Below are 57671 nucleotides of genomic sequence, written 5' to 3' on the forward strand. Positions count from 1 at the left end.
CCTTACCTTGTTTTTCACTGCCTCGGCATTGGCTGAACAAGCAAGAGTTGCCGTTGCATCTAATTTTATTTTACCGATGAAGTCGCTTATTGAAGCGTTTGAAGCTAACTCTCCTTATTTCATAAAAGCGTCTTATGGTTCTTCGGGAAAGCTCTTCGCGCAAATATCTCATGGCGCACCTTTTGATATCTTTTTTTCTGCTGATCAAGCAAAACCAGACGCTCTTATTTCTTCAGGATTAGCAACAGCAGAGCACCGCTTTACCTATGCTCAAGGTAAGTTGCTGTTATGGTCGAATAAACGTTCTTCAGTTAAAACAGTATCTGAAGTATTAATGGGGGGTCAATATAATAAAATTGCACTTGCAAACCCTAAATTGGCACCCTATGGAGCAGCAGCAAAATCAGTGCTAGTGGAGTTGTCATTGGCAAATGCAACGAGAAAAAAATGGGTGATGGGAGAAAACATTAGTCAAGTATATAGTTTTGTTGCGTATGGCAGTGTTGATATAGGGTTTGTGGCACAATCTCAATTGATAACGAGTAACGTGAGTGGACAAGTATGGCAAATTCCTCCTTCGCTTTACGAACCTATTAATCAAGATGCAGTATTATTAATGAAAAGCAAAACGAATATAGCAGCAATGGCTTTTTGGACATTTTTGCACACAGATGAAGCCAAAAAGATAATTCAGGCTTATGGCTACGAGACTTTTTGAGGTTAACAAACACAATGCTTTCAGCTGAAGATTTTGGTGCTATTTGGCTAACGATAAAACTGGCAACTACAGTTACTGTATTATTATTACTTGTCGGCACTCCTATTGCGTGGTGGTTAACGCATACAAGCAGTCGGCTTAAAGCCGTTGTAAATGCATTAGTTACCTTGCCCTTAGTGTTGCCGCCCACAGTTATTGGTTTTTACTTACTGATCACAATGGGGCCTGATGGCGTTATTGGCCAATTCACTCAAATGATTGGCCTTGGTATATTACCTTTTACCTTTTGGGGATTGGTGATCGCGTCTATGGTGTATTCGTTACCATTTGTGGTGCAGCCAATTCACAATGCAATGCAGGCGGTTGGTAAACGACCTGTAGAGGTTGCAGCAACATTGAGGGCTGGGCCAATGGAACAATTTTTTACGGTCGTTTTACCTTTAGCAAAACCAGGCTTTATCAGTGCTGCGGTATTAGGTTTTGCACATACCGTTGGTGAATTTGGTGTTGTTTTGATGATTGGTGGTAACATTCCAGATGAAACAAAAGTGATCTCAGTGCAAATTTATGATCACGTTGAAGCTTTGCAATACACCCAAGCGCACACGTTATCATTAACCATGGTACTCTTCTCTTTTGCGGTGTTGTTGCTGTTACATTCAGTGCAACGTCGTTCGAACTCGAATGTGTTTTTAGCGAAAGGACAATCGTCTAATGACTAACTGTCCACAGATATCAGCAAAATTTTCATTGTTCAGAACGCAGAAAACACAGCATGACAGCTTTGTATTAGACGTTGATTTTTCAATCCCTTTTCGCGGCGTAACGGCTATATTTGGTCATTCAGGCTCCGGTAAAACAACGTTGCTGCGTTTAATTGCAGGGTTGGAAAAGTGCCAACAAGGACAGATAGTGGTTGATCAACATGTTTGGCAGCAAGGGGATGTTTTTTTGCCTGCCCATCAACGCACCATAGGGTATGTGTTTCAAGAACCGAGCTTGTTTGATCATTTAACTATCATCAAGAATTTACAATACGCACTTAAACGTGCTGATTCACCCGTTTCAAATGCACATTATAATGAGGTGATTGAACTACTTGCACTCGAACCATTATTAACAAGATACCCGACACAGCTTTCAGGAGGTGAGAAACAACGCGTTGCTATTGCTCGCGCAATTTTCATTCAGCCAACGGTATTACTGATGGATGAGCCTCTTGCCTCATTGGATGGAAAACGAAAAGCAGAAATTCTGAGCTATTTAGAAACATTAACGAAAGTCGTGAAAATTCCCATTATTTATGTCAGCCATTCGGTAGATGAAATCATGCGTCTTGCTGACCATGTCTTAGTATTAGATGCAGGGAAAATTAGTGCACAGGGTAGCGTTTTTGAAGTGTTTTCACGTTTAGACGTAACGTTAGGGCAAGATAAAGGGGTCGTTTTATCAGGGAAAATTGTTGCGTTTGAGCCTCAGTGGCGGTTGGCAAAGTTTGAGTTTTCTGGTGGCGATTTGTGGCTTCCTGATAACGATTTTAACCTTAACCAAACAGTTCGTGTTCAGGTGAAGGCTTCCGATATTAGTGTTACTAATACATGTCTTGATGACTCGAGTGTTTTAAATCGTTTAGCTGCGAAGGTTGTCGCTATCAACGAACAAGCAGAACAAGCAATGGCCTTAGTGCAATTATGTGTTGGCGATAGTATGTTCATTGCGCAACTGACACGAAAATCTATTGCAAACTTAGCATTATCTCCAGGTAATCATGTGTGGTTACAAGTAAAGTCGACCGCGATTGTGCGTTAAATAACCGTTTCATCAATAGTGATGCTCGACCCAACAATCATTTGATGAAATACATTTAGCGTAATTACATCATGACCACTTAATTGATTGGATTGGTATTAAGACTGTATAGCAATCGACCAATCAACAAAAACATACGTCGGCTTGGTCTGGTTTTTTTTTGCAATGCCCTTTATAGTGATTAGCTAATCGCAACCTGCGGTCGTGAATAAATTATATAATTAAAAAGCCCAAAGAGTATTTTATGAAACTTACACACCTTACCTCAGCAAGTCTATTATCACTTGCGATGTTGACAGCATGCGGTCAACAAGAGGCAAAACAAGAAACAACTGTTTCGGTACAACCTGAACAAGTCGATGCAGAACGTATTAAAGCCCACGTTGAATTTTTAGCTGATGATACGCTGCTAGGGCGTGATACTGGTAGCACTGGTTATCAAATTGCGGCAAATTACGTTATCTCAAATTTCAAGCAAATAGGGTTACAACCACAAGGTGATCACGATACGTTTGAACAACAAGTAACGTTTCGTAAAACGTTTCTAGAAGAAGGCTCTGCAACCTTAGCCGTTGAAACTGCATCAGGTACGAAAGAGTTAGTGTTTAAGGATGAGTTCCTAGCTTCTGGTTCTTCAATTGAAAAAGAATCATTTGTGCAAGCTGACACTGTGTTTGTCGGCTACGGTATTATCGCATCTGACTTTGGCTACAATGATTATGAAAACATTGATGTTGAAGGGAAAGTGGTTGTTGCCTTAACCGGTCGCCCGAATGATTTACCGTCAGAAGAAGGTGCTCATATTGGTTCAGGACGTGAAAAAATTCGTCACGCAGCTGAACGTGGCGCAGTAGGGTTTATTACAGTACACACACCAAAACGTAATAAAGTCCGCGACTTTTCTGTTTCAGCAAAATATGCGAGTGCACCTCGATTAAGCTGGGTTGGTAAAGATGGTAAACCAAATGGCGTATATGAATCGATTAAAGGCGGCGCTTACATTAATCATGAAGCAGCAGCTGTATTGTTTGAAGGTGCTGCAGAATCACTAGAGTCGGTGTTTGAAAAAGATACCAATAATGAAGCTGTAAAAGGCTTTGCGTTAAACAGCAAGGTAACGATGGCGAAAAAATCTCGTCATGAAGAAATTACTAGTCCGAATGTTGTTGCGACTTTGGAAGGTAGCGATCCAAAATTAAAGAATGAGTATGTGGTTTTTTCTGCGCATTTAGATCATATCGGTGTGAGTAAACATCACGGTGATCATGAAGAAGGCGAAGAGGTTGATAGCATCAATAATGGTGCATTAGATAATGCGTCAGGTGTCTCTATTTTATTAGAGACGGCGCGTTTGTTAGCGTCACAACCAGCGCCCAAACGTTCAGTATTGTTTGTGGTAGTAACTGGTGAAGAAAAAGGCTTATTAGGTTCTTCTTATTTTGCCAATAACCCTACCGTTCCAGGTACGCAAATGGTGGCGAATGTAAACTTAGATATGCCATTAATTTTATACCCTTTTGCTGATGTGATTGCCTTTGGTTCAACCCACTCTAGTTTAGGGCCAATTGTTGAGTCAGCGGCTGGTAAAGTTGATGTTAGCTTAAGCCCGGATCCAATGCCAGAACAAGCGTTATTTACACGCAGCGACCATTACAGTTTTGTAAAAGCAGGCATTCCATCGGTGTTCTTGATGACAGGCTTTAAATCAAAAGATCCAAATATTGATGGTGGCAAAATGTTTAAAGATTTCTTAAAAAACCATTATCACCAACACAGTGATCAAATTGATTTACCGATTCGTTGGGATGCTGCGGCTGATTTTGCCGAAGTAAACATGATGATTGGTTTAGAAATTGCCAATGGTGATAAACGTCCAGCATGGAACCAAGGTAATTTCTTCGGTAAAACATTTGCACAATAATTAGTACAAATTATAAGGTGCTAAAAACGTGGCTATTGCCACGTTTTTTATTTTCAACCCTTAAATAAACGCGTTACACTCATATGTGACAATAATAAATAAAGGCTGTGTATGAACGCTCATGATTATGCAATACAAGCGAACGGTTCGTTCGCTTTACCTGACGCATGTTTCAAGGTTAAAGCATTAATGGAAGATGAATCTTCATGTATTGAAGACTTTGCCAATGTGATCAGTGTTGATCCGTCGATGACTTCAAGGTTATTGCAAATAGCGAACAGCGCAATTTACAGCTTTCCAGGTGAAGTTAGCACTATTTCAAGAGCTATTACGATAATAGGCACACAAGCTATTTATAACATGATGCTCGTTGATGTTGCCGCCTCTGCATTTAAGCACTTTTCAAACCAAGCGATAGATTTAAAACGCTTTTGGCGCATGAGTGTTTTTTGTGGATTAGCGACAAAAAATTTATCGATTAAAGCGGGAATTCGCGATATAGAACGTTTATTTGTCGCAGGCTTATTGCAAAACTTTGGTGAATTAATTGTTGCGAAAGTATCACCGGAACTTGCTAAAACGTGTGAAAGTTATGATGCTGAACACTTACCGTGGATGGTTCAACAACAAACTTTGGGGTTTACCTATACTGAAATATCTGCAGAGTTATTAAAGATTTGGCAAATACCGGAAAAGATTATTCTACCTATTCGACACTACAATGAAGCACAAGATATTCAAATTAATAAAGATGTTAAAGTGCTTTATTTAGCAACACGCTTGGCACTTGTTGATGCTCATCCTGACCGCTTTAGTTATGATGACACGATTGATGAATCACTATGCCAAAGCTTGGGCATTTCAACCGACGATTTAAACTTAGCTGCTGACTTTGCCAGCCAAGAAGCGGAACATATATTATCGATTATGGATGCTAAACACTTTACTCGATAACTTACTGTTAAATAATGTTTTATTTTGATTTGTATGATTAAGTGCACTGTTTATTATACATTTGCAGGTAAATGATCGACGAGTAAGACAAGACATTCTCTTAAAAGCTTGATAGCATCTGGCAACTAAAATTTGTCAGCGCGAGTCTAGCACGGCGCTACAGCCAAATTTAGCAACTTTAATCCTGTGATTACGTGCCTAAAAAAATATTATAATGAAGGACATTTATGACCGCATCTAGAGAACACTTTAGCTCACGACTCGGTTTTATCTTAGCCGCTGCTGGTTCAGCAGTGGGTATTGGTAACTTAGTTGGTTTTCCGGTAAATGCCGCCAAAAATGGTGGTGGCGCTTTTTTATTAATGTATGCCTTATTCGTCTTTTTTATTTGCTTGCCTGTGATGATCGCAGAAATGGCGGTAGGAAGAAAAACGCAAAAAGAACCGGTAGGTGCTTATAAAGACTTAAGCGGTGGTAGCAAGTTTTGGGGAGCTGCCGGCTTTCTAGGCGTGTTAACGCCATTTATGATAGCCGTGTTCTATATGGTGCTAACGGTTTGGCTATTTGGCTATATTGCGTTAACGGTTTCAGGGCAACTTGATTTTCTAGCCAGTAGCGAAGGGTTTGGTATATTCATCAATAGTCCTTATTTATTTGTTGCTATGGCAGTTGTTGCTGGCATTATTAATTACATATTGGTTGCTGGAGTTAAAGACGGTATAGAGCGAGCTGCAAAAGTACTGATGCCTGCATTACTGGTGATGTTAATCATCATGGTGGTGTTTGTGTTATCACTAGATAATGCGTTTGCAGGGGTCAAGTTTTTTATTATTCCTGACTTTTCAAAAATTACCCCTTCAGTCATTAACGGCGCGCTTTCGCAATCGTTTTTCTCATTATCGTTAGGTATGGGTATTTTAATTACCTACGGTTCATACATTAACCGAAAAACCGATATCACAAACTCAGCTAAATTAGTGGCGATAACGGATACTGGGGTAGCCTTTACGGCTGGCTTAATGATACTACCAGCGGTGTTTTCATTTAATCCAGAGGTTAACCCTCAAGAGTTAAGCGATAGCTCTGTATCGCTAATTTTTACTTTCTTACCTAAAATATTTTTAGCGTTACAAACCTCTATTGGTTACCTTGGTGCGAGTGTTGTTGCTACGTTCTTTTTTACACTGGTATTTTTTGCCGCGATTACTTCTTTAGTTTCGATACTAGAAGTACCTGTATCATATTTGGTGACAGAAAAATGTCATAGCCGTAAAAAAGCCTTAACCGTTTTATTAATGACTGCTGGCGTACTCGCTGTGTTTGCTACGTTATCATTTGGTATGGTTGCATTCTTCACTGAATTTACTTCGTACGCGGGCGGTAACAGATCGTTCTTTGATGTGGTGTACGACATTTTCTACGATACGATATTGCCGCTGAATGGTTTCTTATTGTGTGTGTTTGTTAGTTACCGTTGGAAGAAACAACAACTAACAAAAGAACTCTCAGTGGGTAATGACAACTATGCAGGCTCGTGGGTAGAAAAATACGTTAACTTTTCGTTAGGTACTTTTGTGCCAGTTATTGTGTTTTTCATCTTTATCAATACGGTGATCACAAAGTTTTGGGGAATTAACCTGTTTGGTGTGTGATCGTATTTGAACGTCTAATAGAAAAGGCTGTATCAATTTGATACGGCCTTTGTTTTTTAAGGAAGTTACTTTGTTTTTAACCGAAGTTGAGCAAAATATCACTGCTGCTGATTTTAGCCAGTGCCAACGTTTATTTCATGGTCGAGGACATGCTTTTGAAAATTTTGAGCATGTGAACGTTGATTGGTTAGCGCCTGTTGTGTTGATCACTTTGTATCAAACTGTTGATGATGTGTGGTTACACGAAACGGCAGATATGTTATTAAACCGTGTGCCTTTATGCCGTTCCGTGCAAGTACAAAGGCGCTACCTTGCTAAAGCACCCACTGAAGTTTTGTTAGGTGAAACAATTTCTGAAACTGAGGTTACCGAACATGGTTTGCACTATCACATTCAATTAGGTAAATCGCAAAATATTGGCTTGTTTCTAGATATGGCTAATGGTCGTCAATGGGTACAAGCTCACGCTGAGGGCAAAAAAGTACTTAATTTGTTTGCATATACTTGTGCTTTTTCCGTTGCAGCAGTAGCAGGTGGCGCGAGCAAAGTGGTAAACATTGATATGGCGAAAGGAGCATTGGCTAAAGGGCGTGATAATCATCGGCTTAATCAGCATGATTTATCAAAGGTGATTTTTGAAGGTGTTGATATTTTTAAATCATACAATCGATTAAAAAAATATGGACCTTATCAACTCATGATTTGCGATCCACCCTCCTTTCAAAAAGGCAGTGTAAATATCGCGCGTGATTATAAAAAAATTCTGTCACGTATTCCGCAGCTACTCAGCCCTGATGCAGAATTATTGCTATGTTTAAATTCGCCAGATCTTGATGAACAGTTTTTACTTGAAGAAATGAAAAGAGAGTGCCCCGATTGTCAATTTATCGAAAAAATATTGAACCCAACAGTGTTCAAAGAAGCGACTGCTGGTAAGGGGTTAAAAGCACTCAAGTTTAAGTATTTACCGCTTTAATTAATAACAACGCGCGCGGCAAGTAAAATTAAAAAACTGCCGGTGATCCTATCAATGATATGGCTGTTATTTTTAAGTTTTTCGATAACAGGGCCTCTGGAAAATAAAAAAGCGACAAGGATATACCATAGGGCATCGATACAGCCTACTGTTGCTACCATGATAGCTTTTTCATTGAACGTTGCCTCTGGGCTTACAAACTGACTAAACAATGCGAGAAAAAAGATCGCAAGTTTAGGGTTTAAAAATGCAATTAAAAAGCCGTCTCGCCAACCATTTACTTTTTTGTCAGCGCTTTGACTTGTGTCGTTATTATCGCTGGCTTTTATAGGCTTACTCATCAAGGCTTTAATACCTAAGTAACATAAGAAAGCAGCACCAGCGTATTGTATTATCTGAAAGAGAATGGGTGATTGAACAATAAGTACTGCAATACCTAAAGTGGTAAGTGCGGCATATAACGCAACGCCTACACCGTGACTTATTGCGGTGGCATATCCTTGTATTGCATTACCGTGCAAGGTGTTTTTTACCACCACAGCCAAGCTAGGACCAGGCGATAATGCTCCCATAATGCAAATAGCAACTAATGATAGCCACAAATGTAATTCCATTGAAAAATCCTACTCTGCTGGGCGAATGCGTAAAAAGCTCGCAAATTTTGGCACACCTCGCTTGGTTTTACCAATATATTGATAGGTTATTGTACTGCCAATTGCTGGTGGTTGTTGTCGTTCTTTATCACTAAAACCAGAGCCAATCCGAAAGGTTAAGCCGTTGGGCATTTTTACCTGTAATGAACCTAGCATACCAGTATACTTACCTTTGCCAGCTATATGCGCGACTACTTGTGCTTCGGCATCCTGTTTTCGCTTTAATTTCATCAATGCCTGTGTTCTGCCTACTTGGTAATAGGTATCTTTATGATGCAGCATTAATCCTTCACCTTGGTTGTTAATCACAGTAGAAAGTTTGTTTTCTAATGCTGAAAAAGTGGCGACTTTTACTTGAGGGATCATTTGAAGGTAAGGTGAATTAGCCTGTTGAATAAGTGCTTCTAAGGCTGAAATTCGTGCGGTAAACGTGCCTGAGTGTTCAGGTAAATCGAAGATCATAAAAGTTAATTGACGCCAACACGAATAATGCTGAGTACCTTGTTTCGCGATACAATACATTGTCGCTTGAAACTCTCCATGGCTTAACCAAATCTCGCCATCTAATGGTGTGTTTGGCCATCGTTTAATAAACCATGAAGGTACATTAATGTGGTTTCCATTGCGTGTTTTTAATGACTTACCTGTCCATCTACCACGAACACCGTCTAGTTTTTCACTGACCCAATATTGGCTAATATCATCTGGTTTTTGGTAAGTAACGCTGTGTTGTAACCCATCGATTTCAGCGGCTTTTAATGTTATTAATCCTGACAATAATAACAATGCTAAGCAGGAAGTCATAAGATAATTGGCCATGTGGAACGTCCTTGTTCAGTAATGGGAGGATGAATAAAATTATTGGCAAGTATAGAAGCTAACGATAAAAATGCGAGCAAAGCCGTTTTTATGTACTAGACTCGTTGCTAAATAAATACGCAAAGGGAATTGCATATGAACAATATACGTATTGCGCTGGCATTAACGCTTTTGATGGTTAGCTATGGTTTACAGGCGAAGAAAAATTGCTCCTCATATGAAACTAAATTAAATAATATTCAGTCAAAACAGCGTCAAGGTTACAGTGCTTCGCAGGGCGTCAAGCTTGCTAAGCAGGAACGGGCTGCATATAGCAGATGGTGGGATTGCAAACGAGGCAAGTTAAAGAAAGCAACTAAGAAAGCAAAAGGCGATAAAAAAGGGCTGAAACGTCAGTTCAAACAAAAAAGCCTTATCACGTTAACTGCCGTCAAACCACTGACTAATAACGTTAGAATAAAAGCAAAATATCAAGGAGCTAAACAACAAGCCTGGCTTGATTTTTATCAACCGTTAGCGATATGTAAATCACCAAAGAAATTGTCTACCTTTGCAAAGTGTTTAAAGGATGAGCAACGTCAGCAGTTGCTTTTTGAGCAGCAATGATTGAATCGTTAATGATTGGTCAAATGAGTACAATAGTCGTGAACCTCGTGATAAAAAACAGAGGTTATTCTATTTTTTGCTTTTAATACAATGCCTTAGGTTTTGGTTTGAATTTTGCTATCAAAACAGGTCTCTATAATTTTTTATCGATGAGGTTTGCGTGAAAAGATTACAATCATCTTTGATGATCATTGGTGGATTTATATTTCTTCTTATTGGTCTTGTGTTTATTTTATTGCCGGGCCCAGCTGTCATTTTTATTCCACTTGGTTTAGCAATGTTAAGTACAAAATATGTGTGGGCACAGCAATGGTTGAAACGAAGTCAGCGTTGGCTTCGTAAACGAGCCGTTGAAATAGATCGTTGGTTACTAAAACGTAAGTATCGCGGTTAAATTAACGCAGCGATTTTCTGCGTTAATTTGGTGTATTAAGATTTGATATGCTGTTGCTTTTTGTCAATATATAACTGCACAATGTTATCAATCACGTCTTGTTCATAAGGGCGTAAACCGCTAAGAAGCATGTGTTTTTTGCCATGACCAATGATAGTGTCGCCATCGTATAAATTAAAAATTAAATCAGCAACACCACGCTTACCTTCTAATGAAAGCTTTGAGTCTGCTAAAGACAATTTTACGTTTTTAAACGACAATGAGTTTAGGTGTATTGTCATACTTTCATACATGACCATTGGACGAGTAGGATTGATCATCACTTGGTTTTGCTTCATTAACTCAACCAGAATGTGCGGAAAAGTATGCCCTGAAAATTCAACATAAGCTGAGGTTAAGGCTGCAATTGTTTTAGCATCTTTAGTGCATTCACCGCTGGCTTCAATGGTTAAATACTCTTTGCCATTATCATCAACGATTGCTGCTTTTTCATTGATGTCACTAGGAAAGGTTAGAGATATACCGTCTGAAACCATCCCTGAAAAGGTAAATTTCATTTCTTGAGATAAACCAGAAGTTTCTAAGTTTAAGGCAAATAATAGATCGCCAGGCACACAGAATCTTTTGGCTTCTATGTCATGCAAAGGATTAAAATCATCGGCAATATTTTTGGCAAAGTTGCTTGCCTGCTCTCGGCTAAAACTGATTTTGCCGTTATCAATATGGCAATAATTTTCTAAATACATAAGTTATTCTTCTGGTACTTCAAGTAAAAACCGACGCATTCTACCAGTAGTTTGCTAAAAAATCGAAAGATTAATAGCATCTACTAACTAAGCAGACCAGTAAAAACAAGGCTTTCAGCTTACACTTGTACCTCTTTTTCAAGTGTAAATTGTGCCACTAACTGCTCTTTTTGTTTTTTTGATAGTTTACGAAGGTAGTACTCCCGCTGACAAGCTTCCTTTCGATGTGCTGCAGGCTCTGCATAAGCTAAACTTACTGGGCGGCGTACACGTGTATATTTTGCGCCTTTCGCTGTTTGGTTATGTTCGTGTACTCGCCGTGCTAGATCAGTTGTGACTCCGGCATACAAGCTATTATCTGCGCAGCGTAAAAAATAAACGAACCATGTTGCTGAGGGCATAATCAATGAATCTTCGCTTGCTATTGCGTGGTTGTTTTACTTAACATGTCTGCAAAATAACATATTTTGAAGTTTGATATGCAAATACCCGCAGGCCCGTTAAAAAAAATGACGGCACAGCTCTCTGAACAAGGCAATGTTAACTATCAGTTACCCATTGGTGATAATGCCTTACCGTTAAATGATGTGATTGGTCATCATCTTACTCTTACTTTTCAGCAGCATATTAGTTGCCAACACTGTGGCCGAAAAACGAAAAAAAGCTACTCTCAAGGTTTTTGTTTTCCTTGTATGCAGAAATTAGCACAATGCGATATGTGTATTATGAAGCCAGAAACTTGTCATTTTCATTTAGGTACTTGCAGAGAGCCTGAATGGGGAGAAAGAAATTGTTTTATGCCTCATTATGTTTACTTAGCAAATACTTCTGGTGTTAAGGTGGGTATTACCCGTGAAACACAAATTCCGACACGTTGGATTGATCAAGGTGCGACGCAGGCACTGCCTATTTTTAAGGTCAGTTCTCGTCTTCAGTCAGGTTTAGTTGAGATAGCGCTAGCTCAGCATATCGCTGATAAAACAAATTGGCGAGCAATGCTCAAGGGCGAAACAAAGAATGTTGATTTACAACAGGTCGCGCAAGAGCTAAAACCGTTAATTCGGGATAAATTAGCCGAATTACAATTGAATTATGGGGAAGAAGCCATTGAAGAGTTGGAACATTCAGTGGTAGATTTATCATTTCCTGTCACACAATATCCAACTAAAGTGTCTTCTTTCAATTTTGATAAACATCAAGAAGTTAGTGGTATTTTACAAGGGATAAAAGGACAGTACCTTATCTTTGATACTGGGGTGATTAATATTCGTAAATTTACCTCGTACCATGTTGAAGCTAAAGTAGGATAATAATCTGCAGTAACGAAAAATCCGTCTATAATCAAAGAAAGTAACCATATATAACATCAACTGGAGTATGTGTTGTGAGTATAAAGTGTTCAACGTATATTTGGTCTAACCACGTAAGGTAGCAATATGGAAGCATTAGATTACGCTGAAAAAGCCAATGAAGTATTCGTTTTATCTGATTCATTTATCAGGATAAAACAACTTATTGATGATGAAGCCTCTACTATAGATGATATAGCGGATGTCATTTTATTGGATCCTGCTTTAGCAGGCACAATTTTAAAGTTAGCCAATAGTTCTTTTTTTAATTACCCCGGTAAAATTGATACAATTTCCAAAGCGGTTTTAGTGCTTGGTATTACCGAAGTGTATAATCTTGTCATTGCGTATTTTACCACTAAGGCATTTAAAGAGGTTAAAGCTGAACCTGAATTTCTAGAGGCGTTTTGGGAAAATAGCGTTGATTGCGCGTTAATTATTAAATACTTAGGCTTCCAATTAAAAGTGCCTAATGCTGAGCGGCTATTCATTTTAGGGCTAATGCATAATTTAGGTGAATTAGTGATGCAGCAATTTGCACCCGAACAGGTAAAAAAAGCAAGGCAGGTAGCCTCAAATGAACTACCGTGGCAAAAACAGCGTGATATATTTGGTTTTACCTTTGCAGACTGTACAGGCGAATTATTAAAATTATGGCAGCTTCCGTATAGCTTAATTGAGCCAATACGCTTTCAAGACGAGGAAAACTTCGAACATTGTACCATGGAAACTAAACTGCTGTTTATCGCTAAACGAATCATGTTGATGAACCATCAGTGCCAACAACATGAACAAACCATGATACTCACGGAAGAAAAAATGCAAGAGATGATGTTAAAAGCTGATAACGTAAACGCGGCGAATAACTTTTGCGATATGGAGAGATTAGCCATTCTCGCTATTTTAAAACCTAGCGCAGCCATGATTTATTAAATCATTTCTCGAGTACAGAACAACTTTCAAAGATGCCTTTCTAAAGCCTTCATAGGGTTGGTTTTAGATGGGTAATCAGTACGTTGACTGTTATCGTTTAATTATAAGTACAACGCGATAATTACCCCAAACTCTAACTATTATCAATTCAGTCTAAATTCTTAAAACACTTTACTTATCGTTATTTCTTTCATTTATTTGATGCACCAAAAGAAAACGTACGCTTTGTTTAGCGCACTAATGTAGTGCATCAAATGGTGGTTCTACCGTTTATTTTATTATAAGTTGTTGTAATTTAGTTGTTATTTTTATTGGCATAACGATTGAATATTCACTTACAAACAATAACTAGGGGTAGTCAATGAAATTAATAAGCGCAATAGTTAAACCCTTCAAGCTCGATGATGTTCGTGAGGCGATTTCTGAAATCGGCGTTGAAGGTTTAACCGTAAGTGAAGTAAAGGGTTTTGGTCGTCAAAAAGGTCATACAGAACTCTATCGTGGAGCAGAGTATCAGGTCGATTTTCTGCCAAAAGTAAAACTTGAAGTTGCGGTAAATGACGATCAAGTAGAACGCTTAGTGGAGGCGATTAGCAAATCAGCTTACACAGGTAAAATAGGTGACGGCAAGATATTTGTTTACAACCTTGAGCAAGCCGTGCGAATTCGTACGGGTGAAACTGATGTAGAAGCACTTTAGGGGTTAATGATGGAACAAAATATTTTTCACCTTCAATATGCCATGGACACATTCTATTTTCTCGTTTGTGGAGCTTTGGTTATGTGGATGGCTGCTGGTTTTACTATGCTGGAAGCTGGCCTGGTACGCGCTAAGAATACGACTGAAATTCTCACAAAAAATGTCGCTTTGTACTCTATTTCTTGCATTATGTACTTAGTCTGTGGCTATGAAATTATGTATGGTGGTGGCTTTTTATTATCGGGTATTGAAACCGTAGATGCTGATGCTGTATTAAAAGACTTTGCAGGCCGAGAAGATGGTTTTACTGGTGGTGCAATTTACTCTACTGCGTCTGACTTTTTCTTCCAAGTCGTGTTTGTTGCTACAGCAATGTCTATTGTATCAGGCGCTGTTGCTGAGCGTATGAAACTATGGTCTTTCTTGTTGTTTACTGTTGTGTTAACCGCGATAATTTATCCGATGGAAGGTAGCTGGACATGGGGTGGCAACGCTGTTTTTGGCCTATATAATTTAGGCGATTTAGGTTTTTCTGATTTTGCTGGTTCTGGCATTGTTCATATGGCGGGTGCTGCTGCTGCGTTAGCTGGTGTCTTATTACTTGGTGCGCGTAAAGGAAAATATGGTACTAATGGTCGAGTAAATGCAATACCGGGCGCTAACTTGCCATTGGCAACGTTAGGTACCTTTATTTTATGGATGGGGTGGTTTGGTTTTAACGGTGGTTCGGTGTTAAAACTTGGTGATATTGGTAATTCTCATTCAGTGGCGATGGTATTTCTAAATACCAATGCGGCGGCTGCTGGTGGTGCTATAGCTGCGCTAGTGTTAGCAAGAATCTTATTTAAGAAAGCTGATTTAACCATGGCGTTAAATGGTGCACTAGCTGGTTTGGTTGCTATTACTGCTGAGCCTTCTACCCCTACAGCGCTACAAGCAACATTGTTTGGCGTATTGGGCGGTCTTGTTGTTGTCTTATCGATTGTTAGTTTAGATAAATTAAAAATAGATGATCCAGTGGGGGCAATTTCAGTACATGGTGTTGTTGGTTTATTAGGTTTATTATTAGTGCCGATAACAAATGATGGCGCGAGTTTTTCTGGTCAATTAATCGGTGCTGCAACTATCTTTACTTGGGTATTTGCAACCAGTTTTATCGTATGGTTTGCATTAAAAGCGACTATCGGTATTCGTGTCACTGAAGAAGAAGAGTATGAAGGCGTTGATAAATCAGATTGTGGTTTAGAAGCATACCCTGAGTTTACCCGCGGTTAAGCGACTGTTTACATGAGTGAGAAGCCAACGCAGCGACGTTGGCTTTTTTATGTATAACTCTTACTGAAAAGCAGTTAAAATTGTGTACTATTAAGACATTAGCTTTTTTGAGAAATAACCAATGGCAAGAGAACAATTCGGTATATGTGCAGAGCCTAGCCTTCATGGCTATTATTTATTGTTTAATGTACTGGATGATAAAAATGAGCACATTAAGCAAGCGCTTGCTAGATTACCGGCACTCTTTGATAATTACGCAGATAGATTCTCAGAAGCGAATTTAACAGGAGTTATTGCTATTGGTGCGAATTATTGGGACGAATTATGGCCACAGGCAAGGCCGACTATGCTACGTTCATTTGAAGAGTTGAAGTGTGATGACCGTATTGCACCAGCGATAAATTATGACCTATATGTAGAATTACGCAGTGATCGTGCAGATGTAAATCATATTGTTGCTGAAAAGGTATGTTCATTACTTGCTGGTGGTGTTGAATTAGCAGAACAAGTAAGAGGTTTTCGTTTTCTGGATGGACGAGATCTTACTGGCTTTGTTGATGGTACTGAAAATCCCCAAGGAAGGTTTAGACGTGACGTTGCTTTGATTAAAAATGAACAAGACAGCGAGTTTGCAGCGGGTAGTTATTTACATATTCAACGTTATCGCCATAATTTAAATTTATGGAATACGCTCAAAGTGAAAGAACAAGAAGATGTTATTGCCCGCACTAAAATTGATAATGAAGAGTACACTACTGAAAATAAACTACCGACTTCTCATATAAAGCGCACTAATTTAAAAGACAGTGAAGGTAAAAGCTTAGAAATACTACGACAAAGCATGCCTTATGGAGATATGAAATTAAAAGGGTTAATGTTCGTATCTTATTGTCATACACCGGAGCATTTTGAATTAATGCTAAAAAGTATGATAGAAGGCGATGAACAAGGAAATTTTGATCATATGCTTAAATATACGCAGGCTGAAACAGGAGCATCGTTTTTTGCACCAAGTTTAAACTTTCTTGCAGGGCTTGCTAAAGAGGTATAACGAAATCACAATGACAGCCAATAGTTGACTGTCATTGTGTGATATATTAGCTACGTTTAGTTAACCTATAACCAACTAAAGCTAACAGTAATACTGCTATAGAACTTGGCTCAGGAATATCAACAGGTGGTTGAGTTTGATCCATGCTAGTGTTGATAGTTAGGGTCCAAGCTTGCGAAGGCCATACAATACCTGAGCTTAGTTGAAAGTCCCACATTGCCCCACTCGTTGTTTGACTAATTGGTCCCGTTTCTGGTCCCAAGCTATCGAAAAATGATGCAGTAATGTCTGCGCCAGAATTTATTTGATTGAAATTATCATCAAATAAATTTGCATCGTCATTAAATAATGCTGCAGTCATTGACTGACCAATATTAGCATCATCCCAGATACCAGCGAATGATAAAACTATACTATCAACGGTCATGCCATCTAACTGTGTGAACTTAACACGATCTGTATCACCCGTTGGTGTTTGTGTAATTGAACCGGTAATTGTGTTTACACCTGCAACAAGTGCTACGTTTGTACTTCCGATGGCGTCTAAATCACCATCGTTATTTTCACTGTAGATAAGAGTAGCATTAGCTGACACAGTGAAAAGCAACGCAGAAAGCAAAAGCGTTTTTATTAATTTTATCATGGAAGTTATAACCTCTGTAGTTAAGTTCTATGATATAAGCAATTATGTGTCCATAATGTAAAAGTGTTTATATTTCATTTGCCTAAGTAAAAATTTTTTATTTAGGGTAACACCGCTGTAAAAAAAACTGACAGCCTTACTTAACTATGATGTCAATGTTCTTATTAATTCATAGTGATCATTAGCTATTTAATGTGGAGTTTTTCGAAAATAGTTCTTCTAATCGTACTAACGTTTGTTTGATTTCTTTTACGCTTGTCGGGGCAATAAAAATAGTATCATCACCAGCGATAGTACCTAAAACACCGTCAGCTTTACTTAAACTATCTAATAAACGCGCGATTAATTGCGCGGCACCTGGGCTAGTACGAATGATGATCATCATTTCATTATGTTCAATATCAATGACTAACTGACGAAGTGGGCTTTTTGCAGTAGGGACACCTAACTCAGCAGGCAAACAATATACCATGTCTTGGCGAGCGTTACGGGTGCGAACAGCACCAAACTTACTCAACATTCTAGAGACTTTTGATTGACTAATGTTATCAAAACCTTGTGCTTTTAAGGCTTCAACAATGTCGCTTTGCGAACCAAACTGTTCTTGTTTGAGTAAGTCTTTAAAGGCGGTGACCAATACTTCTTGTTTTTGTTGTACCGTTGTCATAAAAATATTCTTCTTAATTACCACTAAAGTAAGTTGAGTTAATACTACGTATTATACCGTTATCCGGATTATACGCTATCCTTGTAGGTCATTACAGATGAGCAAGTAAGTTTACATGTGTTGATGGCTGACAAATTGTTAATGGTGTTTTATTGAATATTATCGACGACATTTACTTTGTATAAAGTATAAACAGTCTGATAGCACCAGGGCTAATTATTAAACATTGTTTTTTGGGAGCTAATGCTTTATCTTTTGGCAACCAAATTTTACGTAAATACTCAAATTTCGGAGAATTCCAATGAAAGTAGCTGTTCTAGGCGCAGCTGGCGGTATCGGCCAAGCGTTATCTTTATTATTAAAAACTCAATTACCAGCCGGCTCTGACTTAGCATTATACGATGTTGCACCTGTTGTTCCTGGTGTGGCTGTTGATTTAAGTCACATCCCAACAGCTGTAACGGTTAAAGGTTATGGTGCAGATGATTTATCAGCAGCATTAACAGGCGCTGATATTGTTATTATTCCAGCAGGTATGCCTCGTAAGCCAGGTATGGATCGCGCTGATTTATTTAACGTAAATGCTGGCATTATTAAAACATTAGCTGAAGGTATTGTTGCAAATTGCCCTAAAGCGCTAGTAGGTGTAATTACTAACCCTGTTAATGGCACTGTACCTATTGTGGCTGAAGTCTTTAAAAAAGCAGGTACTTATGAAGCTAACCGCGTATTTGGTGTAACAACGCTAGATGTAATTCGTTCAGAAGCTTTTATTGCTGAATTAAAAGGCTTAAATGTTATCGATGTGAAAGTGCCTGTTATCGGTGGGCACTCTGGTACGACAATTTTACCGCTTCTTTCGCAAGTTGAAGGCGTAACTTTTTCTGATGATGAAGTAGCATCATTAACACCTCGCATTCAAAATGCAGGTACAGAAGTGGTAAATGCTAAAGCGGGTGGTGGTTCTGCAACGTTATCTATGGGCGCAGCAGCTGCACGTTTTACGTTATCGCTTGTGAAAGGTTTAAAAGGCGAAAGTGTTGTAGATTATGCGTATGTATCTGTTGAAAATGGCGATGCAGCTTACTTTGCGCACCCTGTTCGCTTAGGTAAAAATGGCGTTGAAGAAATTTTACCTTACGGCGAGCTAAGTGCCTTTGAACAACAAGCTAAAGAAGATATGCTAGCAACATTGAACAAAGATATTCAAGAAGGTATCGACTTCATCAACGGCTAATATTGCGTTTTTGATCATAAAAGCCTGAGTAATGCTCAGGCTTTTATGCCACACGTTTTATTTTCGCAAGATCAATCATTTGCGCGGTTTGTACTGTTTCCGACCAATGAGTGACGGCTAAGGTACCATGATAATCCTCGGCAATAAAAGTGCAGCTTTCAATCCAGTCACCATCATTGCAATATAAAATTCCGTCTTTTTCTTTGATATTGGCATGATGAATATGGCCGCAAATTACCCCATCGAGCTGCTGCTTTTTCGCGAGATCAATGGCGGCATCTTCAAAGGTTTCTATCGCCTTTTTAGCTTTTTTAATACGAACTTTTAGATACTTAGCAAAAGACCAGTAGCCATAACCGAATTTTTTTCGAATAATGTTGGTCCAACGATTTAAAAACAATAAAAAATCATAAGCACTATCACCAATGTATTTATTGATGCGGCTAAAGCGAACAACACTATCGAGCTCATCGCCATGAATGATCAATAATTTTCGTTTATCGACAGTTTCATGAATATACGAACGATGAACTTCTATATTGCCAAAAATATGTCCAGAGAATTCTCTAAAGTTAATGTCATGATTGCCGGGAACATAAATAACGCGGCATTGGTGCTTTGCCATCGTCATTAGCTTACTGATGACCTTATTATGCTGTTCTGGCCAATAGAGTCGACGAGAAAGTGACCATACGTCAATGATATCTCCGACTAAAAAGAGTGTTTCACACTCAAGTCGATCTAAAAATTGCAATAAATATTCTGCTTTACAGTCTTTGTAGCCTAAATGAATGTCTGAAATCCAAACCGTACGAGTGACAATTTTTTCTGGCAATTGAGAAGTCATAGTGATCACCTTTTATAAGTGTCATTACAGCATAAAAAGCGAAGGTTTCAGTTAAGCGACAGAAAAATGAAGGAAATTTTACAGTGTGGGTATTACACCACACTGATTGGTATAATTTAGTGGCGTCTATTGGCTGCAATATGTGTTAATGCTATTAATGCTTGTTTATATTGAGATTCAGGCAATACAGATAATGCATTAATGGCTTTATCAGCTTCTAGTTCAGCGATTTTCTGTGTATATCTAAGCGAACCAGTGTCTTCCATTGCCTGTAATATGGCATCAAGGTTATCCATTCCGTTACAATGTTCAATGGCATCTCTAATGAGTTGTCTTTGTTCTGCTGTGCCGTTATTCATGGCATAAATAAGGGGTAAGGTGGGCTTTCCTTCGGCGAGATCGTCACCAACATTTTTACCCATTTCTTTAGCATCAGCTGTGTAGTCCATAATGTCATCAACGAGCTGAAATGCAGTACCTAAATATTTACCGTACTCTTGCATCGCTTTTTCTATATGTTTTGGTTGCTCAGAAACAACCGCAGCTAAACGTGTTGCTGCCTCAAAAAGTTTTGCTGTTTTACAATAAATGACCTGCATATAACTTTCTTCGGAAGTATCAGGGTCATTGCAATTCATTAATTGTAATACTTCCCCTTCGGCAACAATATTCGTTGCATCTGACAATACGTCCATAATATGCATGTTATTGAGTTTGGTCATCATTTGAAAAGAGCGAGTATATAAAAAGTCGCCAACTAGAACGCTGGCACTATTACCAAACAAGGCATTGGCTGTTTCTCTACCGCGGCGTAATGCTGATTCATCTACTACATCGTCATGTAATAATGTGGCAGTGTGGATAAATTCAATAATGGCGGCAATATCGATATGTTGGCTCGATTGGTTAGCTAATGCTCTTGCGGCTAACACGGTTAACATTGGGCGCATGCGTTTGCCGCCGGCATTAACGATATACACACCAAGTTGATTAATTAACACGACATCTGATTGTAACTGCTGATAAATTAAATCATTTACCGCGTCCATGTCTTGTTGTGCGAGTGCTTGAATTTGTTGAAGATCCATAAGAAAAAATGACTAGTATGTCTTATAAAAGCGTTACGTTATTTAATGACGCCAAGTTTACACTAAAATAGGCAATAAAGAAGGGGGATATTAGTATCATCACTAATTAGTCAAAAAAGTGTAAAATAGCGTATAAATATACTTGCGATAATTTTTGTCTTGGCGTAGAATTCGCGCCCTATATTTTTAAATTTATGCGTCATACCCTTGATAGGCGCAGTTCGGAGTAGCAAATGTACGCGGTATTCCAAAGCGGTGGTAAGCAGCACCGTGTTTCTGAAGGACAAACAGTTCGCTTAGAAAAGCTTGAACTAGAAGTAGGTGCTTCAGTAGATTTCGATAACGTTTTAATGATCGCTGATGGCGAGAATGTGAATGTAGGTGCACCTTACATTTCAGGCGGCAAGGTAACAGCAGAAGTTGTTTCACAAGGTCGTGGAGATAAAGTTAAAATTGTTAAGTTTAAACGTCGTAAGCATTCACGTAAGCAGCAGGGCCATCGCCAATGGTTCACTGAAGTGAAAATTACTGGTATTAACGGCTAATTTAGGAGCATTCTAACATGGCACATAAGAAGGCAGCAGGTAGTACCAAAAATGGTCGCGATTCAGAAAGTAAACGCTTAGGTGTTAAACGTTTTGGTGGCGAAACTGTTTTAGCAGGTAACATTATTGTTCGTCAACGTGGTACTCGATTCCACGCTGGTGACAACATGGGTATCGGTAAAGATCACACTTTATTTGCTTTATCAGACGGTAAAGTACAGTTTGAAGTAAAAGGTCCTAAAAACCGCAAATTTGTAAGCATTATCGCTGAATAATCAGGTTTACTTATTTGAAAAAGCCCTGCTGAATTAGCGGGGCTTTTTTTATGCAACGAGTAAAATCATTATTTGGTATTATACTGAGTACATGCAATTAGCATTGGAGTAACGAAAACCCTCATGAAATTTGTCGACGAATCAGAAATCCGTGTAGAAGCAGGTGATGGTGGTAATGGTTGTGTCAGCTTCCGCAGAGAAAAGTATGTAGAATTTGGTGGCCCGAATGGCGGCGATGGCGGCGATGGCGGCGATGTTTATTTGATCGCAGATGAAAATTTGAACACACTCATTGATTACCAATTTGAACGTTTTCACCGTGCGCAACGTGGAGAAAATGGTAAAAGCCGCGATATGACCGGAAAGCGGGGGGAAGACTTAGTATTGAAAGTACCCGTTGGCACGCGTGCTGTTGATGTTGATACCGAGGAACAACTAGGTGATTTAACAAAACATAAACAAAAGCTTATGGTTGCCAAAGGTGGTTGGCATGGGTTAGGTAATTCACGCTTCAAAAGCAGCACTAACCGCGCGCCTCGCCAGAAAACGGATGGTACCGCAGGTGAAATACGTAACTTAAAGCTAGAGTTATTACTGTTAGCGGACGTTGGTTTATTAGGGTTACCGAATGCTGGTAAATCTACGTTAATTCGTAGTGTTTCAGCCGCAAAACCTAAAGTAGCAGACTATCCGTTTACAACACTTGTCCCTAATTTAGGTGTGGTGCGGTTAAATGCCCAACGTAGTTTCGTTATTGCAGATATTCCTGGCTTAATCGAAGGTGCGGCCGATGGAGCAGGTTTAGGTACTCAATTTTTAAAACATTTAGAACGTTGTCGTGTTTTACTGCACGTTGTTGATGTAATGCCCGTTGATGGATCTGATCCACTTGAAAATGCTAACACAATTATTCAAGAGCTTGAAAAGCATTCTGATAAATTGGCTGGCAAGCCGCGCTGGTTAGTATTGAATAAGCTAGATCTGATGCTTGAAGAAGAAGCAAAAGAAGTCACTGAGCGTATTGTTAATGGCTTAGATTGGCAAGATAAAGTGTTTGAAATATCGGCCTTTAATAAGCAGGGTACTGAAGAGTTATGCCAAGCATTAATGAGCTTTATTGAGACTTTACCTGGCGAAATCGAAGAAGAAGTGCCAGAAGATAAAGCCGTTGAGTTTAAATGGGATACTTATCATCAAGAAGCACTTGATGATGTTGAAGACGATCTTGACGATGAAGATTGGGACGAAGACGATTACGATGTAGAAGTAGAATATCGACGTTAGATATATCTATTGGCGTTAATATAAAGCGGACTTATGCTTAATGCCGATCAGTTAAACATATGTTTGCTTGATCGATCGAACATGCAAAATCCGTAATCAGGTAACTGATTACGGATTTTTTGTGGACATTGAACAAGCACTGCATACCTATCTAACCTGAGCTCGGGTTATTTACTTTTTTGATAGGTTTACCTTGTATTCAAAATAAAGGAAAACGTTGAACATCTCAGATAATTGTTAACTAAACGCATATCTGCTGTATCACCTAGGGATTCAGAGTAATGTGATCTTTGATAATAAAAATTAAATAATCAAAGGATTAACATGAAGAAAATAGCGTTGTCAGCTTTTTGTGCTGTTAATATGTTTAGCTTGTCTACTGTTGCTAATGATGACTTAGATATTGCGAACCAAATTCGTGCAGAAGGTTTTTATAACTCAGAAGTAATGCATACATTACAGTATTTGACCGATAATATAGGCCCTCGTTTGTCGGGCTCTCCTCAGATGAAAGCTGCTAACGATTGGACGTTAGAACAGCTAGAGCGTTGGGGATTAAAAAATGCTTATCTTGACCCGTTTGAATTTGGAAGAGGTTGGACGCATACATCAGCTTCAATAGATTTAGTATCTCCACGGAAAGTTTCATTTCATGGTATTCCGGTAGCGTGGACGCCGGGAACAAAAGGTGAAGTTACCGCAGAAGTTATCATGTTTGACGCCACTTCGATTGCTGATCTTAAAAAGTTTAAAGGTAAACTTCGCGGTAAAATACTGATGATGGGAGAAGGTCGTACTATAGGTGAACCTAAAAACACGGTTTTCAAGCGACATAAGTCTTCAGATTTAGGTAAACTAAAAGACTTTCCTGTAGATCGGCCTGCAAGTCATCGTTCTGATCGAGCACCACATAATCAAGAGCGTTATAAACAGCGTTATTTATTCAATAAGGAGTTGAATACCTTTCTAAAAGAAGAAGGTGCCGTAGGTGCAGTTTATCGAAGCTGGCGACAAGGTGGATTAGTTGGTATTTGGGGGAAATCTCATAAAGTTGGCAATACGTTTCCTATTCCTGCGATGGTTATCGAAGCAGAGCAATATAATTTGATTACTCGCTTAATGGATGACGGTGATACCCCTAAAATTACACTAAATGTAGATGCTAAATTCTATGATAATGATACGAATGCCTACAATACTATTGCTGAAATTCCGGGCACTTCTGATGATCCAAAAATTATCATGTTAGGTGGTCATTTAGATTCATGGCATGCAAGCGATGGCGCTGTTGATAATGGTGCTGGTGTTGCTGTAGCAATGGAAGCTGTTCGTATATTAAAAGCGCTTGATATTAAACCAAAGCATACGATTAGAATAGCTTTATGGTCAGGTGAAGAGCAAGGATTGTATGGCTCAAGAGCTTATGTTCAAGAACATTTTGCAACACGTCCTAAGCCGAAAGATAAAGTTGAAGCTGAGTTACCGCCATATTTGTGGAAAACTCCAGGCTGGCCTATTCAACCTAAAGAAGCCTATGATGACTTTTCCGTGTATTTTAACATGGATAACGGCAGTGGTAGGTTTCGTGGTATTTATACTGAGGGTAATGTTGCTGTAAAACCAATTTTTAGTCGTTGGTTTTCGCCGTATTCTGATTTAAGTACAGGAACCATAACAAATCGCTCCACTGGTGGCACAGATCACGAATCTTTTGATGATGTTGGGTTGCCAGGTTTTCAATTTATTCAAGATCCGTTAGATTATTCATCGCGACTACATCATACTCATATTGATTCTTTTGATCATGTAATTGAAGATGATATGAAACAAGCATCGGTGATAATGGCAGCATTTATTTATAAGGCTGCAATGCGTGATGAAGTACTACCACGTAAACCAATACCTGTTAAACCATCTATGCTTAAGTTGCAAAAAATGAAACAGAAAAGCGAAAAAGAGCGTAGAAAAAGAGAACGAAACGCATTAAGGGATATAGAGACACATAAATTGATTGAAAAATAGATATCGTCGAATGATACAGCACCTAAGATGGTAACTCCGTTTTAGGTGCTGTTTATCCAAGTTAAGTTGTTCTGAACAGAGAAGGGGATATTTAATACCAATTCGCATAAAGATTAATTCAGTTCAGAGCGATGTCAGAGGTGGGAGAATAAGCGAAACGTGTGCAGGTATAGTTGTTCTACATCAAACACGTTTTGCGCAATTATCGCGGCTCTAACACGCTCCCAAAGCGCGAGTTTAAACGCTTCATAGCCTGTGTTGTTGATTTTGAAAAAGGACGCTACAAGGATGTAGCTTATTAGAGAACGCAGGAGCACGTTCTCCTGAATAACCATTCTCTGCAATCAACGCCGTGCCTCTAAAGCGTTTAATTCTTGCTGAATGACCGAATATTTATGCGAATTGGTATAAGTCAGGTTTTTTATTCCTTTAAAAATTATGTTCATGCCAGCAGTATTAGCATGCAGCGAATGATCATCACCAAACGTTATTCATTTTGTCCTATCAGAAAAAGTGATTTACTAAAGGTAACATGAATAATGAGCCAAAAGCTTTTTAACCTCGAACATTTCTAATGTTGGGTTTTCTAGAAAAATATAAATAAAAGCCAGTAACCATAAAAAAGATAGGCGTTAAGCTAATAACTAACCAAAGTAACTTTATCGGCCAACCAATGAATTCACCGACATGGAAAGGGTACCTAAAGTTCCATACTTGTGTAACCCAATTGGCTCTACTTGCATCAAAGTATTCAATAGTTTCACCTGTACTTGGAACCGCCCAAACCCATGAATTTCCATGTGCTTCTGCCGGTTGTGTGTAACGTAAACGGATAGGTTCAGTTCGTTTTGAGGGAATATAAATACGGTAAAGTGACGCATGAGGAAATACCTTTTCCCCGCTTTTCAATGCTTGATTTATTTGCAAACGCGTTGTGTTGCTCTCACTGATGGTTGGTTTCTGTAATGTTTGTATTTCACCGACGAATAGCCCATTGAGTAAAGTTTGTATAGGGCCACTCCAGTGAAATGCCATGCCGGAAATAGCGATGAATACTAACGGTAGCAAAGCGATCACGCCTGTGACGTTATGCAATTGGGCATACTTTGTTTTAGCTTTTGCGTGCCACCGAACTTTCAATCGCTTTAAGGGTTTTTTGGGTTTAAACCATAAGTAAAAACCAAGGATTAATTGAACAACTAAACAGAGACTTGCAATTGACATAAACACTTTCAAAGGTTTATTTGCATTATCAATAGCTAACCAGCGATGAAAAGCCATTAAAAAACCGTAAAATGTTGAATAATAATCGTATTGATGAATCACTGATTGCGTTTGAGGGTCAACATTCATGTAAATACCACTTGCTAACCGAAATTGCCAAGGTGCGGAGGGGTCTTTAGGTAAAGTAATTAAGCTGACGTTAACCGTGTGTTGTTGTTCAATGGTAGCAATGAGTTGCTCAACGTTAATAGTTGTTGGGGGAGGGCTGATTGTCCACTGCGCAGGGAAAAGTGTACGTTGAATATCTTTTGCATAGAGTAATAGAGCACCAGAAATTGATAGCGTTAGCAGAAATATTGCGCTAATGAGTGCAAGTGTTAAATGTATTCGGCGTAGCAGTAATTTCATGGTTATTTGTTTTTACCTAAGAAATGTTTCCCCTGCTGAGTAAACATTGATGCTCAGCAGGGGAATGTTCACTTAAAACTGGTAGCTAACACCCATGGTTACAGTTGTACCTAGCCCCTTTAAGTTATAGCCATTGTAACTATATACTTGTGATCGCACAGGGTAGTAATCTTTATTTAATAAATTCTCTACACCCGCAAATAGCTGCCAATCACCGAGTTGATGATTGGCTGAAAGGTTTACTGTGAAGTAGCTATCAATAGGCCCTTGATCGCCAACCCATTCACCATTTTGTTGTTCAAACTTATCTCTATCAGCAACATAGAGTAAGGTAGCCAGCAGTTGTGTATCTTGATTTGGTTGCCAGTTAACTTGCAAGGTTGCTTTAGGAGAGCTTATTTGCTTACCCCCTAAGTGCTCCTTAGTAGCCGTATTTGTGCCTTCAACTTTACTGGCTGTCGCATTTAACTTCAACGTATCGCTGATATGATAACTTACCGTCGTTTCAAGGCCCCATATTTCTTGTGGTGCTCTTACTGGCATGTATACCCCAGTGACAGGGTCAAATTGGTTAGTTGTTCCTAATTCTGAAGTACTGCGATAAGCTGAAAATTCGATGCGAACATCGTCAAAGTTACTGGTAAAACCAAGCTCGTAATTGTCAATTACTGATGCTTCAGTACGAATATCTGCAATATCTGAAACAGTAGCTGTTCTTAGTAAACGACCAATATCAGAAATATCAGCACCTTGAGAATAACTTACAAAAGGTGAGAAGGCTTCGTGATAATTATATTTTATGGCGAAGTTATACGTTGTTGCATCGTAATTTAAGGTATCACCTTTTACTTGCATTGCTACTGAACATTGGCTGGGTGTTCGACACAACTTGAGCGTTTGGTAGTCATCAACCTGTAAATCAATGCTTTCGCTACGAATACCAGCCTTTACGATAATGTCGTTATTGAAGTGCCATTTAGATTGTAAGAAAAAGGCTTGGTTCTCCATATCCATTTCAGGTACCCACATACGGCCATCTAATAGAGGTTGTGATGTGATATCTTGCAACATATCCATGCCGTAAATAAAGGTAGCGGCGAGGTTTTCAAAATCAATTAGGGTATTAAACGTTACGCGCAAACCTTCTTTTTCAGACTTAATCATCGACTGTCCGCCGTCATAACCTTCATCTTGGTTAGCTAAATTTGATGAAAAGAAAAATACATTTTCGATGTCTTGCTTATAAGCATCAAACGTTAGTGCGGTATCAGCAAAAATATTGTCATCGGTATATTTCAACATAATGTTGTGATTACCGCGAGGTCCCTGTGGAGCACCGATTAAACGTTCACCGTTCGGTGATTTTATTGCATAAGTTTTTTCGCCAGTATTGATACTTCCAACCACATCGACTAAGTCCGTTTCTTGTTGTGATTCATAGTAGTTATAGGTCAGTTGAGCACTTTTCTCATCATCAAAATAGTAGTTAAACTTGGTAAAAAGATTTTCAGTAACGGCATCACTTAAACCGTATTTTAACCCTAAAATATCACCTTCAGCATCACGTTGAACGCCATTTTCTTCATAGCTTGCACTAAGTACATAGGCAAACTTATCTTGTTGGCCGTGGATATTTCCTGCTATACGGTGTCCTGCACTATCTTTAAGTTTAACGGCACTGAATCGGCTAGAAAGACTTATCTCACCAGCGAATGTTTTATCGGTTGCTGCTTTTTTAGTAATGTAATTGATGATACCGCCAGCGGCACCGTTACCAAAAATTGAAGTTGCACCTTTAATGACTTCAATTCGCTGGATAACTGAAGCATCAAGGGTTCTGATCCCTAAAGCGCCGTTTCTCAGTGGTGTAGATTGAGGCACGCCATCAATCATTACTAAAGGGTTTCTACCACGTAATGTTTGTGCAGAATTACTTGAAGTGCCTGTGCTAGGTGACATACCAGGAACAAGTGCTGCAAGAATGTCTTGTAACTCAGGCGTAATCTTCATTTGCTGTGCTATTTCTTGCTGTGAAATGATGGTTACAGTAGCAGGTACTTCATCAAGGCTTTCTTCAATGCGACTTCCCGTCACAATTACTCGTTCTATCGCGTTTTCATCAGTCTGTATGGATGCGTCATCGAATGCTATAGCTGAAGGAGAAATAAGAGCTGCGATCATTGTTAGTTGAAAAGGTAAGGTTTTCATGAAATTTGAGTGATTGTTAAAAATTTCGTGGATGATATTGCAAATCGTTATTATTTACAACCGCAAATAAGATTTTTAACGTTGTCTGCTTTCAAAGAAAGCGCAATGTATTGGCCGGAAAATACAGGGCTTTCTAGCTTGCTTATTCCATTTGCTGTAAAATTTATTGTCGCTTTTATTCTAAGGATTGATATGACTATTTTGTCTATGATTGTTGCGCATGCAGCTGACCGTGTTATTGGCAAAGATAATGATATGCCGTGGCACTTACCTGCTGATCTCGCTTATTTTAAAAAAAACACGCTTGGTAAGCCTGTGATTATGGGCAGAAAAACGTTTGAGTCGATAGGTCGACCATTACCGGGACGTTTAAATATTGTTATTTCTCGTGATCCCTCTTATGAAGCTGATGGGATCACTTCGGTGACTTCTATTGAGCAAGCACTAGATACGGCAAAGGGTGTTGAAGAAATAATGGTCATTGGCGGTGGCGCCATTTATCAACATTGTTTACCGAAAGCCGATCGTTTGTATGTTACTCATATAGATGGTCACATTGCTGGTGATACTCGTTTTCCTGAGTATGATAACGGTTGGCAAAAAGTGAGTAGCGAAACACGTGCACCAGATGATAAAAATGCCTATGCACTAGATTTCTGTGTTTATGAGAGACGTTAATTAAGTCACTAGGCGCTGTTGATCTTTCGAGATTAAATTTTGAACCCAAAGGGCAGCGTTTTTTGGTATTTATACGTCGTTATTGCTTTTTCATGTGGAATAACCACTCATTCATCGCAATGCCTTGTCTAAATACCAATAAACTGCTGCAAAAATAAACGCGAAAGATCAACAGGCCCTAAATATTTTATAGTTCCTGATTTTTCCATACTATGAATGGAAGAAGCTGGCATATCAAAAATACGTAATGGTTGTAAACACCATAATCGGCTTCTTTTTAATTAGTGGTTAATGATAGAGAGAAATTCATCAAAAAACCTAAGTAGGGTTATATAAATTATAATGCTATAAATAAATATTTTTACTTTATACGTAATTTGTATTATGTTTTACGTAATGCTTGGTTCTTTTCTGAGGTTATATGAACATAAAGTTAATACATTATATTTTTAAAGTGTGTTATTGGGTAACATGGGCAAGCTTAATTATTATCTGTCTTTGGCTTATTGGGATGATGATAGTTGGCGAACCTGTTGTTACTCGCTGGGACATTGTTATGCCAGAGACAGTTTCAGCGAAATCGCAGTTATTACAAATGCCTGATTCGGTAATTAAACTGTATCAAGGAGAAGTAACGACTTATTTTAGTTCTTATGTATTAATGTTTGTGCGTCTAGTTACAACAATAGTCACGGGAACACTTTGGATACTCTTTTTTAAACACTTACAATTGTTAATAGAACAAATTAGTATTCAAAATCCATTTAGCAATAACGCTATAAACGATATAAATTGGCTGAGAAGCTTGTCGCTGATTATACCTTTATGGCAATTGTTTCAGGCATATGTTTGGCCGTTGATTTTAATTAATCATTTATCTATTGATAGATTTTCCCCCCTCCCTATCTTCAGTATAAAAAATCAAATCGGAGAAACCTTATTTATCCAGCCTGCTATTGATTATGGTTTATTACTTGCGGGAATTTTTTTCTATTTACTTCTTTATGTCTTTAACTATGGTAATGAATTACAAGCTGATAGCGACGAGGTGATTTGATGGCAATTATTGTACGCATAGACGTCATCATGGCTCAACGGAAGATGTCGTTGAAAGAGCTCTCGAAAAAAGTCGGTATTTCTAGCACTAACTTGTCATTACTTAAGAATGGTCATGCAAGGGGGATTCGTTTTAATACATTGGATGCAATTTGTGAAGCTTTAGAATGCCAGCCTGCTGACATCATAGAATATCAAGAGGATTAACGATGAAAAATTTTACATTAACATTATTAATTTCAGTAATAACGCTTTTGCTTTGTGCATGTATGTCTGAAAAATTGGCTGATCAAGAAAAGATCGCCGATGAAATAAAAAAATCGATTGACGATGCGATAAGGCTTAAACACCGCCCAAGTATTGTCATTGGTTTGCATAATCAACATGGGGAGTTTTATTATGCAAAAGGTAAGAAAAGTATAGATGCTGAACAGGTTATTGATAGCAAAACACAATTTGGTATAGGTTCAGTGACTAAACTGTTTACTACTACCTTAATGTCGAAAATGGTAAATGAGCATGAAGGCTTAACAATAGATACCTCCGCAAAAGACATAACGGATGTAACAACTAGTATGGTCACTTTAAAAGAATTGGCTTTGCATAAAGGTGGCTTAGCTAAAACTATTCCTGTCGATGTTTTACAAGCGAATGTGCGAGAGCAACTATTGAATTTATTACCAGCTAAAGGAGTGTTAAAAAGTCAGTATTCAAATATTGGTATGGCTGTTTTAGGGCAGCTGCTTTCGACCTATGAGCAAAAAACGCTCGATAGGTTAATGCAGAACTATATCACCAAGCCTTGGCAACTTGACTCGGTCTCTTATCTTCCTGAACCTCAACAATTAGCACATTCTCATTTAAACATGCAAGATATTAGTGAGCAGAAAATAAATACTCCTACGGTTGCCTACGGAGCTGGGGGATTATACGCAAATGCAGAAGATTTATTAGCGTTTGTCGTGAAGCATATGCAAGCAGGTGTGGCTGATAAAGATAATTGGGCTAGTGCTCTCTTTGGACAAAACTTCAGTTATGAAACGCCTTTAGGTTGGAAACATCATGATAGTCGTAACGGTAGAGTTTATTATCACGGAGGTGATGGTAATGGCTATCAAGCCTTTGTGGGATTTAACCCATCAAAAAAAGTGGCTGTAGTGCTATTAACCAATTCATCTGCTGATGATGATTTACAAAATTTAGCATTAGCGATTTTTGATGAAGCGGTTAGTGTCCCTGACTTCAGTTCTAATCCTGTAATACCTTTTGATATGGAAAAATTTCCTCCATTTATCGGTCAATATCACCTTGTTGATGAGCCGAATGGTAATGTTATTACCTTTGCACAGGAAAATGGCCAATTACTTTATATCGAAGAAACATCATCAGGTGAGCTGGTGAGAAAAACGCGATTATACTCTACCCATGATCACGTTTTGTTTATGAAAGAATTACCCATAGAAATTAATATATTGGGTTCGCATAATATATCGATGTCATTTGGCGGCGAAATTTACCCATTACAGCGAGTTAAACAGTAAAAAAACTCGTATGGTCGCAGTGATAACATTTGTCTCTGATAGATTTTGATGTATGGCGTGTGTCAATGTAAGTAAGAAGAGACACCACTGGCTTTGTAGAATGGATGTATCATTGTTAGGCTGAAGTGGGCTATGTGAACATAGCAAAAAAACGGCACCTTAGTAGGTGCCGTTTTATCAAATACATACCGATTACAATTTAAATTCTCTAACCGATTGCTGTAGTTCCTCGGCTAATTGGGCAACCTCACTACTTGATTGCGCGGTTTGCTGAGAGCCGGCTGTAGTTTGCTCAGCAATAGCAACGATAGATTCCAAGTTTTCACTGATTTCATGGGCAACAGTACTTTGCTCTTCAGCGGCACTGGCAATTTGCGAACTACGATCAAAAGCTTCATGTACGGCATGAGTAATAACTTCTAGCGCTTTTTCCGCTTCACCGCTTTGTACAACACATTCAGAGGCTTGTTTCTTACCTGTCTCCATCACAGATACTGCTTTCTCAGCACCGGTTTGTAGTACTTCAATCATGTTTTGAATTTCTTGGGTAGACTCTTGCGTTCTACTTGCTAATGTTCTTACTTCATCGGCAACAACAGCGAAACCACGACCTTGTTCACCAGCTCGTGCGGCTTCTATAGCTGCGTTTAACGCCAGCAAGTTGGTTTGCTCTGCTATTCCCCTAATTACATCAAGAATACCGCCAATTGAAGCGCTGTCTTGCTGTAGTTTGTTAATGACTTGCGAGGCGTCTTCTACTTCACTTGCTAACTGCTCGATGGTCATACGGTTGCGATTAGAAATACCTTTGATTCTTTCTGCCTCATCATCGGCTTGTTTGATTTCACCCAACGCATCATTGGCACTTGAAAGTACGCTTTGTGAGGTACTACTCATTTCTGTGGTTGCAGAAGCAGCTTGTTCAACCTGTGTGCGTTGTTCTTCAATGGCTGTTGTGCCTTGTGCTGTCACTGCTGATGTTTGTTCGGCTGCGGTTGCAAGTTGCGTAGAGCGACTCACGATACCCGTAATTAGGTTACGTAGGCTGTCAATGACGGTATTACAGTTGCGTGATAATGTTGCAAACTCATCTTTACCTGAATCATCAAGCTTCCGAGAAAGGTCGCCAGAGGCAACAATATTTAGCATATCATTAACGCGTGAAAGTGGGCGTGTGATACTGGTTAGCACGAAAAATGCGATACCAGCAGCTAAGGCTATTGATATTAGCATTATCATCCAGGTAACAGTTGTACCGGTAGAAACAGATTTTTCAACTAATACACCAGCTTCATTGGTGGTTTTGTTTGCTAGCTCAACTTGGGTGGCAAGTACACTTTTTGCTAAAGCAATGTTTTGATCTGCTGCTTCTAATTGAGCCGTTGCTTGTTCGCGGGCATCTAATTGTGCATTTTTGATGGTAAAAATACTTGAACTACCCAGCAAAAGATCGTCGAGGTGCTTTTCGATACTAAGTAACTCATCAGAAATCCCACCAGCATTATTTAAGGTAAGTTCGTTGCTAATTTCACGTATAACGCGTTTAGCATTTTCATAGCCAGTTAAAATTTGGCTTTCTACTAGTTCGGTTGCTTGGGTATTTTTTAGATCTCGATATTCAAACGATGAAGCAACAATTCCGTTTAGTTGAAATTCTAGTTGCTCCCCTAAAGAAACTGCTCGTTGTAATTTAGTGTCGGCTAAGTCATGATCGGCTAAATCGAGCATGAGCGTTGCAGCATCGTCAGCTTTTTCTTCAAGCACATCAATGGTATCTAATGCAATATTATATTGTTCTATTGCTGTTTTACGATTACTAAATACGGCATTGATATTTGATTCTACATTCGCGTGTATATCACTAATTTTCGCTAAATTAGCGAGTAATGCTTTTTCTTTACTAACGATGTTTTTTAATTTCTTATGTTCAGCGATAAACAATTGGTTGATAGTATTAAAACGTTCTAGGTTATCAGCTAAACCAGCTAATTCTGTTTGATAATAACCGCGTAACGTTAGGCCTCCTATTTGACTAAGCTCATTTGCAAGGGTTGTACTTGAGCTCAGCGTTGGGATAGCAAGCTCACTCTGTTTGAGTGTTGCTTGATGAATATTATTTAAATTACTTAAAGAGATAATACTTGTAAGAACGAGTAAAACAGCAATGATGGAAAATCCACCAATAATTTTTACTTTCACAGTCAAATTCATTGAGACCACCAATAGTTAATTTGGGTGTTGATACAAAAAGTAGGTATTTTATTTGTTATTTATGCCTATATCGGCACCTTGCCTACTTTCCTTAACAGCTAGTATAACAAGCTTGAAATGAATTACACCTTTACTTGTTGCTTTACGTTAGTTTTTTATGGCTTGCTGTCTAAAGTATTGTTTATCATGCCAACGAAGTAAGGTCAATTCCCCACCCCAAACACAGCCAGTATCAAGAGCATAAATATTTTCTACAGGAACATCACCTTCTAATGCTGCCCAATGACCGAAAACCCAATGTGCTTTTTTTAACTGGTTTGTTGTTTGACAAAACCATGGGCTTAAATGCTTTGGGGTATTTTCAGGAGAGCTTTTACAAGAAAAATCTAAACTGCCGTCTTTATAGCAATATCGCATACGGGTTAAGGCGTTTATGGTATAGCGAAATTTATCTTCTTTAGTTTTTACATCTTGCCAATTATTGGGGGTTTCTCCGTACATAACAGAGAGCCAATAATTTCTTTTCTTACCTGATAGTTTTTTGGCTGCAAAGTTAGCACACTCAATGGCGTTTTTAATTTCCCATTGAGGAGAAAGACCAGCGTGTGACATATAAACTTGTTCATTGGGCAATTGTCGCAATAAAGGTTGCCGGGCTAACCATTCAATCATATTTTCGATTTCAGGTGCTGATAACAAAGCGTGAACCTTGTCTTTATCTTTTGCTTTTTTTAACCCTGCATAAGTGGCAAGTAAATGCAGATCATGGTTACCTAATACTGCCTTTACTGAGCTTTCTAATGACATTAAATATTTTAGTGTGTGGTATGAGTCGGGCCCTCTTGCCACCATGTCACCTGCGATCCATAATTCATCTTTATCAGGAGAGAACGCAACTTGTTTAAGCAATAAACGCAATTCTTGATAACAACCTTGTATATCACCGATGAAGTACGTAGCCATAAACGTTAGTGTAAAATATTGGGTGTTGCCAAACGAAAGATAGGTATATTGACTTTCAATGGGGCATTGTTGTTATCAATCATTTGATAGTGCCCCTGCATGGTACCAACAGGCGTTTTTAAAGCACAGCCGCTGGTATAAGTAAACTTTGCACCACTGTTAATAATTGGTTGTTCACCTATCACGCCTTCACCAACAACCGTTGATTTTTCGTCGTTCGCATCAGTGATCAGCCAATAGCGAGATAATAACTTTATTGGAACCTCTGATTGGTTCTCAATGGTAATGGTGTAACTGAATACATAGCGTTGATCACGCTCACTTGATTGTTCTGTGAGATAATGGGTATCAACGGTAACGATTACTTGCTCTGATTTATTGGTCATTGCTTGGGTGGTCAACTAAATAATTGGCTAAGGCGATATATTGATCTAATGATATATTTTCTGGACGTAAACTTGCGTCAATCCCTAACGATTCAATCGCGTCAACGTCAATAAGTTTTTTAAAGCTGTTACGAATTGTTTTTCGACGTTGGTTAAAAGCAGTAAGGCACACTTGGTTTAATGCTGACAATTTTTTTACAGGGTTGGCTATTTCTTTGTGAGGCACTAAACGTACAATTGCTGAATCAACCTTTGGTGGTGGTTGAAAAGCTTCTGGGCCAATTTCCATCACAGGAATAACTTGACACTGATATTGAGTCATGATGGAAAGTCGGCCGTATGTTTTGCTATTAGGGCTCGCGGCCATTCTTTCTACAACCTCTTTTTGTAGCATAAAATGCATGTCTTTTACTGCATCGCGAAAGCTAAGCAAATGAAAGATAAGTGGTGTAGAGATATTGTATGGAAGATTGCCAAAGATTTTTAACGGCTTATCTGCTTTACAAATCGAGGTAAAATCAAATTTTAGTGCATCTTGCTCGTAAATGGTTAGGTGCTTGGCTAGAAATGGGTGATGTCTTAATCGATGCGCTAAATCCCGATCAAGTTCTACGACGGAAATATCACCAGCTCGTTCTATCACAGGTTCTGTAAGAGCGCCTAAACCGGGGCCAATTTCTACCAGGTTTTCACCGGGCTCAGGATTAATAGCATCAACAATTTGGCTGATAATTGCTTGATCATGAAGAAAGTTTTGCCCGAAACGTTTTCTGGCTTGATGACCTAAATGGCTATTTTTACTCATTGATGTAAAACATACCTATTTTCTTGAATTATGATTGTTAGCAAGTTCAATGGCTGTCGAAATTGCTTGGCGAAAACTACCTGGGTCTGCCTGATTTGTACCTGCTAATTCAACGGCTGTACCATGATCTACAGACGTTCTTATAAAAGGTAAGCCTAGTGTAATGTTGACTGAATTGCCAAAGCCTTTATATTTTAATACCGGCAAGCCTTGATCGTGAAACATGGTTAAAATGGCGTCGGCGTCTTGTAAATATTTTTCGTGAAAAATTGTATCAGCAGGTAGTGGGCCTATTAGGTTCATGCCTTGCTCGCGAAGTTCATCTAGAGCGGGGTTCATTATATCAATTTCTTCTCGACCTAAATGACCATCTTCACCTGCATGGGGGTTAATGCCACAAACATAAATTCTCGGAGATTCTATCCCAAATTTTTCAATTAAATCGTGATGCAGAATTTGGGTAACTTTCTGCAGACGTTCATGGGTAATAGCTTTTGAGACATAAGCAAGCGGAATATGTGTTGTTACCAGTGCAACACGTAGTCCTTCTGTTGCTAACATCATAACGACATCAGAACAATTTGCTTGATGCGCAAAGTATTCAGTATGGCCGCTAAAAGCAATACCAGCTTTGTTGATCAGCCCTTTATGAACAGGCCCCGTGACTACAGCGTCAAAATCGCCACTGATGTTTTTTTCACAAGCAATGCGTAGGGTTTCAACAACATAGTGTCCATTGGCAGGGTTTAGTTGTCCGGTAATGCAAGGCGCTTCCAGTTCAACAGGTAAAATAGTCATCGTTCCGGCTTGATGTGTTATTGCTGGTTGGTCTTCGTTGTATGCTAAGAATTCAATATCAATATTGAGTTCTTTTGCGCGTGCTTCCATAAGTGTTAGAGAAGCAACAACGACGATCTGCACTGGCCAATCCTGTTGGGCAATTTGGATCATCAAATCTGGACCTATGCCAGCAGGTTCTCCTGGCGTTACCGCGATACGATTTACCATGGTTTAAATTACTCCAGTATCTCGATATAAGCTTCGTCGCGCATTTCTTTTAACCAACGAGCACTTTCCATTGAATATTTACGTTTGTATAGCACTTGATAAACGCGATTTTCATTCATTTGTTGAGTTGCGTCTAACGTTCTTCTACCGGTTAACTCTGCCAAATGCCAGCCAAACGAAGAACGAAAGGGTTGCGATAATTCATTTACTTCGAGCTTTGCTAGGGTGTTTGAAAATGCAGGGTCAAATGATTTTGGATCTGTCCAGCCTAATTCACCACCTTTTACTGACGTTGGGCCATCAGAATATTCTTTTGCCAGTTCTGCAAAATCTGCTTCGCCTGAAACAATTTTTTCACGAAGTTTTTCTAAGGTTTCTTTGGCTTTAGCTTCACTTAGAATAATAGTGGGCTCAATCAAGATGTGTCTTGAGTTGACCTCTTCAACCTCCATGACTTGGCGTCCACGAATATCTTGAATTTTTACGATACTAAAGCCTAGTCCTGTTCTAATTGGGCCTAATATGGTGCCTTTATCTTTACCGTCAACAAGCTCAGAAAACAGGGTTGGTAATTCATTGATACTACGCCAACCTAAATCACCACCTTCTAAGGCATTTGAACCGCCTGAAGACGCGATGGCAATGCGGGTAAAATCAGAACCGTCATTTAGTAGTTTTAGCACTTTTTCTGCACGGATCTTTGCGGCATTTATGTCATCTTGCGAAGGCTCAGACGGAAATTCAATTAAAATGTGTCCTAAGCGATACTCAACGTCATTATTGGTTTGTTCTTTCATCACAGCAAGTAAGTTGGTGACTTCTTGTGGTGAAATATAAATGCGGCGACGTACAGAGTTTCGTGTTACTTCACCACTAATAAGTTCTTGGCGAGCATTTTCACGGTATTTTTCATAATCTAAACCTTCACTGATAATTGATTGACGAAATTGCTCTAAGGTTAAATTATTATCTTGCGCAATTGACAGTATGGTTTCATCGAGTTGAGCATCACTTATTTGTATACCCATACGCTCACCTAATTGTGCCACGAGGTTGTCATCAATTAATTTTCCAGTGACTTGCACACGTAACGCTTTATCACTTGGCAATGTTTGATTTTTCTTTGCCGCTTGTTGTTTAATCTTACTTAGAAAATCTTGAATTTCTGATTCTAACACCACACCGTCATTAACAATTACGGCGACGCTATCTAGTTTTACTTCTTGAGCTGATGCATAGCTGCCAATAAAGGCACAAGCCAATACAAAAGATTTAAATATGGTTTTCATTAATTATATTTCTTCGTTTAATTGTTGAGAAAATAAGGGCGTTTGTAACCAAAGATACTGTTGTTAAACATTTCAGTTGTGTCTATTGGTTGTCTGTTACCGCCTAATCCTTTTATGATGAACTGTATCATGAATCCACTATCAAATTCATCGCGGTTTTGCTGAAATTGATTTTGCTCATCAATATTTGAGTTAATATGTCGGTGAAAAGCAAAGCGAACCGCCCAGCAACAGCTTTCATATTGTAACCCAGCATAACTTTCTAAGCTTCGTTTATCTTTTAAATCTTGTGTCACACGCCCCACAAACTGCCAGTTTTTATTTACTGCGACACTTGTCAGTAACGAAACTTGTTCAAGCTTGCTACCTGAGACATTTTTGCTATAGCGATGGTTCAATTGAATTGTATTATTATTGTCAAAAATATAATCTAACGAGCTTTGGCTTCGATTGGTTGAGTTTTCTTTTGTGTTGTATTGAATGTCGCTACTAAATTGCCAATTTCTATTCAAACTTAAGTACAATTCACTGGCTAGTGCTGATTCACCTGATGAGGCGATTTGCTGGTTGTTGTGGCTAACATGGGTATCATTTAAGTAAACAATGCGACCGACACTTAATCTAAACTTTTCTGTATTGTCATTATCGAGCAAACGACTGGTGATACCCCATGAATACTGATTTGCTTGTGCAATTCTGTCTAAACCACTAAAGCGTCTATCCCGAAAAAGGCCATCATAGTCATCTTGCAATGTTGTTGTATCGTAAACGCCAATTGCAGATTGATCTTCATCTGGAATGTATAAATATTGTAATTGTGGTTCTAGGGTTTGGGTGAAAGCTTGATCGAAATAGGTAATATCACGGTCAAAGTTCATTCCACCATGTAAGCGAATTTTAGGCAAGGTTCTATTCACTGATTTTTCTAAACGATTAAATGCCTCTGTTCGGGTTTGATGGTAGTTGGTTTGTAACACTCTCAGTTCAGAGTTAAGAAACCATGCAGGTGTTGAAATCGGTAACGTGAGGCCCGCTTCAAAATGATATCTGTCTGCTTCAGGCAATGCTAGATTATTTGACGTAAATCGGGTAATTTCAGAATAAATATCAAATTCGGCATGATAAAAGTTAAGAGGAGTAAAATGGCTAAACTCAATATGGGGTAGGGTTTGATAACTCGTTTGGTGTTCACCTAATACTTCAAAATCTTGAAGTTGCAGTTTGGTAAACCAGTTATCGCTGAAATATGCGATTTCTCCTATTTGATACAAGTAGGCATCGTTTGAATTGTATTGCTCGCTTTTTATATCCACAAGGTAGTTGTCGTCACTAATTGTAGTGTAATCAACGTAAGCACGAATGTTTTCAGAAATAGTCCCTACATGTTGAATACGTGCTAAATAGCGTTTGTCGTCATTATTTAATTCATCATCTTTATTTAAGTATTCAATATTTAATTGACCATTTTGCTGGCCTGATAAATATCGGAATTCAGTTAATAGTTGCAGGCCACGTTTAGACATGTATCTCGGCGTGATAGTGGCGTCCATATTAGGGGCAATATTCCAATAAAAAGGTGATTCAAATTGAAAGCCGGTACGTTGTGAAGAAGAAAATTTCGGATAGAGAAAACCCGATTTACGTTCATTCGAAACAGGAAATGAAAAGTACGGCACATAAAAAACAGGAACGCCGAATAGTTTAAAGCGAGCGTTGTAGGCTTCACCGTGGTTTTCATCGAGTGAAATACTGATTTCGCTGGCTTGAATTTGCCAATCAGGCACCTCGCCATAACAAGTAGTAAAATTAGAGTCAACTAACGTTAAAGTACCATCGCCGGTGATTCTAATATTACCAGCACTACCGTGACCTGGATTACCTGCCAGTTGGTAAGAACTTTGCGTTAACTCGGTATAGTTTTGTGATTTGCTAGCATCTAACGATGAGGCAAAAATATCAACCGTTGGGTTTTGAAAGTGAATATTACCGGTAGCCGACAACGCAGAAGTTGTTCTATCAACAAATAGTTCATCAGCTGAAATGGCTTGTCCTTGTCCTGAAAGTGTTACTCCACCGATAAATTTGGCAAATTTTTCTCGCTTAATATGCGTAGATTTTGACCATATGTTATAGGTGTCGCTGTTTAATGTTTCCGAACCATCAACAATGGTAGGGTAAGTTGGAAGCGGGCAGCTAGCATTGATATTTTGTATGGAATCAGCAGTTTGCGCTAACACGTTTAAAGGAAAAAAATATGTCGTTGATATGACCAACAATGTCCGGAGAAAATGCATTAATGTTCCGATAAGTAAAATGGCTTGTTAGGTATCACAAAAATTCATATTATTTTACCCCTAAAGTTGTTAATAATATAGCAATTTTATCTAATGAAACATTATTATAGCGGTATAACGAAATATAAGTACATATAGCGATAATGTGAACCCAATAAATAAACGGTAATTCGTCTTTCCTGATTATTTTTTTTCATTATGTTAATTGTATTAGCCAACAGTAGGAGAAATTTTTGCACGACGTAAGACAGGACCAGCTAACGGATTGGTTAGCTGAAAAACACAAAAGCAATCAAGTAATACTGCAACCTTTAACAGGTGACGCGGGGTTTAGACGATACTTTCGGTTTCAATTAGATGAACAATCATTTATTGCGGTGGACTCACCAACTCAGTATTGCAACAATAGAGCGTTTGTTCAGATGTCACAACGTTTAGCGCAAGCGAATGTTCTTCAACCTGAAATTTTTTACCATGATACTGAGAAAGGCTTCTTTTGTTTAATGGACTTGGGGGATACCTTACTTGCTGATGTGTTATCGCCAGATACTGTGATTGAGTATTACCAGCGTGCGATTGATCTTTTGCCTGTTATTGCAATGCTTCCGCAAGAAAACTTACCGCACTATGATGCTGATTTTGTGAGAATGGAACTCGATATTTTTACACAATGGTTGTTAAAAGAGCATTTAGAACTCACCTTATCACCTGAAGAACGCCAGTCACTAGCAACCTGTTTTGACTGTTTAATTGATAATGTATTGGCACAACCTCAAGTTGTGATGCATCGAGATTTTCACAGTCGAAATTTAATGTGTTATCAACAGCAACTAGCAGTAATTGATTTTCAAGATGCAGTTATCGGCCCTGTTACCTATGATGTCGTGTCATTACTTAGAGATTGCTACGTTAAATGGTCAGATGATGTTGTAGAACAAGCATTGAAATATTTTATTGCTCACTATGGTAAACAATTAACAGGAGAGAATATATCTACTGCGCAATGGCGTCGATGGTTCGATTTAATGGGAATTCAACGTCATGTAAAGGCGGCAGGAATATTTGCACGATTAAAGCATCGCGATGGCAAGCCTAGTTATGTGAAGGATATCCCGTTGACCTTGCATTATATTGTTGACGTTTGTCAGCATTACCCTGAGCTTGCATCACTAAAACAATTAGTCATTGATAAAGTATTACCGCTTGTTGAGCACAAGGAAGCTAAATGAAGGTTATGATTTTAGCGGCCGGCCGCGGCGAAAGAATGCGACCTTTAACCGATAATTTGCCTAAGCCAATGTTATCAGTAGCAGGAAAGCCATTAATCGTCCATCATATTGAAAAATTACGCAAAGCAGGTTTTCGTGAATTTGTTATAAACACTGCTTGGTTAGGCGATAAGATAGTGGCATGTTTAAAGGATGGTCGTCAATTTGGTGTATCCATTGTCTATAGCCATGAAGGAGAACAAGCACTCGAAACTGCTGGCGGTATATGCCAAGCACTGCCAATTCTTGACGATAATAACGCACCTTTTTTAGTGGTGAATGGTGATATTTACGTTGATTATCATTTTAACGATATCCCGAAGTTATCAGAACAAACACAGGCACACTTATGGCTAGTGGAAAATCCTGAACATAATCCTTTAGGGGATTTTAATTTGGAAGATGGGCAGGTGAAAAATAATGGAGATACTGCTTCTCGATATACATATAGTGGCATCGGTATTTATCGTGCAGGCTTATTTTCAACCTGTCAAAAAGGTCAGCCAACGAAGCTAGCACCATTGTTGCGTGATGCCATTAATCAACAGACGGTAACGGGTAGTGTGTTACCCAGTAACTGGACAGATGTGGGAACTCCTGAACGGCTTGCTTTACTTAACAAAGAATTAGAAGGTTTTTATTAATGCGTATATGGGGCAAAGTACTTGGTTTTTTATTTGGTTTTATGCTGAGTAAACATTTAATCGGTGCATTATTAGGTATGTGGCTGGGACATCGCTTTGATAAAGGCGTGGGTTTCGATTTCGATCGATTTGCAGCGCAAGATGAAGAAAGTAAACAACAAACTTTTTTTTACACCACGTTCACCGTCATGGGGTATATCGCTAAAGCCAAGGGTCGAGTAACAGAGCATGAGATCGCATTTGCTAGTGCCTATATGAATAAGCTTGGTTTAACTGCTGAAATGAAGAAGCAGGCACAAGATGCGTTTCGTGAAGGTAAATTGGCTGGCTTTCCTATAGAAAAACAATTAACAACGTTCAAAAAACGTTGTGGTCACCGACAAGACTTGCTGTTAATGTTTGTGGAAATTCAGATTCAAGTTGCGTTTGCTGACGGCAGTTTAGAGCAAAGCGAGCGTGAAGCTTTGCATGTAATAGCAAAAAAATTAGGTTTTTCGGCACGTGATTTAGATAAGTTGCTTGAAATGATCATGGCAGGAGCACAGTTTCATCAAGGTGCAGAACAAGGGCAGTCACATCAAGAACAACTTGAACATGCCTATAAATTGCTAGGAGTTTCCCCTTCGGCATCGGCTCAAGAAGTAAAAAAAGCGTATCGTAAACTCATGGCTCAGCATCATCCAGATAAACTTGTTGCAAAAGGCCTACCACCTGAAATGATGGAGTCTGCAAAAGAGCAGGCACAAGACATTCAGGCGGCGTATGAGTTGATCAACAAAAAGAAAAGTTAGCCATGTGTTTACGACTTATCTGAGCGAATTACCACCCGAGTGATGTTAGCCAACCTTTAATTTGTGTTGCTAACGCATTGGCATCGTAATAGCCGGTAGTGAAGTTAAATAAGGTGGTCTGTCGATATTGAGACTTTGCAAGTTGTTTAACGTACTTGGTACGTAGAGCCACATTACGAGGAACCTGAAAATGATCAGCTTTCAAAGAAACATCAAGTATAGGTAAGGTTAAGTCAGTCAGATGTTCTGCCGCAATTTGTGTTTCTTGTGTCGTTGGCATGTAAGCACTTAACATGATATAGGCATTTGGTTTAGCAAATTCAGGCTGCTGTAAAATTGACAAAATTTGTGCAGCATTTTGCCCTTGTGCAATTAATATGATGATCCCAGGAAAGCTTTTTGCCTTTTCAATACTTGCGGCGATTAATGGGGCTAGTTGTTGTTGATATTGAGCCAACTGTTCGGCATTTTCTGTTGCTTTAGCTGCATCGTCGAGCGCGTTTGAAGGATAGTTTTCAGGCTTATCAAGCGGTTGTAAACTAAATGTTGTCCATCCTTGTTTTGGCAATATTTTTCGTAATTCGTTGATGGCTTGAGGGCTCGTCGCCGGTTGTTGCCATTCTGGTATTAAAATAGCAATTCCTTTTGGTAATTCGCTATCATGGGTAGTCACTAAGGCAACGTGTTCATTATCATCGACCATAATATTTTCATATTCACCTTCTGGTAAATAATGCTTTAAATCTAACGCATAAATTTCAGGCAATGTTTTAGGGAGTGATATTTCGGCTTTTTCAGGTGATTGTTGTTCATTAGTTACTGTTTCGGCATCAGCCTTGTTCGTCGTTTTTTCTGAAGCCTTTTCTGGTGTCGATTCGCTAGTGTTTTGTTGCGTTTCTTGTTCTTGGTTTTCTTGGCTGAACGAACGGCTAGAAATAGCTGAGCTAGCAACAATAAAGCTGATGATAACAGGCAAAAGTACTGCTTTTGTTAGTATGCCCATTACGATTCCTAATAATTATATCAATTGGTACTATATCGACACTTTAACGAAAAACTGTTGTTAAAAACAAGCTTACCGTTTCAGTTGATTAGCTAACTTCTTATCCCGAGCACCAATAAACTGTTGCAAAAATAAACGCGAAAGGTCAACAGACCCCAGTATCAAAACGGGCAATCGGCTCCGATGGTTAGCATTCTTTGCTGAACTGGGTGATTAAATGTTAGTTCTCGTGCATGTAATAATAAACGGTTGCTCATGCTAAGTGCTTGTGAGTGAGCATATAATCGATCTCCAAGTATGGGGTGGCCTAGATACAACATATGCACACGTAATTGATGAGAACGTCCCGTGACCGGCGTTAACTTAACTAAACTGGTTTGCTCGTCTGCACTTAGCACTTGGTAATGGGTCAGTGCCTTTTTACCAATCTTGTGGTCTATCTTTTGTTTTGGTCGATTCGGCCAGTCACAAATTAATGGTTGATCAATGGTTCCTGTTTCTTGCTCTGGATGACCAAAAATACGCGCAAGGTAGTATTTTTGCGTTAACCTTTTTTCAAATTGCCGACTAATTTCTACATGCGCGTGTTTATTTAATGCCATCAGCATGACACCTGAAGTTGCCATATCTAATCTGTGTACAATGGTAGCAGTTGGTAGTACACGTTGAACACGTGTTTGCAGACAGTCTTTATGCTCAGGTAGTCTTCCTGGTACAGAAAGAAGGCCACTTGGTTTATTCACCACGACGATATCATTGTCTCGATACAGTATATCAAGGTAAGGAGATAACGGCGGTGAATAAACAAAATCAGGGTTTGCGCTCATCGTTAGTGAGTCACCACGATTAAACGGACTGCTTCGAATTTTAATTGTGCTTTTTCAATATAAGTCGTTAACTCTTGTTGTTGCAGACTAATAAAATCTAACTCTTCTTGACGAACACTTGGATTGATAGCTTTTAACGCTGACAGTCTTTGCCATTCTTGTGTTAGCTTATCTGTCATTAGTGATTTGGCTGAAGTGATAAGCGAGTCAACATGCGATTTGGCATGTGTCTCAGCTTTTTCAACCAGCGGAGATACTTGCTCTTTCAATGCTTTTATTAATTGTAAGGCAACCTGCTTTTTAACCGGAATGAGCTGTTGATCTAATACCGCTTCGCTGACTTTATCAGCAAGATTATTCCCTTTTTTATCAACCAATACACGAATTGGGGTGGTAGGTAAATAACGCTTCAGTTGCAGTTGGCTTGGCGCTGTTGCTTCAAGAGTGAACATACATTCTAGGAAGAATGTACCTGCAGGTAGTGCTGGGTTTTTAAGTAATCCAATACTTGAATTACCCACATCATCAGAAAGAACCAAATCAATCGCACCTGTTACCATGGGGTGGTCCCAAGTGAGCAAATGGTAATCTTCACAAGCTAAAGCGGTATCGCGATGAAAAGTGACTGTTGTACCATCATCAGGGAGACAAGGAAAGTTACCGCTTAACATATGTTCTGTAGGCTGTAAGGCAATAGCATTGTCTGCTTTGTCATCTTGTCCTATGCCAAACACGTCAAATACTTGAAACATAAATTGCGGTAAACGGGTATGGTTATCTTGCTGAATAATTTCATCAACTAACGTTTCAGCTCGGCCTTGTCCCGAAGAATTTAATTCTAACAATTTATCTCTGCCAGTTTCTAACTCTACCTTTATTTGTAAGTGTAATGTGTGACTGTCATCAACAAATTGTTTGATTGATGCATCGTCAGCAACTGGCGAAAATTGTAAGTCTATTAATTGTTCTGTTTGAGCTTCGTATACGGAACGACCAGTAACACATGTATGCTCAAATGCGTTTAATCCTTGGTGATACCATTGGAATAAAGCGCTTTGCATTGAATGTTCAAAATAAGGCACATGTAAATTAACGGTTTGTGTTTGGCCGATTCGATCTAATCGTCCTATGCGTTGTTCGAGTAAATCAGGATTAGTTGGTAAATCAAATAACACTAAGTGATGGGCAAACTGAAAGTTCCTGCCTTCACTGCCAATTTCTGAACATAATAATACTTGGGCACTGTCTTCATCTTGGGCAAAGTATGCCGCTGCGCGATCTCGTTCGAAAATGCTTAACCCTTCATGAAATACAGCTGCTCTGATGCCTGCTTTTACTCGGAGGGCATTTTCTAATTCAATGGCGGTTTCAGCGTGTGCGCATATCACCAGTAATTTTTCTTTGTTTAGATCTTTTAATAAAGTCGTTAAGTAATCAACGCGAGGGTCTATGTCGTACCATTGTTCAACAGACGCTAAACTGTATAAGCGTTCTGGTGTATTAATAAATTGTGCTTGTTTTTTAGCAACTAAATTTTCTCGGCTGTCTGATAATAAAAAATCTTCAATGCTTTCTTGATATGCTTGTGGCATGGTCAAAGGCGTAGCATGAAGCTTTCTTTCTGGAAAGCCTTTGATGGTATTTCGGCTATTTCTAAACAGAATGCGACCTGTACCATGCCGATCAAGCAGCTGATTTAATAATGTTTTACGTGCTTTCGATTGCTGTGCTTCATCCCCATTGAGATCAGCAAGTAGTGCACTGATATCACTTTCAGCCAGCAATGAAGTCAAAACTTGTTGTTGCTCATCATTTAATGCGGTTTCAGCAACAAGCGCGTTGGCAGCATCAGCTACTTCGGTGTAATGCGTTTCTTCTTCTGTGAAGGTTTGATAATCATAAAATCGATCAGGGTCTAATAATCGTAAACGAGCAAAGTGACTTTCATGACCAAGTTGATCTGGCGTTGCTGTTAAAAGTAAAACACCAGGAATTGTTTGAGCAAGTTGCTCTACACAAAGATATTCGATGCTTGCGTTATCAACTTGCCAATTTAAATGATGAGCCTCGTCAACGACCATCAGGTCCCATTTTTCTTCAATGAGTGCTTCATACCACTGTGGTTGTTTAGTGATAAAATCTAGATTTACTAACACTAATTGTTCAGAAGAAAAAGGATTAACTGTTTCACCTTCATCACCTGAGTTAGCAATTTCTTGGCAACGTGTTTCGTCGAAAATGCTAAAGTGGAGATTAAAACGACGTAACATTTCAACTAGCCACTGATGAGTTAGCGATTCTGGCACAATAATCAATACACGTTGTGCCCTACCAGTAACCAACTGTTGATGAATGATTAACCCGGCTTCGATGGTTTTACCTAAGCCAACTTCATCGGCTAATAATACCCGTGGTGCAAATCGGCTGCCGACTTCATCTGCGATATATAGCTGATGTGGGATTAAACTAACGCGGCCGCCAGTTAAACCGGTAAGTAATGATTGTTGTTGCTGGAACTGATGTTTGAGGCTGTCTTTTCTTAAGCGAAACCAGTCTAACCTGTCGACTTGACCATTAAGTAAACGGTCATGGGGCTTATTAAATTTAATAAAGTGATCAATCATCACTTCTTTTAAACTTTCTGATGCTTCGTTATCAGTACGGATACCGTGGTAGGTTAATATCCCATTGGTTTCTTCTACATCATTAACAGATAACTGCCAACCTTCGTGGCTAGGGATGATATCGCCCTGCTGGAAGATAACGCGAGTTAGCGGTGCGTTATCGATCGCATATTTTCTGATATCTCCGGTCGCGGTAAACATAATTGAGACAAAGCGACCTTCGACACTGGTGACTGTTCCTAATCCTTGGTCTGATTCTCCATCACTAATCCAACGTTGACCCTGCTGAAACGACATAGAAATAAACTCCAAAAAAATGCGATGCAAAAAAGGGGCGCTATGGTAACGTTAATCATAGCGCTGATCATCTAATTTTTCTGAAAAATGGTGATTTTTATTAGGTTTGCTCAAAGAGTGTTTATTTAACGCCTAACTCTTTTAACCGTTCTAATAAATAGCTTTCTTGCGTGTGGCGATCTGATAGAACCACTTCGTCGCGCGGATGCAGGAACAGCGGTAAAGAAATGCGAGATTTCTTAGCTTCTTCACCAGATGGATTAATAACACGATGACTTGTTGAAGGGAAATACCCCTTTGAAGCCTCCTGCAGCATATCACCAATATTGATAATTAATTGTCCGAAATCTGCCGGTACGTCAAACCATTTTCCATCTTTAAGTTGCACTTGTAAGCCAGGTTCATTTGCTGCGGGTAAAATAGTGATTAAATTAATATCTTCATGGGCAGCGGCTCTAACTGCTCCGGGCTCTTCATCACCTGACAATGGTGGATAATGTAAAACACGCAACAAGGTATTTGGCGTATTATTAATCATAGATGAAAGCGGTTCAGAATAAAGTTTAGCGACATCTTCAGGGCTATATTGCTCAATCCAGTCAAGTAATTCAGCAGCGAGTGAACTTGCAAGTTTATAGTAGGTGAGTATTTCTTCTTTTAATGACTCAGGAATTCTTCCCCATGGATAGACATGATAATACTCTTTGATGTCTTTTTTCTGATGGCCTTTGGCAGTCTCTGAAATTGCAGGCGCAAAATAACCATCTTGGGTTGCAGGATCGAAAGCGTATTGCTCTGGGTCACCATGTTGAAAAAAGTCATACCAATGTTGGTAGATTGATTCAACCAGTTCTTGTTTTATCGGATGGTGCGTTAATACACCAAATCCAGTATCTCTTAAACTTTGGACGAAACGCTTTGGCGCGTCTTTTTCACGGTAATCGACCACTTGAACTTGCATAGTGAAAACTCATTTTGTTGCTGTACTTTTTTTAGTATATCAAAACCTGTCTAGATGGTCAGGTAAAGTTTTTAAATAATCATAGCGTAAAGCTATCTAGAATAAAAAACATCGCTATAATGAAAGGATAATGTATTGAATCTAGGAAGAAAAAACTAATGAAATTGACTGTAGTAATCGCGTTAATTATAAACGGTATGTTAACAGCTTGTTCAAGCAATTCTGAAACGTGTGAAGACATTACATTAGCGACTGAACAAATCCAAGAGTGTAAAACGTTACAGGGTAAAATTGATGCAGCGAAAGATAAACCTATTATTCGCACGGAATTAGAACGTCGTTATCAGCAAGACTGTGTTGAAATGCGTTACTATCGCGACAGCCAGCAAGATGCTATTTGTGGTAACAAAGAAGAAATGCAAGCGTTAGAGGAGAAAGGAGTAAATAATTAAAACGTTATGATTATCAACGATAAATATTGATCAACAGTATAGCTATACCAATTAGAGGTTTTGCTAAAGTTATGATAATTTAATGATATATGAGTAATAAATCATCAAGTGACGCTAATTCACTACCAAATAATGATCATGCATTAGCAAAAGAGGCATTGTCATTACTGGAAAAGTACCGAACGCTGGAAGGGCGATATACTGCATTATTTACCCTTAATCAGCTTTCGCATGAATGTGCTGATCTTCGTACCTTTTACCCACAAGTACATAAAGCAATCGCGTCAATTATGAACGCGCCAAATTTTTACATTGTGATGTATGACCAAACATTTAATACCTTAAACTTTGTTTATGATATTGATGAAAAAGACAGTTTTCCTTCTGGTCCTGTTGATTATAACGACTGGTTAGGCTCAATGACTAGCTATGTGATTGAAACAGGTAAGCCTTTATTGGTGACGCCAGAAAAAATGGATGAAATGCAAAATCAAGGTTTGCTGACAGCGGTGGGCACTATCGGAACTGATTGGCTAGGAGTGCCTTTAATTTGTGATGATTTGGTGATTGGCGTCATGGCGGTACAAAGCTATAACGAAGAAACACGTTATCAAGAACATGATCTTGAAATGCTAACTTTTACTGCACAACATATCGTGACTGCCATGACACGACTTCAAGATCGAGAGCGTCTACAAAAAGCCGTAGATGCGCGCACTCATGAGTTGATGGAGCAAATACGTGAGCGAGAAAAGTCTGAGTTATTACAAGAATCTCTCTATCGAATTTCTGAATTAACTAATGATGCTTCAATTGATATCGAAAAATTCTATGCAATGGTGCATAACATTGTCGGTCAACTGCTAAACGCAGAAAATTTTTATATTGCTAATTTTAATCGTATTAAAAATATGATTACATTTGTTTATTACTCAGAGCAGGATTCTGAAGATCTGGCTGAAAAGTTTTCACCACGCAAATTTTCAAATGGTTTAACCGAGTTAGTCATTAAACAAAAAGACACCATCCTTTTGAATAAGCAGCAAATATTTGATTTGTATGAAAAGGGCGAAACAGCAAAGCCACAGGCGAAAACGAAATCTTGGCTTGGCGTGCCTTTGATGCAATCGAAAGAAGCAATAGGGGCAATGGTTATTCAGAGTTACCAAGCGGGCATTATTTTTAATGAGAATGATGCCGAGCTGCTTAACTTTGTTTCACAGCACGTTTCCACTGCCATAAAACGACGCGAATTGGCACTGTTTGAGCGGCAAACACAAGAGTTGCTTGAGCAACAAGTGAAGTTGCGTACCGTTGAACTTGAAGAAGAAATTAAACAGCGTCGTGCCATTGAAGAAAAGCTTAAGCATGCTGCAACCCATGATGGATTAACAGGGCTGGCCAATAGAGCTGTATTTTTAGATTTGTTAAATCATGCCATTGCATGTTGGGTAAGAAAACCAGAGCTGCAATTTGCTATCTTATTTTTAGATTTAGATCGCTTTAAAGTGGTCAATGATAGTTTAGGGCATCATGCGGGAGATGTGTTATTAAAGAAAGTTGCTGAAGGCTTAAAAGATATCGTACGAACCAAAGATACCGTAGCACGACTTGGTGGCGATGAATTTGTCATATTAATTGAAGATTTAGTTGAACAACAAGAAGCTTATGATGTTGCTGAACGCATTACCGTGTTTCTTTCTACGCCTTTTTTGATCGAAAACCAGCCAGTTTTCATTGGCACTAGTATGGGAGTACTTTTTAATGATGAAAGGTACCAAGATGCTGAAACCATGCTGCGTGATGCTGATATAGCTATGTATCACGCAAAAGATATGGGAAAAGGGCGTTATGAAGTGTTTGACTCTAGCATGCATAAGAAAGTGCAAAATGCGATGACATTAGAGGCAGATGCTCGTGAAGGAATTGATAAAAAAGAATTTTTTCCTTACTTTCAACCGATTGTACGCTTATCCGATAAAAAAATTGTTGGTTTTGAAGCCTTAGCAAGGTGGCAAAGTGAGAAAAGAGGTTTTGTCATGCCGAACGAATTTATTTCGCTCGCAGAAGAAACGAACCTTATTTTGGCATTAGATTTACAAATCATGGAGAAAGCGTGTTTTCAATTAAAACAATGGCAACTAAAATTTAAACGTGATGATCTATACGTGAGTTGCAATTTATATGGCAACCACTTCTTCGATCCTAATTTACCAACTGACATTGCCGCTATTTTGATAAAAGTTGGTATTAAAGCTAAACATTTACGGGTGGAGTTAACTGAAAGAGCGCTGCTTGAAAATAGCGACATGGTCTTAAAAAACATGAGAGCGCTAAAAGAAATGGGTGTGAAAATACTACTAGATGATTTTGGCACTGGGTATTCTAGCCTAAGTTATTTACATCGTTTTCCTATTGATGTGCTAAAAATTGATCGCTCATTTATTAATAATATTCATAAACAAGGCAACCACCAAGCGATCATCAAAACCATTATTGATTTAGCAACAAATTTACAAATGGGAACCGTTGGTGAAGGCATTGAATACCTCGCTGATGCAAACCTACTTTTGCAAATGGAGTGCATGTATGGCCAAGGTTATTATTTTCATAAGCCTATGCCTGCTGCGGCTATCGAAGAATGTTTAGGTTAGTGTTAGCCATTTTTGTAACCTAGATAACACACCTGATTTTTCACTTACTTAAATGCTTTACGAAATCGCTCGATAATTATCGGGAAGGTGCCTTTTAAAAATGCTACTCATTAGTCTTTATGCGAATTGGTATTAAATGAGTAAAAATATTTTGGTAAAACCCTGAACATATAAATACTGTGCGGCATTTGATTGGCGCGTAGCCGCTACGAGATACTGGATAAGCGCTGAATCACTTGTTGGCGAAAGTCTTTGGTTTTCCTTATAAAAGAATTAAAAAAGAGACGTATTACCGTCTCTTTATGTACCGATAAATTGACTTTTGACTATTCAGTTAGCACAAAATCTAAAATACCTAATGCTGCTTTTCTACCTTGATCCACAGCCGTAACAACTAAGTCTGAGCCTAATACCATATCGCCACCGGCAAAAATATTTTGCGCGGAAGTTTGTAACGCAAATTCACTCTCTGCATTGGCGACCACGCGGCCTCTTTCATCAAGCGAAACGCCTGCATCTTGCATCCATTTAGGTGGGCTTGGTAAAAAGCCGAATGCGATCACTACAGCATCAGCCTCCATAATAAACTCACTTCCTTCAATTGGCTCTGGTCGGCGGCGACCTGCTTCATCTGGTGCGCCTAGTTGAGTTTTCACAAATTTAACACCACAGGCCTGGCCGTTTTCATCAACTGCAACATCTAATGGTTGAATATTAAATTGAAAGTCGACACCTTCTTCTTTGGCATTTTGCACTTCACGAGGGCTACCAGGCATGTTGGCTTCATCACGTCGATAGGCACAAGTAACTTCTTTTGCACCTTGACGAATAGAAGTGCGTACACAATCCATAGCAGTATCACCACCACCAAGCACAACAACTTTTTTATCAGTAAAACTGACATACGGTTTTATGTTTTCAGTGATACCCATAATGTGTTGCGTATTAGCAATAAGGAAATCAAGTGCGTTATACACACCTGGAGCACTTTCGTGTTCAAACCCCCCTGTCATATCGGTATAGGTACCCATACCAAGAAAAACAGCATCGTAATTATCAGTCAGTTCACTGAAAGGAATATCAACACCCACATTTACATTGAGCTTAAATTCAATTCCCATCCCTTCTAGAATACCGCGACGACGTTTGACGACATCTTTTTCTAATTTGAAAGAGGGTATACCGAAGGTTAATAATCCACCAATTTCTTGGTGTTTATCAAACACGACACAGTCAACGCCATTACGTGTTAATACATCGGCACATGACAAACCAGCTGGGCCGGCGCCAACAATAGCAACCTTTTTTCCTGTGGGTTCAACATCAGAAAGATCTGGTTTCCAACCTTGCTCAAATGCGGTATCAGTAATATATTTTTCAATATTACCGATGGTAACTGCGCCGAATTCATCGTTTAACGTACATGCTGACTCACATAATCTATCTTGTGGACAAACACGACCACACATTTCAGGTAAGCTATTCGTTTGATGACATAGATCTGCGGCTTCAAAAATTTTGCCTTCGGTGACCAGTTCTAACCATTGTGGAATGTAGTTATGTACTGGACATTTCCATTCACAATAAGGATTGCCACAATCTAAACAACGGTCTGCTTGCCCTGAGCTTTGTTCGCTACTCAGTGGATTGTATATTTCAACAAAATCGATTTTTCGTTCATCTATTGGCTTTTTCGGCGGTTCGATGCGATTTACGTCGATAAACTGGTATACATTTTTACTCATTATAATCTTCCTCTTCGCGTTCTTTAGTTACTGTGCTTGAACGCGAAGTTCAGCAGAAGAACGACTACGATGACCTAAAAGTGTTTTTACGTCAGTAGCTGTTGGTTTAATTAATTTAAACATTGGTGAAAATTTATCAAAGTCTGCAAGAATTTCTTGGGCACGTAAGCTGCCTGTTTCTTCGAAATGTTCATTGATAATGCCGCGTAAATGTTCCATATGAATATTGAAATCAGAAACGGCTAACATTTCTATTGATTCATTATTCATTCGGATGGCGAGATCATCGGCTTCGTCAAGTACGTAAGCAAAACCGCCTGTCATACCTGCGCCAAAATTTACGCCAACTTGACCTAATACGGTGACTATACCGCCGGTCATGTATTCACAGGTATGATCACCTGTACCTTCAACCACTGCTTGGCAACCAGAGTTACGCACAGCGAAACGTTCACCTGCACGGCCGCATGCATATAGATTGCCACCTGTGGCACCATATAAACAGGTATTACCCATGATCATCGTTTCATGACTCTTATAGGCAACACCTTTCGGTGGTTTGATAGTCAGTTTACCTCCAGCCATTCCTTTGCCCACGTAGTCGTTTGCATCACCAGTTAAGGTTAATTCAAGACCACCAGCATTCCATACACCAAAACTTTGACCAGCGGTACCGGTTAATTGAATTTTGATTGGCTGCGCAGCCATGCCTTGGTCACCATGCTGCCTTGCAATTTCACCTGATAATACCGCACCTACAGAACGATCAACGTTTTTGATGCTAAATCGGAAGTTTCCACCTGTACTGTGTGCTACTGCATCACGTGCAGCAGCTAAAATTTCTTGATTTAACTTACCTTCATCAAATGGCTTGTTTTGCTCTGTTTGATGAACAGCAGTATTTTCTTTAGGGACAACGGGCGCAATGATAGGTGATAAATCAAGTTTCTGTTGCTTAGCACTAATACCTGCAAGTGGTTCAAGTAAATCTGTTCGACCAATAATTGCGGTCAAACTTTCCACACCTAATTGAGCTAAAATCTCACGCACGTCTTGAGCAACAAATTTGAAATAATTCATTACTTGATCAGGCAAGCCTTTAAAAAACTGCTCGCGCAACACTTCATCTTGAGTAGCAACACCTGTCGCACAGTTGTTTAAGTGACAAATCCGTAAGAATTTACAGCCTAGCGTTACCATAGGAGCTGTACCAAAGCCGAAGCTTTCAGCACCTAAAATAGCGGCTTTAACGATGTCTAAACCTGTTTTTAAACCACCATCTACTTGTAATCGTACTTTGTGGCGTAGACCATTAGAAACAAGTGACTGATGTGCTTCTGCTAAACCAAGTTCCCAAGGACAACCCGCGTATTTAACTGATGTTAATGGGCTAGCCCCTGTACCTCCATCATAACCAGAGATAGTAATAAAGTCGGCATAAGCTTTGGCAACACCTGAAGCGATTGTACCAACGCCTGGGCCAGAAACGAGCTTGACAGAAATAACAGCCTTAGGATTTACTTGTTTTAAGTCAAAGATAAGCTGAGCTAAATCTTCTATAGAGTAAATATCATGATGCGGAGGTGGTGAAATAAGTGTTACGCCTGGTACTGAGAAACGTAATTTTGCAATAAGCGGCGTTACTTTATCTCCTGGTAATTGGCCACCTTCACCTGGTTTTGCACCTTGCGCTACTTTTATTTGCAATACATCTGCATTGACTAGGTAGTGTGGTGTTACGCCAAATCGACCCGATGCAATTTGCTTTATACGTGAATTTTTCACGGTACCAAAACGACGCTCATCTTCGCCGCCTTCACCAGAGTTTGAGAATCCACCTAAGCGGTTCATAGCAATAGCTAAAGCTTCATGCGCTTCAGGGCTCAAAGCGCCGATAGACATCGCGGCACTGTCAAAGCGTTTAAACATTTCAGTGTCTGCTTCTACCGAATCAATACTGATTGGTTTAGTGTCCGATTTAAGCGCAAGTAAATCACGTAAAGCGGCAGCCGGACGATTATTGACGGTCTCAGCAAATTTACGATAGTCGCTGTATTCACCACTTTGCACGGCATCTTGTAAATTTTTCACCACATCAGGGTTGTACGCATGGTACTCACCACCGTGAACATATTTTAATAAGCCTCCGTGACTTATTTTTTGATGGGCTAAGAAAGCTTTGCGGGCTAAATTAATATTATCTTGCTCTATATCAGTAAAGTCAGCACCTTGAATACGGCTTGGTAAGTCAGGGAAGCAAAGTTGCATGATATTTTGATTCAAACCGATCACTTCGAAAAGACCAGCACAGCGATAACTTGCGATGGTAGAAATACCCATTTTAGAGAGTATTTTCAGTAAGCCTTTATTAATACCGTTACGGTAGTTTTCAACGGCTTCACGTGCCGATAAGTTGATTTGACCTTGATCGACAAGTTGTTCTACCGTTTCAAAAGCAAGATATGGATAGATAGCTGTTGCACCTAAACCGAGTAAAACGGCAAATTGGTGTGAATCTCTGACTGATGCTGTTTCAACAATAATATTCGAATCGCAACGTAATTGTTCATCCACTAAGCGTTTTTGTACCGCACCAACAGCCATAGCTGCAGGTATAGGCAAGGAGCCTTTATCAATTTGGCGATCAGAAAGAATTAAAATTACCGTGTTTTTATTACGAACAAGCTCAACAGCTTCATCACATACACGAAGAATTGCGGTTTCTAACCCTTCAGAAGCATGGTAATTTAAGCTTAACGTATCACTTCGGTAATGTTCAGGATCAAGCTCTCGCAATTGCTTTAAGCCGGTATACATTAATACAGGAGTATCAAAAAGGATTCTGTCTGCATGACCAGTAGTTTCATTGAATACGTTATGTTCACGGCCAATACACGTACCTAATGACATCACATAACGTTCACGTAATGGATCTATAGGCGGGTTAGTCACTTGCGCAAATTGTTGACGGAAATAATCGTATAAGGTTCTTGGCTGACTTGATAACACCGCCATTGGCGTATCATCGCCCATTGAACCTGTTGCTTCTTGACCGTTTTCTGCCAGAGTTTTAACCACTTGTTGAATTTCTTCATAACTGTAATTAAACAATTTATGATATTGGGCAATGCTTTTATCGTTAAATGCTCGCTTACCAATAAGCTCTGCAT

General features: G+C 39.1%; 51 protein-coding genes (2 of these 51 only partly in view). 28 read left to right on the plus strand and 23 right to left on the minus strand.

The window, feature by feature from the left end; genetic code table 11:
* From modA to QUE72_RS02475, 7 genes are all read left to right on the plus strand, one after another.
* Positions 1-718: the 3' portion of a molybdate ABC transporter substrate-binding protein gene (gene modA, locus QUE72_RS02445; protein ID WP_286271301.1), read on the plus strand. The gene continues 23 nt to the left of window position 1, outside the view; only the last 718 of its 741 coding nucleotides appear in the window; its start codon lies off the left edge, out of view; the stop codon is at positions 716-718.
* Between the two features lie 14 nt (positions 719-732).
* Positions 733-1440 (plus strand): molybdate ABC transporter permease subunit, encoded by a 708-nt coding sequence (gene modB / locus QUE72_RS02450; RefSeq protein WP_286271302.1) that lies wholly within the window; start codon positions 733-735, stop codon positions 1438-1440.
* Positions 1433-2527, plus strand: a complete 1095-nt coding sequence (gene modC / locus QUE72_RS02455; protein WP_286271303.1) for a molybdenum ABC transporter ATP-binding protein — start codon at positions 1433-1435, stop codon at positions 2525-2527. The genes modB and modC overlap by 8 nt, the downstream gene beginning before the upstream one ends.
* A 244-nt stretch (positions 2528-2771) precedes the next feature.
* Complete coding sequence (locus QUE72_RS02460) at positions 2772-4448, plus strand: M28 family peptidase (RefSeq protein WP_286271304.1); 1677 nt, start codon at positions 2772-2774, stop codon at positions 4446-4448.
* Positions 4449-4559: 111 nt separating this feature from the next.
* Complete coding sequence (locus QUE72_RS02465) at positions 4560-5402, plus strand: HDOD domain-containing protein (RefSeq protein WP_286271306.1); 843 nt, start codon at positions 4560-4562, stop codon at positions 5400-5402.
* 227 nt (positions 5403-5629) lie between these two features.
* Positions 5630-7054 carry a sodium-dependent transporter gene (locus QUE72_RS02470; protein WP_286271308.1) on the plus strand — a complete coding sequence of 475 codons (1425 nt, stop codon included), beginning with the start codon at positions 5630-5632 and terminating at the stop codon, positions 7052-7054.
* Between the two features lie 70 nt (positions 7055-7124).
* Positions 7125-8030, plus strand: a complete 906-nt coding sequence (locus tag QUE72_RS02475; RefSeq protein WP_286271310.1) for a class I SAM-dependent methyltransferase — start codon at positions 7125-7127, stop codon at positions 8028-8030.
* On the opposite strand, the gene QUE72_RS02480 is transcribed toward QUE72_RS02475, so the two are convergent.
* Positions 8027-8644 (minus strand): LysE family translocator, encoded by a 618-nt coding sequence (locus tag QUE72_RS02480; protein ID WP_074498737.1) that lies wholly within the window; start codon positions 8642-8644, stop codon positions 8027-8029. The two genes, QUE72_RS02475 and QUE72_RS02480, sit on opposite strands and share 4 nt — an antisense overlap.
* Before the next feature lie 9 nt (positions 8645-8653).
* The gene (locus QUE72_RS02485; protein WP_286271314.1) at positions 8654-9502 is read right to left on the minus strand and encodes a DNA ligase; all 849 of its coding nucleotides are present in this window, start codon (positions 9500-9502) and stop codon (positions 8654-8656) included.
* Between the two features lie 135 nt (positions 9503-9637).
* Between QUE72_RS02485 and QUE72_RS02490 the strand changes: the two genes are divergently transcribed.
* Complete coding sequence (locus tag QUE72_RS02490) at positions 9638-10108, plus strand: hypothetical protein (RefSeq protein WP_286271316.1); 471 nt, start codon at positions 9638-9640, stop codon at positions 10106-10108.
* A gap of 160 nt (positions 10109-10268) precedes the next feature.
* On the plus strand, positions 10269-10502 hold the full coding sequence (locus QUE72_RS02495; protein ID WP_139302601.1) for a PGPGW domain-containing protein: 234 nt from the start codon (positions 10269-10271) through the stop codon (positions 10500-10502).
* Between the two features lie 35 nt (positions 10503-10537).
* Here QUE72_RS02495 and QUE72_RS02500 read toward each other — a convergent pair whose 3' ends face one another.
* Positions 10538-11248, minus strand: coding sequence for a DUF3581 family protein (locus tag QUE72_RS02500; RefSeq protein ID WP_074498734.1), 711 nt, complete (start codon positions 11246-11248; stop codon positions 10538-10540).
* A gap of 119 nt (positions 11249-11367) precedes the next feature.
* Positions 11368-11649 (minus strand): GIY-YIG nuclease family protein, encoded by a 282-nt coding sequence (locus tag QUE72_RS02505; protein WP_074498733.1) that lies wholly within the window; start codon positions 11647-11649, stop codon positions 11368-11370.
* Between the two features lie 78 nt (positions 11650-11727).
* On the opposite strand from QUE72_RS02505, the gene QUE72_RS02510 reads away from it, so the two are divergent.
* The 5 genes from QUE72_RS02510 (at position 11728) to QUE72_RS02530 (ending at position 16556) form a co-directional block, all read left to right on the plus strand.
* The gene (locus QUE72_RS02510; protein ID WP_286271319.1) at positions 11728-12558 is read left to right on the plus strand and encodes a DUF2797 domain-containing protein; all 831 of its coding nucleotides are present in this window, start codon (positions 11728-11730) and stop codon (positions 12556-12558) included.
* 126 nt (positions 12559-12684) lie between these two features.
* A complete protein-coding gene (locus QUE72_RS02515) occupies positions 12685-13530 on the plus strand; it encodes an HDOD domain-containing protein (RefSeq protein ID WP_286271320.1) in 846 nt (281 codons plus the stop codon).
* Positions 13531-13891: 361 nt separating this feature from the next.
* Entirely contained in the window at positions 13892-14230 is a 339-nt protein-coding gene (glnK, locus tag QUE72_RS02520; protein ID WP_074498730.1) for a P-II family nitrogen regulator, read from the plus strand.
* Between the two features lie 9 nt (positions 14231-14239).
* Positions 14240-15505 carry an ammonium transporter gene (locus QUE72_RS02525; RefSeq protein ID WP_286272939.1) on the plus strand — a complete coding sequence of 422 codons (1266 nt, stop codon included), beginning with the start codon at positions 14240-14242 and terminating at the stop codon, positions 15503-15505.
* Positions 15506-15626: 121 nt separating this feature from the next.
* On the plus strand, positions 15627-16556 hold the full coding sequence (locus QUE72_RS02530) for a Dyp-type peroxidase (protein WP_286271322.1): 930 nt from the start codon (positions 15627-15629) through the stop codon (positions 16554-16556).
* A 46-nt stretch (positions 16557-16602) separates the two neighbouring features.
* Here QUE72_RS02530 and QUE72_RS02535 read toward each other — a convergent pair whose 3' ends face one another.
* Complete coding sequence (locus QUE72_RS02535; RefSeq protein WP_286271324.1) at positions 16603-17199, minus strand: PEP-CTERM sorting domain-containing protein; 597 nt, start codon at positions 17197-17199, stop codon at positions 16603-16605.
* 181 nt (positions 17200-17380) lie between these two features.
* Complete coding sequence (argR, locus tag QUE72_RS02540) at positions 17381-17866, minus strand: transcriptional regulator ArgR (protein WP_286271326.1); 486 nt, start codon at positions 17864-17866, stop codon at positions 17381-17383.
* A gap of 301 nt (positions 17867-18167) precedes the next feature.
* Here argR and mdh point away from each other — a divergent pair, with 301 nt between their 5' ends.
* Positions 18168-19103, plus strand: a complete 936-nt coding sequence (mdh, locus tag QUE72_RS02545) for a malate dehydrogenase (protein ID WP_286271328.1) — start codon at positions 18168-18170, stop codon at positions 19101-19103.
* A gap of 43 nt (positions 19104-19146) precedes the next feature.
* Here mdh and QUE72_RS02550 read toward each other — a convergent pair whose 3' ends face one another.
* Together QUE72_RS02550 and ispB are read right to left on the minus strand one after the other, a co-directional pair.
* Positions 19147-19950 carry a UDP-2,3-diacylglucosamine diphosphatase gene (locus QUE72_RS02550; protein ID WP_286271329.1) on the minus strand — a complete coding sequence of 268 codons (804 nt, stop codon included), beginning with the start codon at positions 19948-19950 and terminating at the stop codon, positions 19147-19149.
* Between the two features lie 116 nt (positions 19951-20066).
* Complete coding sequence (ispB, locus tag QUE72_RS02555) at positions 20067-21038, minus strand: octaprenyl diphosphate synthase (RefSeq protein WP_286271330.1); 972 nt, start codon at positions 21036-21038, stop codon at positions 20067-20069.
* 233 nt (positions 21039-21271) lie between these two features.
* Here ispB and rplU point away from each other — a divergent pair, with 233 nt between their 5' ends.
* From rplU to QUE72_RS02575, 4 genes are all read left to right on the plus strand, one after another.
* Positions 21272-21583: a 50S ribosomal protein L21 gene (gene rplU, locus QUE72_RS02560; RefSeq protein WP_286271331.1), complete on the plus strand. Its 312-nt coding sequence runs from the start codon at positions 21272-21274 to the stop codon at positions 21581-21583.
* Between the two features lie 17 nt (positions 21584-21600).
* The gene (rpmA, locus tag QUE72_RS02565; protein WP_074498721.1) at positions 21601-21858 is read left to right on the plus strand and encodes a 50S ribosomal protein L27; all 258 of its coding nucleotides are present in this window, start codon (positions 21601-21603) and stop codon (positions 21856-21858) included.
* A 123-nt stretch (positions 21859-21981) separates the two neighbouring features.
* On the plus strand, positions 21982-23142 hold the full coding sequence (gene cgtA, locus QUE72_RS02570; RefSeq protein ID WP_286271334.1) for an Obg family GTPase CgtA: 1161 nt from the start codon (positions 21982-21984) through the stop codon (positions 23140-23142).
* Positions 23143-23466: 324 nt separating this feature from the next.
* Positions 23467-25164: a M20/M25/M40 family metallo-hydrolase gene (locus QUE72_RS02575; RefSeq protein ID WP_286271335.1), complete on the plus strand. Its 1698-nt coding sequence runs from the start codon at positions 23467-23469 to the stop codon at positions 25162-25164.
* Positions 25165-25719: 555 nt separating this feature from the next.
* On the opposite strand, the gene QUE72_RS02580 is transcribed toward QUE72_RS02575, so the two are convergent.
* On the minus strand, positions 25720-26796 hold the full coding sequence (locus QUE72_RS02580) for a PepSY-associated TM helix domain-containing protein (protein ID WP_074498587.1): 1077 nt from the start codon (positions 26794-26796) through the stop codon (positions 25720-25722).
* A gap of 72 nt (positions 26797-26868) precedes the next feature.
* A complete protein-coding gene (locus QUE72_RS02585; RefSeq protein ID WP_286271336.1) occupies positions 26869-29004 on the minus strand; it encodes a TonB-dependent receptor in 2136 nt (711 codons plus the stop codon).
* A 192-nt stretch (positions 29005-29196) separates the two neighbouring features.
* Between QUE72_RS02585 and folA the strand changes: the two genes are divergently transcribed.
* The 4 genes from folA (at position 29197) to QUE72_RS02605 (ending at position 32279) form a co-directional block, all read left to right on the plus strand.
* Positions 29197-29682: a type 3 dihydrofolate reductase gene (gene folA / locus QUE72_RS02590; protein WP_286272940.1), complete on the plus strand. Its 486-nt coding sequence runs from the start codon at positions 29197-29199 to the stop codon at positions 29680-29682.
* A 421-nt stretch (positions 29683-30103) separates the two neighbouring features.
* Positions 30104-30739, plus strand: a complete 636-nt coding sequence (locus tag QUE72_RS02595) for a hypothetical protein (RefSeq protein WP_286271337.1) — start codon at positions 30104-30106, stop codon at positions 30737-30739.
* The gene (locus tag QUE72_RS02600) at positions 30739-30945 is read left to right on the plus strand and encodes a helix-turn-helix domain-containing protein (RefSeq protein ID WP_286271338.1); all 207 of its coding nucleotides are present in this window, start codon (positions 30739-30741) and stop codon (positions 30943-30945) included. The genes QUE72_RS02595 and QUE72_RS02600 overlap by 1 nt, the downstream gene beginning before the upstream one ends.
* A 2-nt stretch (positions 30946-30947) precedes the next feature.
* Positions 30948-32279, plus strand: coding sequence for a serine hydrolase domain-containing protein (locus tag QUE72_RS02605; RefSeq protein WP_286271339.1), 1332 nt, complete (start codon positions 30948-30950; stop codon positions 32277-32279).
* Positions 32280-32471: 192 nt separating this feature from the next.
* On the opposite strand, the gene QUE72_RS02610 is transcribed toward QUE72_RS02605, so the two are convergent.
* The 7 genes from QUE72_RS02610 to lptD form a co-directional block, all read right to left on the minus strand.
* Positions 32472-34490, minus strand: a complete 2019-nt coding sequence (locus QUE72_RS02610; protein ID WP_286271340.1) for a methyl-accepting chemotaxis protein — start codon at positions 34488-34490, stop codon at positions 32472-32474.
* 147 nt (positions 34491-34637) lie between these two features.
* On the minus strand, positions 34638-35453 hold the full coding sequence (locus QUE72_RS02615; RefSeq protein WP_286271341.1) for a symmetrical bis(5'-nucleosyl)-tetraphosphatase: 816 nt from the start codon (positions 35451-35453) through the stop codon (positions 34638-34640).
* Between the two features lie 5 nt (positions 35454-35458).
* Entirely contained in the window at positions 35459-35854 is a 396-nt protein-coding gene (apaG, locus tag QUE72_RS02620) for a Co2+/Mg2+ efflux protein ApaG (RefSeq protein ID WP_407704948.1), read from the minus strand.
* Positions 35829-36644 carry a 16S rRNA (adenine(1518)-N(6)/adenine(1519)-N(6))-dimethyltransferase RsmA gene (rsmA, locus tag QUE72_RS02625; RefSeq protein ID WP_074498592.1) on the minus strand — a complete coding sequence of 272 codons (816 nt, stop codon included), beginning with the start codon at positions 36642-36644 and terminating at the stop codon, positions 35829-35831. The genes apaG and rsmA overlap by 26 nt, the downstream gene beginning before the upstream one ends.
* Positions 36645-36659: 15 nt before the next feature.
* Positions 36660-37652: a 4-hydroxythreonine-4-phosphate dehydrogenase PdxA gene (gene pdxA / locus QUE72_RS02630; protein ID WP_286271351.1), complete on the minus strand. Its 993-nt coding sequence runs from the start codon at positions 37650-37652 to the stop codon at positions 36660-36662.
* Between the two features lie 8 nt (positions 37653-37660).
* Positions 37661-38941 carry a peptidylprolyl isomerase SurA gene (surA, locus tag QUE72_RS02635; RefSeq protein WP_286271354.1) on the minus strand — a complete coding sequence of 427 codons (1281 nt, stop codon included), beginning with the start codon at positions 38939-38941 and terminating at the stop codon, positions 37661-37663.
* A 17-nt stretch (positions 38942-38958) separates the two neighbouring features.
* Positions 38959-41235, minus strand: coding sequence for an LPS assembly protein LptD (lptD, locus tag QUE72_RS02640; protein WP_286271356.1), 2277 nt, complete (start codon positions 41233-41235; stop codon positions 38959-38961).
* Positions 41236-41468: 233 nt separating this feature from the next.
* Here lptD and QUE72_RS02645 point away from each other — a divergent pair, with 233 nt between their 5' ends.
* From QUE72_RS02645 to djlA, 3 genes are read left to right on the plus strand one after another with little or no spacing between them, the layout of a single operon-like run.
* The gene (locus QUE72_RS02645) at positions 41469-42464 is read left to right on the plus strand and encodes an aminoglycoside phosphotransferase family protein (RefSeq protein ID WP_286271357.1); all 996 of its coding nucleotides are present in this window, start codon (positions 41469-41471) and stop codon (positions 42462-42464) included.
* Positions 42461-43147 (plus strand): N-acetylmuramate alpha-1-phosphate uridylyltransferase MurU, encoded by a 687-nt coding sequence (gene murU / locus QUE72_RS02650; protein ID WP_074498597.1) that lies wholly within the window; start codon positions 42461-42463, stop codon positions 43145-43147. The genes QUE72_RS02645 and murU overlap by 4 nt, the downstream gene beginning before the upstream one ends.
* Positions 43147-43938: a co-chaperone DjlA gene (djlA, locus tag QUE72_RS02655; RefSeq protein ID WP_074498598.1), complete on the plus strand. Its 792-nt coding sequence runs from the start codon at positions 43147-43149 to the stop codon at positions 43936-43938. The genes murU and djlA overlap by 1 nt, the downstream gene beginning before the upstream one ends.
* A 28-nt stretch (positions 43939-43966) precedes the next feature.
* On the opposite strand, the gene QUE72_RS02660 is transcribed toward djlA, so the two are convergent.
* The 4 genes from QUE72_RS02660 to QUE72_RS02675 all read right to left on the minus strand — a co-directional run bounded on the left by QUE72_RS02660 (position 43967) and on the right by QUE72_RS02675 (position 49650).
* Positions 43967-44941 carry a DUF3530 family protein gene (locus QUE72_RS02660; RefSeq protein ID WP_074498599.1) on the minus strand — a complete coding sequence of 325 codons (975 nt, stop codon included), beginning with the start codon at positions 44939-44941 and terminating at the stop codon, positions 43967-43969.
* 161 nt (positions 44942-45102) lie between these two features.
* Positions 45103-45768 carry a bifunctional tRNA pseudouridine(32) synthase/23S rRNA pseudouridine(746) synthase RluA gene (gene rluA, locus QUE72_RS02665; protein WP_286271360.1) on the minus strand — a complete coding sequence of 222 codons (666 nt, stop codon included), beginning with the start codon at positions 45766-45768 and terminating at the stop codon, positions 45103-45105.
* A gap of 2 nt (positions 45769-45770) precedes the next feature.
* A complete protein-coding gene (rapA, locus tag QUE72_RS02670) occupies positions 45771-48689 on the minus strand; it encodes an RNA polymerase-associated protein RapA (RefSeq protein ID WP_286271363.1) in 2919 nt (972 codons plus the stop codon).
* 121 nt (positions 48690-48810) lie between these two features.
* Positions 48811-49650 (minus strand): 2OG-Fe(II) oxygenase family protein, encoded by an 840-nt coding sequence (locus QUE72_RS02675; protein ID WP_286271377.1) that lies wholly within the window; start codon positions 49648-49650, stop codon positions 48811-48813.
* Positions 49651-49808: 158 nt separating this feature from the next.
* Between QUE72_RS02675 and QUE72_RS02680 the strand changes: the two genes are divergently transcribed.
* Positions 49809-50102, plus strand: a complete 294-nt coding sequence (locus QUE72_RS02680; protein WP_074498603.1) for a hypothetical protein — start codon at positions 49809-49811, stop codon at positions 50100-50102.
* 89 nt (positions 50103-50191) lie between these two features.
* The gene (locus QUE72_RS02685) at positions 50192-52756 is read left to right on the plus strand and encodes a bifunctional diguanylate cyclase/phosphodiesterase (RefSeq protein ID WP_286271380.1); all 2565 of its coding nucleotides are present in this window, start codon (positions 50192-50194) and stop codon (positions 52754-52756) included.
* 326 nt (positions 52757-53082) lie between these two features.
* On the opposite strand, the gene QUE72_RS02690 is transcribed toward QUE72_RS02685, so the two are convergent.
* Positions 53083-54501: an FAD-dependent oxidoreductase gene (locus QUE72_RS02690; RefSeq protein WP_286271383.1), complete on the minus strand. Its 1419-nt coding sequence runs from the start codon at positions 54499-54501 to the stop codon at positions 53083-53085.
* Between the two features lie 27 nt (positions 54502-54528).
* Positions 54529-57671 carry the 3' portion of a glutamate synthase large subunit gene (gltB, locus tag QUE72_RS02695; protein ID WP_286271385.1) on the minus strand. Its footprint extends 1318 nt past the window's final position, so 3143 of the gene's 4461 nt are visible here — the last part of the coding sequence; the start codon falls outside the window, past its right edge — the gene reads right to left on this strand; the stop codon is at positions 54529-54531.

The organism is Thalassotalea hakodatensis (assembly GCF_030295995.1).
In the GTDB taxonomy this organism is placed as follows: Bacteria; Pseudomonadota; Gammaproteobacteria; order Enterobacterales; family Alteromonadaceae; genus Thalassotalea_C; species Thalassotalea_C hakodatensis.

Excerpts from the sequence above, each read along its gene's own strand:
- modB (WP_286271302.1), top strand. The coding sequence starts at position 733 with ATGCTTTCAGCTGAAGATTTTGGTGCTATTTGGCTAACGATAAAACTG.
- modC (WP_286271303.1), top strand. The coding sequence starts at position 1,433 with ATGACTAACTGTCCACAGATATCAGCAAAATTTTCATTGTTCAGAACG.
- QUE72_RS02460 (WP_286271304.1), top strand. The coding sequence starts at position 2,772 with ATGAAACTTACACACCTTACCTCAGCAAGTCTATTATCACTTGCGATG.
- QUE72_RS02465 (WP_286271306.1), top strand. The coding sequence starts at position 4,560 with ATGAACGCTCATGATTATGCAATACAAGCGAACGGTTCGTTCGCTTTA.
- QUE72_RS02470 (WP_286271308.1), top strand. The coding sequence starts at position 5,630 with ATGACCGCATCTAGAGAACACTTTAGCTCACGACTCGGTTTTATCTTA.
- QUE72_RS02480 (WP_074498737.1), bottom strand. The coding sequence starts at position 8,644 with ATGGAATTACATTTGTGGCTATCATTAGTTGCTATTTGCATTATGGGA.
- QUE72_RS02485 (WP_286271314.1), bottom strand. The coding sequence starts at position 9,502 with ATGGCCAATTATCTTATGACTTCCTGCTTAGCATTGTTATTATTGTCA.
- QUE72_RS02490 (WP_286271316.1), top strand. The coding sequence starts at position 9,638 with ATGAACAATATACGTATTGCGCTGGCATTAACGCTTTTGATGGTTAGC.
- QUE72_RS02500 (WP_074498734.1), bottom strand. The coding sequence starts at position 11,248 with ATGTATTTAGAAAATTATTGCCATATTGATAACGGCAAAATCAGTTTT.
- QUE72_RS02505 (WP_074498733.1), bottom strand. The coding sequence starts at position 11,649 with ATGCCCTCAGCAACATGGTTCGTTTATTTTTTACGCTGCGCAGATAAT.
- QUE72_RS02510 (WP_286271319.1), top strand. The coding sequence starts at position 11,728 with ATGCAAATACCCGCAGGCCCGTTAAAAAAAATGACGGCACAGCTCTCT.
- QUE72_RS02515 (WP_286271320.1), top strand. The coding sequence starts at position 12,685 with ATGGAAGCATTAGATTACGCTGAAAAAGCCAATGAAGTATTCGTTTTA.
- glnK (WP_074498730.1), top strand. The coding sequence starts at position 13,892 with ATGAAATTAATAAGCGCAATAGTTAAACCCTTCAAGCTCGATGATGTT.
- QUE72_RS02525 (WP_286272939.1), top strand. The coding sequence starts at position 14,240 with ATGGAACAAAATATTTTTCACCTTCAATATGCCATGGACACATTCTAT.
- QUE72_RS02530 (WP_286271322.1), top strand. The coding sequence starts at position 15,627 with ATGGCAAGAGAACAATTCGGTATATGTGCAGAGCCTAGCCTTCATGGC.
- QUE72_RS02535 (WP_286271324.1), bottom strand. The coding sequence starts at position 17,199 with ATGATAAAATTAATAAAAACGCTTTTGCTTTCTGCGTTGCTTTTCACT.
- argR (WP_286271326.1), bottom strand. The coding sequence starts at position 17,866 with ATGACAACGGTACAACAAAAACAAGAAGTATTGGTCACCGCCTTTAAA.
- mdh (WP_286271328.1), top strand. The coding sequence starts at position 18,168 with ATGAAAGTAGCTGTTCTAGGCGCAGCTGGCGGTATCGGCCAAGCGTTA.
- QUE72_RS02550 (WP_286271329.1), bottom strand. The coding sequence starts at position 19,950 with ATGACTTCTCAATTGCCAGAAAAAATTGTCACTCGTACGGTTTGGATT.
- ispB (WP_286271330.1), bottom strand. The coding sequence starts at position 21,038 with ATGGATCTTCAACAAATTCAAGCACTCGCACAACAAGACATGGACGCG.
- rplU (WP_286271331.1), top strand. The coding sequence starts at position 21,272 with ATGTACGCGGTATTCCAAAGCGGTGGTAAGCAGCACCGTGTTTCTGAA.
- rpmA (WP_074498721.1), top strand. The coding sequence starts at position 21,601 with ATGGCACATAAGAAGGCAGCAGGTAGTACCAAAAATGGTCGCGATTCA.
- cgtA (WP_286271334.1), top strand. The coding sequence starts at position 21,982 with ATGAAATTTGTCGACGAATCAGAAATCCGTGTAGAAGCAGGTGATGGT.
- QUE72_RS02575 (WP_286271335.1), top strand. The coding sequence starts at position 23,467 with ATGAAGAAAATAGCGTTGTCAGCTTTTTGTGCTGTTAATATGTTTAGC.
- QUE72_RS02580 (WP_074498587.1), bottom strand. The coding sequence starts at position 26,796 with ATGAAATTACTGCTACGCCGAATACATTTAACACTTGCACTCATTAGC.
- QUE72_RS02585 (WP_286271336.1), bottom strand. The coding sequence starts at position 29,004 with ATGAAAACCTTACCTTTTCAACTAACAATGATCGCAGCTCTTATTTCT.
- folA (WP_286272940.1), top strand. The coding sequence starts at position 29,197 with ATGACTATTTTGTCTATGATTGTTGCGCATGCAGCTGACCGTGTTATT.
- QUE72_RS02595 (WP_286271337.1), top strand. The coding sequence starts at position 30,104 with ATGAACATAAAGTTAATACATTATATTTTTAAAGTGTGTTATTGGGTA.
- QUE72_RS02600 (WP_286271338.1), top strand. The coding sequence starts at position 30,739 with ATGGCAATTATTGTACGCATAGACGTCATCATGGCTCAACGGAAGATG.
- QUE72_RS02605 (WP_286271339.1), top strand. The coding sequence starts at position 30,948 with ATGAAAAATTTTACATTAACATTATTAATTTCAGTAATAACGCTTTTG.
- QUE72_RS02610 (WP_286271340.1), bottom strand. The coding sequence starts at position 34,490 with ATGAATTTGACTGTGAAAGTAAAAATTATTGGTGGATTTTCCATCATT.
- QUE72_RS02615 (WP_286271341.1), bottom strand. The coding sequence starts at position 35,453 with ATGGCTACGTACTTCATCGGTGATATACAAGGTTGTTATCAAGAATTG.
- rsmA (WP_074498592.1), bottom strand. The coding sequence starts at position 36,644 with ATGAGTAAAAATAGCCATTTAGGTCATCAAGCCAGAAAACGTTTCGGG.
- pdxA (WP_286271351.1), bottom strand. The coding sequence starts at position 37,652 with ATGGTAAATCGTATCGCGGTAACGCCAGGAGAACCTGCTGGCATAGGT.
- surA (WP_286271354.1), bottom strand. The coding sequence starts at position 38,941 with ATGAAAACCATATTTAAATCTTTTGTATTGGCTTGTGCCTTTATTGGC.
- lptD (WP_286271356.1), bottom strand. The coding sequence starts at position 41,235 with ATGCATTTTCTCCGGACATTGTTGGTCATATCAACGACATATTTTTTT.
- murU (WP_074498597.1), top strand. The coding sequence starts at position 42,461 with ATGAAGGTTATGATTTTAGCGGCCGGCCGCGGCGAAAGAATGCGACCT.
- djlA (WP_074498598.1), top strand. The coding sequence starts at position 43,147 with ATGCGTATATGGGGCAAAGTACTTGGTTTTTTATTTGGTTTTATGCTG.
- QUE72_RS02660 (WP_074498599.1), bottom strand. The coding sequence starts at position 44,941 with ATGGGCATACTAACAAAAGCAGTACTTTTGCCTGTTATCATCAGCTTT.
- rluA (WP_286271360.1), bottom strand. The coding sequence starts at position 45,768 with ATGAGCGCAAACCCTGATTTTGTTTATTCACCGCCGTTATCTCCTTAC.
- rapA (WP_286271363.1), bottom strand. The coding sequence starts at position 48,689 with ATGTCGTTTCAGCAGGGTCAACGTTGGATTAGTGATGGAGAATCAGAC.
- QUE72_RS02675 (WP_286271377.1), bottom strand. The coding sequence starts at position 49,650 with ATGCAAGTTCAAGTGGTCGATTACCGTGAAAAAGACGCGCCAAAGCGT.
- QUE72_RS02680 (WP_074498603.1), top strand. The coding sequence starts at position 49,809 with ATGAAATTGACTGTAGTAATCGCGTTAATTATAAACGGTATGTTAACA.
- QUE72_RS02685 (WP_286271380.1), top strand. The coding sequence starts at position 50,192 with ATGAGTAATAAATCATCAAGTGACGCTAATTCACTACCAAATAATGAT.
- QUE72_RS02690 (WP_286271383.1), bottom strand. The coding sequence starts at position 54,501 with ATGAGTAAAAATGTATACCAGTTTATCGACGTAAATCGCATCGAACCG.